The 57,671-nt window shown below is 63.2% G+C and carries 44 protein-coding genes and 1 tRNA gene (2 of these 45 cut by a window edge); 32 read left to right on the top strand and 13 right to left on the bottom strand.

The genetic code is table 11. The features are described from left to right. On the top strand, positions 1–871 hold the 3' portion of the coding sequence (locus tag AC0J5Z_RS17080) for a DUF5719 family protein (RefSeq protein WP_475034541.1). Its footprint begins 857 nt before the window's first position; 871 of the gene's 1,728 nt are visible here — the last part of the coding sequence; its start codon lies off the left edge, out of view; its stop codon occupies positions 869–871. Between the two features lie 50 nt (positions 872–921). On the opposite strand, the gene AC0J5Z_RS17075 is transcribed toward AC0J5Z_RS17080, so the two are convergent. Further along, entirely contained in the window at positions 922–1,440 is a 519-nt protein-coding gene (locus AC0J5Z_RS17075) for a metallopeptidase family protein (protein ID WP_475034537.1), read from the bottom strand. A gap of 120 nt (positions 1,441–1,560) precedes the next feature. On the opposite strand from AC0J5Z_RS17075, the gene AC0J5Z_RS17070 reads away from it, so the two are divergent. The 5 genes from AC0J5Z_RS17070 (at position 1,561) to AC0J5Z_RS17050 (ending at position 6,204) form a co-directional block, all read left to right on the top strand. Then, positions 1,561–1,959, top strand: a complete 399-nt coding sequence (locus AC0J5Z_RS17070; RefSeq protein WP_475034533.1) for a DUF3499 domain-containing protein — start codon at positions 1,561–1,563, stop codon at positions 1,957–1,959. 142 nt (positions 1,960–2,101) lie between these two features. Continuing rightward, on the top strand, positions 2,102–2,320 hold the full coding sequence (locus AC0J5Z_RS17065) for a Trm112 family protein (RefSeq protein WP_475034530.1): 219 nt from the start codon (positions 2,102–2,104) through the stop codon (positions 2,318–2,320). A gap of 45 nt (positions 2,321–2,365) precedes the next feature. Continuing rightward, on the top strand, positions 2,366–3,844 hold the full coding sequence (gene ahcY / locus AC0J5Z_RS17060) for an adenosylhomocysteinase (protein ID WP_475034528.1): 1,479 nt from the start codon (positions 2,366–2,368) through the stop codon (positions 3,842–3,844). A 127-nt stretch (positions 3,845–3,971) separates the two neighbouring features. After that, positions 3,972–5,192, top strand: a complete 1,221-nt coding sequence (locus tag AC0J5Z_RS17055; RefSeq protein ID WP_475034525.1) for a L,D-transpeptidase — start codon at positions 3,972–3,974, stop codon at positions 5,190–5,192. 187 nt (positions 5,193–5,379) lie between these two features. Then, positions 5,380–6,204 carry a pentapeptide repeat-containing protein gene (locus tag AC0J5Z_RS17050; RefSeq protein WP_475034520.1) on the top strand — a complete coding sequence of 275 codons (825 nt, stop codon included), beginning with the start codon at positions 5,380–5,382 and terminating at the stop codon, positions 6,202–6,204. A 110-nt stretch (positions 6,205–6,314) separates the two neighbouring features. On the opposite strand, the gene AC0J5Z_RS17045 is transcribed toward AC0J5Z_RS17050, so the two are convergent. Then, positions 6,315–7,118: an RDD family protein gene (locus tag AC0J5Z_RS17045; RefSeq protein ID WP_475034517.1), complete on the bottom strand. Its 804-nt coding sequence runs from the start codon at positions 7,116–7,118 to the stop codon at positions 6,315–6,317. 106 nt (positions 7,119–7,224) lie between these two features. Here AC0J5Z_RS17045 and AC0J5Z_RS17040 point away from each other — a divergent pair, with 106 nt between their 5' ends. Both AC0J5Z_RS17040 and AC0J5Z_RS17035 read left to right on the top strand, forming a co-directional pair. Further along, positions 7,225–8,220 (top strand): stage II sporulation protein M, encoded by a 996-nt coding sequence (locus AC0J5Z_RS17040; RefSeq protein WP_475034513.1) that lies wholly within the window; start codon positions 7,225–7,227, stop codon positions 8,218–8,220. A 139-nt stretch (positions 8,221–8,359) separates the two neighbouring features. Continuing rightward, a complete protein-coding gene (locus tag AC0J5Z_RS17035; protein ID WP_475034509.1) occupies positions 8,360–9,535 on the top strand; it encodes a TIGR01906 family membrane protein in 1,176 nt (391 codons plus the stop codon). A gap of 54 nt (positions 9,536–9,589) precedes the next feature. On the opposite strand, the gene AC0J5Z_RS17030 is transcribed toward AC0J5Z_RS17035, so the two are convergent. Further along, entirely contained in the window at positions 9,590–11,422 is a 1,833-nt protein-coding gene (locus AC0J5Z_RS17030) for an AMP-dependent synthetase/ligase (RefSeq protein ID WP_475034506.1), read from the bottom strand. Positions 11,423–11,435: 13 nt separating this feature from the next. Further along, a complete protein-coding gene (locus tag AC0J5Z_RS17025; protein ID WP_475034504.1) occupies positions 11,436–13,253 on the bottom strand; it encodes a dolichyl-phosphate-mannose--protein mannosyltransferase in 1,818 nt (605 codons plus the stop codon). Between the two features lie 133 nt (positions 13,254–13,386). Between AC0J5Z_RS17025 and rsmI the strand changes: the two genes are divergently transcribed. Both rsmI and AC0J5Z_RS17015 read left to right on the top strand, forming a co-directional pair. After that, entirely contained in the window at positions 13,387–14,262 is an 876-nt protein-coding gene (rsmI, locus tag AC0J5Z_RS17020; protein WP_475039758.1) for a 16S rRNA (cytidine(1402)-2'-O)-methyltransferase, read from the top strand. A 160-nt stretch (positions 14,263–14,422) separates the two neighbouring features. Then, a complete protein-coding gene (locus AC0J5Z_RS17015) occupies positions 14,423–15,904 on the top strand; it encodes an NAD-dependent succinate-semialdehyde dehydrogenase (protein WP_142939845.1) in 1,482 nt (493 codons plus the stop codon). Positions 15,905–16,017: 113 nt separating this feature from the next. On the opposite strand, the gene AC0J5Z_RS17010 is transcribed toward AC0J5Z_RS17015, so the two are convergent. From AC0J5Z_RS17010 to AC0J5Z_RS17000, 3 genes are read right to left on the bottom strand one after another with little or no spacing between them, the layout of a single operon-like run. After that, the gene (locus tag AC0J5Z_RS17010) at positions 16,018–18,513 is read right to left on the bottom strand and encodes a transglutaminase TgpA family protein (protein ID WP_475034502.1); all 2,496 of its coding nucleotides are present in this window, start codon (positions 18,511–18,513) and stop codon (positions 16,018–16,020) included. Further along, entirely contained in the window at positions 18,510–19,958 is a 1,449-nt protein-coding gene (locus AC0J5Z_RS17005) for a DUF58 domain-containing protein (protein WP_475034499.1), read from the bottom strand. The genes AC0J5Z_RS17010 and AC0J5Z_RS17005 overlap by 4 nt, the downstream gene beginning before the upstream one ends. A 13-nt stretch (positions 19,959–19,971) precedes the next feature. After that, positions 19,972–21,060 carry an AAA family ATPase gene (locus AC0J5Z_RS17000; RefSeq protein ID WP_475039755.1) on the bottom strand — a complete coding sequence of 363 codons (1,089 nt, stop codon included), beginning with the start codon at positions 21,058–21,060 and terminating at the stop codon, positions 19,972–19,974. A 197-nt stretch (positions 21,061–21,257) separates the two neighbouring features. Here AC0J5Z_RS17000 and AC0J5Z_RS16995 point away from each other — a divergent pair, with 197 nt between their 5' ends. From AC0J5Z_RS16995 to AC0J5Z_RS16975, 5 genes are all read left to right on the top strand, one after another. Further along, a complete protein-coding gene (locus AC0J5Z_RS16995; RefSeq protein WP_475034496.1) occupies positions 21,258–22,154 on the top strand; it encodes a TatD family hydrolase in 897 nt (298 codons plus the stop codon). Positions 22,155–22,445: 291 nt separating this feature from the next. Then, positions 22,446–23,612 (top strand): transglycosylase family protein, encoded by a 1,167-nt coding sequence (locus AC0J5Z_RS16990; RefSeq protein ID WP_475034493.1) that lies wholly within the window; start codon positions 22,446–22,448, stop codon positions 23,610–23,612. Positions 23,613–23,638: 26 nt separating this feature from the next. Beyond that, entirely contained in the window at positions 23,639–24,520 is an 882-nt protein-coding gene (gene rsmA / locus AC0J5Z_RS16985; RefSeq protein ID WP_475034490.1) for a 16S rRNA (adenine(1518)-N(6)/adenine(1519)-N(6))-dimethyltransferase RsmA, read from the top strand. Continuing rightward, a complete protein-coding gene (locus AC0J5Z_RS16980) occupies positions 24,517–25,509 on the top strand; it encodes a 4-(cytidine 5'-diphospho)-2-C-methyl-D-erythritol kinase (RefSeq protein ID WP_475034486.1) in 993 nt (330 codons plus the stop codon). The genes rsmA and AC0J5Z_RS16980 overlap by 4 nt, the downstream gene beginning before the upstream one ends. A gap of 35 nt (positions 25,510–25,544) precedes the next feature. Next, entirely contained in the window at positions 25,545–27,377 is a 1,833-nt protein-coding gene (locus AC0J5Z_RS16975; protein ID WP_475034484.1) for an ABC-F family ATP-binding cassette domain-containing protein, read from the top strand. Between the two features lie 106 nt (positions 27,378–27,483). On the opposite strand, the gene AC0J5Z_RS16970 is transcribed toward AC0J5Z_RS16975, so the two are convergent. Together AC0J5Z_RS16970 and AC0J5Z_RS16965 are read right to left on the bottom strand one after the other, a co-directional pair. Then, positions 27,484–27,900, bottom strand: coding sequence for a VOC family protein (locus tag AC0J5Z_RS16970; protein WP_475034482.1), 417 nt, complete (start codon positions 27,898–27,900; stop codon positions 27,484–27,486). Positions 27,901–27,980: 80 nt separating this feature from the next. Then, positions 27,981–28,580 carry a TetR/AcrR family transcriptional regulator gene (locus AC0J5Z_RS16965; protein ID WP_475039752.1) on the bottom strand — a complete coding sequence of 200 codons (600 nt, stop codon included), beginning with the start codon at positions 28,578–28,580 and terminating at the stop codon, positions 27,981–27,983. Positions 28,581–28,867: 287 nt separating this feature from the next. Between AC0J5Z_RS16965 and AC0J5Z_RS16960 the strand changes: the two genes are divergently transcribed. The 10 genes from AC0J5Z_RS16960 to sufU all read left to right on the top strand — a co-directional run bounded on the left by AC0J5Z_RS16960 (position 28,868) and on the right by sufU (position 43,648). Then, positions 28,868–28,939, top strand: a tRNA-Gln gene (locus tag AC0J5Z_RS16960). 124 nt (positions 28,940–29,063) lie between these two features. Next, positions 29,064–30,563, top strand: coding sequence for a bifunctional UDP-N-acetylglucosamine diphosphorylase/glucosamine-1-phosphate N-acetyltransferase GlmU (gene glmU / locus AC0J5Z_RS16955; RefSeq protein WP_475034480.1), 1,500 nt, complete (start codon positions 29,064–29,066; stop codon positions 30,561–30,563). After that, positions 30,560–31,540 (top strand): ribose-phosphate diphosphokinase, encoded by a 981-nt coding sequence (locus tag AC0J5Z_RS16950; protein WP_475034478.1) that lies wholly within the window; start codon positions 30,560–30,562, stop codon positions 31,538–31,540. Before glmU ends, AC0J5Z_RS16950 begins: the two co-directional genes overlap by 4 nt. Positions 31,541–31,858: 318 nt before the next feature. Further along, the gene (locus tag AC0J5Z_RS16945) at positions 31,859–32,434 is read left to right on the top strand and encodes a 50S ribosomal protein L25/general stress protein Ctc (protein ID WP_475034476.1); all 576 of its coding nucleotides are present in this window, start codon (positions 31,859–31,861) and stop codon (positions 32,432–32,434) included. A 134-nt stretch (positions 32,435–32,568) separates the two neighbouring features. After that, positions 32,569–33,153 carry an aminoacyl-tRNA hydrolase gene (gene pth, locus AC0J5Z_RS16940; RefSeq protein WP_475034473.1) on the top strand — a complete coding sequence of 195 codons (585 nt, stop codon included), beginning with the start codon at positions 32,569–32,571 and terminating at the stop codon, positions 33,151–33,153. A gap of 141 nt (positions 33,154–33,294) precedes the next feature. Beyond that, on the top strand, positions 33,295–36,027 hold the full coding sequence (locus AC0J5Z_RS16935; protein WP_475034471.1) for a helix-turn-helix transcriptional regulator: 2,733 nt from the start codon (positions 33,295–33,297) through the stop codon (positions 36,025–36,027). Positions 36,028–36,068: 41 nt separating this feature from the next. Next, positions 36,069–38,729, top strand: a complete 2,661-nt coding sequence (locus AC0J5Z_RS16930; protein WP_475034469.1) for an AAA family ATPase — start codon at positions 36,069–36,071, stop codon at positions 38,727–38,729. Positions 38,730–39,198: 469 nt separating this feature from the next. Continuing rightward, positions 39,199–41,721, top strand: a complete 2,523-nt coding sequence (locus AC0J5Z_RS16925) for an ATP-binding protein (RefSeq protein ID WP_475034467.1) — start codon at positions 39,199–39,201, stop codon at positions 41,719–41,721. Positions 41,722–41,800: 79 nt separating this feature from the next. Next, entirely contained in the window at positions 41,801–43,126 is a 1,326-nt protein-coding gene (locus tag AC0J5Z_RS16920) for a cysteine desulfurase (RefSeq protein ID WP_475034465.1), read from the top strand. 69 nt (positions 43,127–43,195) lie between these two features. After that, positions 43,196–43,648 (top strand): Fe-S cluster assembly sulfur transfer protein SufU, encoded by a 453-nt coding sequence (gene sufU / locus AC0J5Z_RS16915; protein ID WP_475034463.1) that lies wholly within the window; start codon positions 43,196–43,198, stop codon positions 43,646–43,648. Between the two features lie 21 nt (positions 43,649–43,669). On the opposite strand, the gene nhaA is transcribed toward sufU, so the two are convergent. The 4 genes from nhaA to AC0J5Z_RS16895 form a co-directional block, all read right to left on the bottom strand. Beyond that, positions 43,670–44,998, bottom strand: coding sequence for a Na+/H+ antiporter NhaA (nhaA, locus tag AC0J5Z_RS16910; RefSeq protein WP_475034461.1), 1,329 nt, complete (start codon positions 44,996–44,998; stop codon positions 43,670–43,672). Between the two features lie 150 nt (positions 44,999–45,148). Next, positions 45,149–45,370, bottom strand: a complete 222-nt coding sequence (locus AC0J5Z_RS16905; protein WP_475034459.1) for an SCO4848 family membrane protein — start codon at positions 45,368–45,370, stop codon at positions 45,149–45,151. Position 45,371: 1 nt separating this feature from the next. Further along, positions 45,372–45,869: a DUF2505 domain-containing protein gene (locus tag AC0J5Z_RS16900; protein ID WP_475034457.1), complete on the bottom strand. Its 498-nt coding sequence runs from the start codon at positions 45,867–45,869 to the stop codon at positions 45,372–45,374. Positions 45,870–45,917: 48 nt separating this feature from the next. Next, the gene (locus tag AC0J5Z_RS16895; protein ID WP_475034455.1) at positions 45,918–47,510 is read right to left on the bottom strand and encodes an SDR family oxidoreductase; all 1,593 of its coding nucleotides are present in this window, start codon (positions 47,508–47,510) and stop codon (positions 45,918–45,920) included. Positions 47,511–47,551: 41 nt separating this feature from the next. On the opposite strand from AC0J5Z_RS16895, the gene mfd reads away from it, so the two are divergent. The 7 genes from mfd to AC0J5Z_RS16860 all read left to right on the top strand — a co-directional run. Continuing rightward, positions 47,552–51,184 (top strand): transcription-repair coupling factor, encoded by a 3,633-nt coding sequence (mfd, locus tag AC0J5Z_RS16890; protein WP_475034453.1) that lies wholly within the window; start codon positions 47,552–47,554, stop codon positions 51,182–51,184. 4 nt (positions 51,185–51,188) lie between these two features. After that, positions 51,189–51,998, top strand: a complete 810-nt coding sequence (locus AC0J5Z_RS16885) for a metal-dependent hydrolase (protein WP_475034450.1) — start codon at positions 51,189–51,191, stop codon at positions 51,996–51,998. 228 nt (positions 51,999–52,226) lie between these two features. Continuing rightward, on the top strand, positions 52,227–53,024 hold the full coding sequence (locus AC0J5Z_RS16880; protein WP_475034447.1) for a glycosyltransferase: 798 nt from the start codon (positions 52,227–52,229) through the stop codon (positions 53,022–53,024). Next, positions 53,024–54,460 carry a glycosyltransferase family 4 protein gene (locus AC0J5Z_RS16875; RefSeq protein WP_475034445.1) on the top strand — a complete coding sequence of 479 codons (1,437 nt, stop codon included), beginning with the start codon at positions 53,024–53,026 and terminating at the stop codon, positions 54,458–54,460. Before AC0J5Z_RS16880 ends, AC0J5Z_RS16875 begins: the two co-directional genes overlap by 1 nt. Before the next feature lie 173 nt (positions 54,461–54,633). Further along, entirely contained in the window at positions 54,634–56,148 is a 1,515-nt protein-coding gene (locus tag AC0J5Z_RS16870; protein WP_475034443.1) for an ArnT family glycosyltransferase, read from the top strand. 41 nt (positions 56,149–56,189) lie between these two features. Continuing rightward, complete coding sequence (locus AC0J5Z_RS16865; RefSeq protein ID WP_475034441.1) at positions 56,190–57,290, top strand: glycosyltransferase family 4 protein; 1,101 nt, start codon at positions 56,190–56,192, stop codon at positions 57,288–57,290. Positions 57,291–57,302: 12 nt separating this feature from the next. After that, positions 57,303–57,671 carry the beginning of a PIG-L deacetylase family protein gene (locus AC0J5Z_RS16860; RefSeq protein ID WP_475034439.1) on the top strand. It continues 426 nt past the right edge of the window, so the window shows 369 of its 795 coding nt (coding positions 1–369); the start codon lies at positions 57,303–57,305; its stop codon lies off the right edge, out of view.

Below are 57,671 nucleotides of genomic sequence, written 5' to 3'. Positions count from 1 at the left end.
TCCCGGAGCCACCCGCTCGGTGAACCTGGCTGGACTCGCGCCGGGTGAATCCCAACTTGCCGTGCACGTGCGCAGCACGGGCGGCCCTGTTGCATCCACCATCCAGCAGAGTGTGTTGCGCGGACTTGCTCCCGGTGGTGTTGAGTACCTCTCGCCGGGTGCGGGGCCGTCCAACCTACAGGTGATGTCCGGCGTAGAGATACAGGACCCGGCTGGCGTCAAGGCGCTGGCAGCCAAATCGGGTTTCGCAGACGCCGTACCGGCCCTCCAGATCGCAGTGCCGGGATCCACCGACGCCGTCGTGCAAGTGAGCCTCTATGGTGCCAACGGTGAACGCAAAATTCCCAATGGGGGAGTGGTGACGGTCAAAGGCGGGACAGTGGCCACCCTCAACCTTGATGGTGTTCCTGCCGGCAGTTATACGGTCAGGGCAAGCTCGGATGTCTCGTTCCTGGCATCAGTGAGGATCACCCGCGGGGCCAAAGCCGAGGAGGCAACCGACTTTGCTTGGTCGCCGTCGTCGGCCCGTCTCGGCAGCCAGCACTTGGTGGCCGTTCCCCGCGACGGCCAGCGGTTCTTGAGTTTCGGTGTTCCCGAGGGCCGTGGCACTGTTAGCTACGCTCCCGTGACCGCTGACGGAAAAGTCGGCAAGGCCGTTGACGTGGACATGTCCGGCGGCACCACCTCGTTGATAGAGCTCCCTGCCAAGTCAGGCGACGCACTGGTAGCTGGTTACGTGGTTTCCGCCTCCGGCGACCCTGTCTACGGTGCGCTTGTCCTTGGAAAGCCCGGACGGACGGACGTTTCCGTCGTGGCTATCCAGGACGCGGCAGCGGGACTTGAGAAGGTCCCGGTCTCGGTGGGCTACTAGCCGCGCCTTGACCGCTTTAGCCGCCTGCCGTCGTCCTTAGTGATGCCAAGTTATTGGTATCGACGCCGGTAGACCGGGTCAAGCGTCTCGGGTGGCACGCCAAGCATCTCGGCGGTGTACTCCACTACGACGTCGTGGACGAGGTCCTGCAGTTCCTCGCGAGTGGATGCGCCCTGCTCAACCACTCGGCGGTAAACCGTAATCATGGGTGCCTCGCCGCGACCACCGGGCGTGTAGGAGCCCATGGGGGCAGTGTTCCCTGTGGCGACAAGCTGCTCAAGGTTGGGGGGAATTTCATCGACCGCAAAGAGGACGCCGTCGAGCTGTTTGCCCCACATATCCTGAAGCCGCTCCGCGGAGTCCAGCACCATGTCGTCGAAACGCTCTGAGCGCGTGCGGAAGCCGGGAAGATTGGGAAGCATCAGCTCTCCGCGCAGTCCCCGTCCGTGCCGGTTGCGCCGGCGTCGCCGGAAACCCCGCATTTCCGAACCGGCGTGTTCCTCGGCCTGACCGCCATCGGCGTCAGTCCACCGGATATTGAACCCGGGAACATGTGGCTGTGACTGCATATATCGACTTTAGTCCCGAGGAACCGCCAGCGCGACATCAAGGCCCGCACCGCGCCGCATCGGTTGATACTCCGTAGAGTTCGTGGGGCACAGACCACCAATGCGCGATGTGCGTGCGGAATGGCGCTAATCTGGGATGTTGTGGGTGCCATTCGTCAGTGTTCCAGATCAGCCTGCCGCCAGTCCGCGGTGGCCACTTTGACGTACGTGTACGCTGAGTCGACCGCCGTCCTCGGTCCTCTGGCCACGTACGCAGAACCGCATGCGTACGATCTTTGCTCGCAGCACGCAGAGTCCCTTACAGTTCCGCGTGGCTGGGAAGTCCTGCGCTTGGCTATGCCCACAACGCCGCAGGAGCCCGGCCCGGATGATCTTTTGGCACTAGCCAACGCGGTCCGGGAGGCTGCTTCGGCCACCACCGAAACTGCAGCCCGGCACAGCCACCCGCAAATGGAGCCGCCCGCCGGCGCCGAAGGCACCCGCCGAGGGCACTTGCGCATCCTCCGTGAACCGTCTTAGCCGCCCGCTTTAGCGGCGAGGCCGCGCTCCAGGACGCAATTCGTCGTCGGGATCAAAACAGGATCTCCCTGCGCGGTAGTCTGGAATCTGCAGATATATCCGCCAGCGGCGCCATGCCGGCGCCACCCAGGGAGCATCATTCATGCCAAAGGTCAGTCCTGAACTGTTGTCCATCCTGCGCTGCCCCGTGACGGGTTCACCGCTGGTCCAAGAGGGCGATGAGTTGGTTTCCACCGATGCCGCTGCGGACGGCGAAAAGCTCCGCTACTCCATTGAGGACGGCATCCCGCTCCTCCTGCCTCCGGAACTGCTGGCCGCGGCCAACGCGGCAACCTCAAGCCAGCATGATTCCAAGGCCTGACGCGCTTTCTTTCATCAAATCCGCACGGTACCCCTAAGGACTTCCATGACTTTTGACTTCAAAGTGGCTGATATCACTCTTGCGGAGGCCGGCCGCCACCAGATCCGCCTCGCTGAGCACGAAATGCCGGGCCTCATGTCGCTCCGGGCGGAGTTCGGCGCCTCGCAGCCCCTCAAGGGTGCACGTATTGCCGGGTCCCTGCACATGACGGTCCAAACCGCAGTGCTCATCGAAACCCTCACTGCCTTGGGCGCGGAAGTTCGCTGGGCGTCCTGCAATATTTTCTCCACCCAGGATGAAGCCGCTGCCGCCGTCGTCGTCGGCAAGGGCACTCCGGAAAACCCGCAGGGTGTTCCGGTTTTCGCCTGGAAGGGCGAAACCCTTGATGAGTACTGGTGGACTGCGGAGCAGATCCTCACCTGGCCTGGTGCTGACACCAATCCGGAGTTGGGTCCCAACATGATTCTCGACGACGGCGGCGACGCCACGCTGCTGCTGCACAAGGGCGTCGAATTCGAAGCCGCAGGCGCCGTACCAACCGCCACTGAGGATGATCCCGAGGAGTACGTCCTCATCCTGGACCTCCTGCGCGGGACTCTTGCCGCCGATCCGCAGAAGTGGACCCGCTTGGCCGCCCGCATCGAAGGCGTCACCGAGGAAACCACCACTGGGGTGCACCGCCTCTACCAGCTCGCCGAGCAGGGCAAGCTGCTGTTCCCGGCCATCAATGTCAACGACTCCGTCACCAAGAGCAAGTTCGATAACAAGTACGGCATCCGCCACTCCTTGCCGGACGGCATCAACAGGGCCACGGATGTCCTGATGGGTGGCAAGGTGGCGGTTGTGTGCGGCTATGGCGACGTCGGCAAGGGCGCCGCTGAAGCGCTGCGTGGCCAGGGCTCCCGGGTCATCGTCACTGAAATTGATCCCATCTGTGCTCTGCAGGCCGCTATGGACGGCTACCAGGTTGCCAGGCTGGAGACGGTGCTCGCCCAGGGTGACATCTTCATCACCACCACAGGCAACAAGGACGTCATCATGGCCGAGCACATGCTCGGCATGAAGAACAAGGCGATTGTTGGCAACATCGGCCATTTCGACAACGAGATCGACATCGCCGGGCTTGCCAGGATTCCGGGCGTCAAGAAGGTTGAGATCAAGCCGCAGGTCCACGAGTGGGTCTTCGAAGCCGGGACGGATTCCGAACGGTCCATCATTGTGCTGTCCGAAGGCAGGCTGCTCAACCTGGGCAACGCCACGGGCCACCCGTCGTTCGTGATGAGCAACTCGTTCGCCAACCAGACCATTGCGCAGATCGAGCTCTGGACCAAGAAAGACCAGCCCGCCGGTGAGCGCGAGTACCGGAACCAGGTTTACGTCCTTCCCAAGATCCTTGACGAGAAGGTTGCGCGCCTCCACTTGGATGCTTTGGGCGTGGAGCTGACGGAGCTGAGCAAAGACCAGGCGGACTATCTGGACCTGGATGTTGCGGGTCCCTACAAGCCTGAGCACTACCGCTACTAGCCTGCACAGTCCGCCCCTGCGGTACCCAAATCGATGGCGAAAGGCCGGACACGCAACCAGCGTGGCCGGCCTTTCCGGTAGAATTGGGTGTTCGGTAATGCTTGCGGGGGACAGGATGACGGGAACCATGACGGAAGTCGCCAAACGTAAAAAGGGCAAGATCCTTGCCATCATTGGAGTCTGCGCAGCTATTGTCGTGGGTGGAATTGGCGTGGTCACGGTGCCGGGCCTACTGGCAGGTTCTACGCAGGATGGGGCCGTCGCGCCGTCGCCGACTCCCACTGTGGAAGCCAAACCCGTGGAGCTGGGCATTACCCCGCTGGATGGCGCTGTTGAGTGGAACCCTGTTGTGGGTCCCCAGATCAAAGCAGTCAACGGGAAGCTGAAGGACGTCGTTCTGGCGCCGGTGGGCGGTGGGGCGCCTGTGCAAGGCAAGACCAGCCCTGACGGCAGCACCTGGACCACTCTGGAAGTCCTGAAGTTCAAAACCCAATACAGCTACTCCTTCACCGTTGTGGATACGGCGGGGAAAGAAACTAAGAAGTCCCAAACCTTCACCACGGTTTCCGCCGCCTACGAGGCTGATGCTTCCATCTACCCCCGCCACGGCACCACGGCCGGCTCCGGTCAGCCCATTGAAATCAACTTCAGTGAGCCCGTTGTAGACAAGGCGGCAATGGAGAAGCGGGTGGCCATCACCGTTTCCTCCGGCCAGCCTGTTGCCTGGCACTGGTATTCCGATAAGAAGGTCAGGATCCGACCGGAGGCTTTCTGGGCGTCCGGCACCACCGTCACCGTGGATATGAAGCTTTTGGGCGTGGATTTCGGGAACAACATGATCGGCAACGCTGACGTGGTCTCAACGTTCACCACCGGCCCGCAGCGTGTGGCCGTGGTTGACGACAAAACCAAGACCATGAACGTTTACTCCGACGGCCAGTTGGTTCACACTGCTCCTGTGTCCTTGGGCGGGGAAGACTGGCTTTCGCCCACCGGGTACGCGGTGATCATGGAGCAGGAACGCCACTCGAACTTCAACGCAGGGACCATCGGCCTGAAGCCCGGCGACAAAGGCTACTACCCGCCCCTCGTCGTGGAATATGCCAACAGGCTCACGTGGTCCGGCGTATACGTACACCAGGCCCTCGAAGCCGCATGGAGCTCCATTGGGGTGGCTAACGTCTCGCACGGCTGTGTGGGCCTCTTACCGGCGGATGCTGAGTGGTTCTTCAACAACATGAAGACCGGTGACGTTGTCCAGATCCTGAACACCGGCGCACCGGCAGTGGAACCACTGGAGGGCTTCGGCGACTGGAACATTCCGTGGGCGAGCTACGCCCAGCGGTAGTCCTGCTGTTAAGATCGTTGCAGTGATTATTTCCTGCGCGCTTTGACCCATTTCTCCAGCGCTGACTTCTCGTCGGCCCTGCTCTTTGTGCTGCCCTCCAAGGTGATTCCGGGTGTCCCTCACGGGAACCCGACAACGGGTTCCCCGGCTTCTTCCACCGGACCCCTTCCCATCACTTGGAGCACGCATGACCATTTCACCTACGCTCAGCCCCGACTGCGGCAATTGCTTTGCCCTTTGCTGCACCGCGCTCGGATTCGCCCGATCGGCTGACTTCGCCATCGACAAACCTGCCGCTTCGCCGTGCCCGAACATGGCGGACGACTTTTCCTGCACCATCCACCAACGCTTACGGCCTAGAGGCTTCCGCGGTTGCACGGTATTTGATTGTTTCGGCGCCGGCCAATTGGTGTCCCAACGCACCTTCTCCGGTACTAGTTGGACGCAGGACCCTTCGTCCAGGTCCGCGATGTTCGCCGTGTTCAAAGTAGTCAGGCAACTCCATGAGATGCTCTGGTACCTGGCCGAGGCCCGGCAACGGACTTTCGATCCTGAGCTCGCATCCGCAGCGGACCACCTTTCAGAGCGAATAGCAGCCGCCGCACAAGGCGATGCGTCCACGGTCCTGGCCACCGACGTCGAAAGCCTGCATGGAGAAGTCCGCACGCTCCTGATCGAGGTCAGTGAAGAACAGCGTGCCTCCTACGGCGCCGAGGACAAGCCAACGCTCGACGGCGGCCTGCAACCAGGGGCGGACCTGATAGGGGTCAACCTTGCGAACCGGCGCCTCTGCGGATCAGACCTCCGCGGCGCCTACCTGATCGGAACCGACCTAAAGAAGTCCGACCTCACAGCCGTGGACCTCCTGGGAGCAGATCTTCGCGGAGCACAACTCCACGGAGCCGACCTCTCCAGCGCGCTCTACCTGACCCAACCCCAAATCAACGCGGCCGACGGCGACCCCCAGACCCTCCTACCCCCACGACTCACAAGACCGGCTCACTGGTGGTAGCCCAGATCTGACGAAGACGGTCGGTCGGCGTCCGGCAGCCTGCGTCTAAGCGAGGTACGAGCGAGCAGGCAGAGGACGGCGGCCGTCCGGCGTCAGCCGGTAGCGGGGCACTAACCGTTAGTGAACGGCAGCTTCCTGAGTCGTTCCCCTACGATCGCATTCCGCTGCTCCGCTTGCCGCAGTCGAGTGAGTTCGCGGTTGCGCCGCTCCCCGAGGACTGCGCCTATGTAGTCTTCGGGGATGGTGCCGGCCGGCGGGGGTGGGGCGACGTACCTTGCGAGTTCTGATGCGAGGGAGGCCGCCATGTTGACGCGCGAGGCCGGTGCCATGAGGTAGGCCTGCTGCACGAAGGTTCCAGCGCGGCGAGCGGTGGAATCCGGTACCCTGCCGATATCTGCCATGGCGACCCATGCTTGCAGGTGGTGCGGTGCTACGGGCATGATCCGGGGCGTTGAAGGTACGCGCTGCCGGAGCGAGTAGGTGCCGGCAACGATGTCGCCGAGGCGCTTGGACTTGTCGTTGAACAGTGCCACGCCGATTGCGAGGCCTCCGAAGGTCATGTAAATCTCCAGGAATCCGAGGAGCCCGCGGATGAGGGCGTGCCGGAAACGGATGGAGCCGCCGTCGTCGCGCACTATGCGTAGTCCTGTTGCGAGCTTTCCCAAGGACCGCCCGCGTGTCAGGGTCTCCACGGTGACGGGGACGATGACCACTGAGAAGACGACGCTGCTGAGGACCAAGGCCTGAATGGCGGCGTCGTCGAGATCCCGGGAGGCCGCCGTTATCAGGATGATCAGGAGTATCGCGAGGATGACTTGGGAGATGACGTCCAGAATGAGCCCCAGCGCACGCGCGGCGAAGGATGCCGGGCGAAGCTCGAGGACCACTGCCTCGCCTGTGATGATTGAACTCATGCCCGCCCCCATATTTGGCCAACGCAGCGGGAGCCCTGCGTGCCCGCACCAACGAGTCTAGCCGCGGGGCCGACGCCATGGTGGATACAGGCGTTAGGGTGGTGGCGTGGACATCGATGCCTTCTCGGCCGTACATGGGGACAAATGGTCGCGGCTTCACTTCCTGGCGCATAAGCGCAGGCTTACGGGTGCCGAAGCGGACGAACTTCTGCGCTTGTACCAAACGGTGTCCGGACACCTGTCCCTGATCCGTTCTGTGGCACCGGAGACGGGATTGTCGGCATCCTTGTCTGCGGCGTTGGCCCAGGCACGGACGAGGTTCACGGGGGCCCGCTCGAATTTCATGGAGGACCTCGCACGGTTTTTCGTCATTTCCCTCCCTGCGGCGTTCTACCGGATCCGGTGGTTGACCATGTGGTGCGGGCTTGCCTTTGTCCTGGTGGCGGGTGCCTATGCCCTGTGGATCGGCACCTCACCGGAGGCGCTGAGGGCCGTGGCGTCCAGCGATGCCAAGGTGCAGCAGTATGTGGAGGAAGACTTCATCGACTACTACTCCGAGAATCCTGCGGCCTCGTTCGCCGGCGCAGTGTGGACGAACAACGCCTGGATCTCCGCCCAGGCTGTGGCCTTTGGCATTACCGGATTCTGGGTGCCCTTCATCTTGTTCATGAACGCGCAGGGGCTGGGAATCGCGGCGGGACTCTTCCTGGCAACAGGAAAGATGGACATTTTCTTCAGTTACATCCTTCCGCATGGCTTCATGGAACTCACTGCCGTGTTTATTGCCTGCGCGGCGGGGCTCAAGATTTTTTGGGCCATGGTGCGGCCGGGCCCGAGGACCAGGCTGCAGGCTGTGGCTGATGAAGGCCGTTCGCTGATCACGATTGCCCTGGGGTTGGTGCTTGTCCTGCTTATTTCGGGCATTGTTGAAGGCTTTGTGACACCGAGCCCGCTGCCCGTTTGGGCCAAGATCACCATCGGTGCGCTGGTTTTGGCCGGCTACTGGGTCTACACCTTGGTGCTCGGTGGCAAGGCAGTCCGGGCAGGCGTCACAGGAGATATGGACGCCAACGACGCCGGTTATCGCAGCATCGCTGCATAGACCTTACAGTTGCGTTTCAATCTGGTCGCAGCCGGGGTGGCACCGCGTGTCTCTGTAAGGGCGGACGGTAGGCTCGAATGCAGACAAGAGAGCCGGCAGCAAGCAATCGCCGGTGGATGCCTACGGAAGTGAACCCGCTGTGAGCGACAAGAGCCCAAAACCACAAGAACCGGACACTGACGTCCATGAGGACCCCAATGAACCGGCCTTCGACTGGATGAAGCCGAAAACGTCCAGTGGTGCTTCTGTGGCTACTCCTGCAGCCAACGCCGAAGCCACGCCGTCGGCCGCAAAGCCGCCGGTCACTCCGAGCACCGCGACGCCAGCCAACGGCCAGCCCGAGAGCCGCGCGGACCGGAAAGCTGCTGAGGCAGCCGATACAGGGACTGAAACCCCGTTGTTCGCCGACACACTCGCCGGTGCTTCCACCGCCCAGCAGCCTTCGCACTACTCGGAACCTTTGCCGACGTCGGCTCTTCAGATTCGTCCGCCGGACGATGAAGTGGCGCGACGAAACGCAGAACGCGAGCAGGCAGCAAAGGTGAAGCCGATCGGCCCGCGGATTTTCCAAGTGCTGTTGGCCGTCTTCTACCCCGTCATCTTTCTGGTGCTCGCCGTCCGGGCAGTCACCAGTCCGTTGTTCCTCTGGGTGGAGTACAACCGCCCGGGTTTCCCCGGGGACGGGTACGGTTTCAGCACTGATGACCGCATGACATACGGCTCGTACGCTGTGGATTACCTCAGTAACTGGGCTGGCCCGCGCTACTTGGGCGGCCTGGTCAACCAGGACGGAGAGAGACTCTTCACCGACAGCGAGGTCTCGCATATGGCCGACGTGAAGCTGGTCATTCTGTCCTCCTTTGGTGCAGGGCTGTTGCTCATTATCCTCAGCGTCATCGCCATCCTGTATCTGCGTAAGCGGAGCACTGGCGGGATCCGCCGAGGTCTCTTCGCCGGTTCTGTCGTCACGCTGGTCATCATCATTGGTCTCGCCGTTTTGGCCACCCTGAGCTGGCAACAGTTCTTCACTGAGTTCCACCGCATCTTCTTCGCCAATGGAACGTGGACATTCGCGCTGGAAGACACCCTTATCCGGCTCTTCCCGGGGCAGTTCTGGATCGACGCGGGCATCGTCATCGGGGCCTTGGTGCTGCTCGCAGCGACGGTGACGTTCATCCTCACGTGGCCTACCAAGCGACGTCGTGGACTTGCGACGTCACAGGCGGACGAGGACCGCGAGGAATCTGACGAGACACCTCCTACGGCTGACGATGTCGAAAGCCTTCGCAAGGAACCGACAGGTGTAACGCGCTAGCAGGTACGTCACGACCTGGGCTGGACCTGCGGTGGCCCAGCCCAGGTGGAGGACTTACTTCTGGTAAATCTTTTCCACAGCCGCTGAAAAGTCGCTGAGCACCGTGGCCCGCTTGAGCTTGAGCGACGGCGTCAGGTGTCCGGACTCGACGCTGAGCTCCGCTGTGATGAACGCGAACTTCTTAATCGACTCGGCAGCTGAAACGAGATTGTTGGCCTGGTCCACTGCCGACTGAACGGCCGCCATCACGCGGTGGTCCGCAGCGGCCTCGTCGGGGGACATGGCACCGATCTTGTTCTCGGCGCACCAGTCCTCGAGCCCTTCGGGGTCCAAGCCCACCAGTGCCGCGACGAACGGCCGGCCATCGCCCACAACCACTGCCTGACCCACCAAGGGGTGTTCGCGGAGCTTCTCCTCCAAGGGTGCCGGTGCCACGTTCTTTCCAGCGGCCGTAACCAGGAGGTCCTTCTTTCGGCCGGTGATGGTCAGGAAGCCGTCGGCGTCGAGCTCGCCGAGATCGCCCGTCCGGAAGAAGCCGTCAACAAAGGCGGCCTGGTTGGCCTCTTCATCGGCGTGGTAGCCCTTGAAGACACCGATGCCCTTGACCAGCACCTCGCCGTCATGCGCCACCCTGATGGTGGTTCCGGGAAGGGGAATCCCTACGGTACCGATGCGGGACATGCTGGGTGTGTTGACGGTGCAGGGCGCCGTGGTCTCCGTCAGGCCATAGCCCTCAAGAACGGGTACGCCCGCGCCGTGGAAGAAGTGGTTGTCCCGGAGGCTGAGGGGACTGGCGCCGGAAACGGTGTAACCCACATCGCCGCCGAAGATCTCCCGCACCCTGGGATAGAGGAGCTTATTGAACGTGGAGTGCTTCAGGCCCAGAAGCCAACCCGGACCCGGCCCCTCGCCGCGGGCGGCGAGGTCCACCGCCGTCGAATATTCCACCGCGGTGGCCGAAGCTGCCGAGAAGAGAGCGGACTTGCCGCTCATGGCCGCTTTGTGGCTGGCGCCGGCGTAGACCTTCTCGAAAATGCGGGGCACAGCGAGCAGGAAGGTGGGCTTGAAGGATCCAAGGTCCGCCATGAGTCCGCTGGCGCCGGCACTGTGTCCCAGTGTGATGCCGGCTGTGAGGCAAACAACCTGGACTGCCCTGGCGAGGACGTGCGCCAGGGGCAGGAACATCAGCGTCCGTGCGCCTTGCTGCATGAGCAGCTCGGGGAGGAACGGGATGACGTTTCGCGCCACGAGGACAAAGTTGCCATGGGTGATTTCGCAGCCCTTGGGCTTGCCTGTGGTTCCGGAGGTATAAACGATGGAGGCGACGCTGGCCAGGTTCGCGGCGCTGCGCTGGCGCTCCAGTTCGGCGTCGCTGATGCCGATCCCGACGGCGGACACGCTGGTCAGGTTGGGCGCGTCGCCGTCGTGCTCCATCCGGATGATGGTCACGGGATCCTCGCCCAGGGCCGGGGATTGTTCCACCAGGGCATGCACGAGGCTGGCTTTCGCGGTGTCCTCCACAAAGATGCGCCGGGCTCCGGAATCGGCGAGGATCCATTCGATCTGGCTTGCCGACGACGTCTCATAGATGGGTACGGTGACGCCGCCCGACATCCAAATGGCGAAATCCACCAGCGTCCATTCAAAGCTTGAGCGGGAAAGCACAGCCACGGGATCGCCAGGGTTGAGCCCACCTGCGATCAGCCCCTTCGCCAGGGCAGTGACGTCGGCAAGGAACCTGGCCGCAGAGACGTTCAGCCAACCGTTCGCCGTCTTGTGCGCGTACAGGTTTCCGAACGGATCCTTGTGGCAGCGTTCCAAGAGGAGGTCCGTCACGTTGGTGTTCGGGTCCGCCTCGACCAGAAGCTCCGTGCTTGCTTCCCTCACTGCTTGCCTCCTCCTAGATCCACGATGGCATCCACATTCTCATCCGCCACTCCTGGTAGGTGATGACTTCCGCCGTGAGCACAGGATAGAAGAATGCTGTTGCCAGTACTGCCAACACCAGGACGAGAACCACGATGTAGAGCCCGGATCGTCGCCGCCAGGCGGGGTCGCTGCTGCGTCCCAATACCAACCCCAACACATACGTCAGGCCCAGGACCAGGAACGGTTCGAAGGACACAGCATAGAAGATGAACATGGTGCGTTCCGGGTACATGAACCACGGAAGATAGCCGGCGGCCACTCCGGCAAGGATGGCACCAGCACGCCAGTCGCGGCGGCCGGCCCACCAGAAGAGCAGGATGACCAAGGCGATGGTTCCACCCCACCACACCACCGGATTCCCGACCGGCAGGATGGCCGAGGAACACGTTTCAACAACACAGCCAGGGGTGCCCTGTTTGGGGGACTGGTAGAAGAACGAGGTGGGACGGCCCATGATGAGCCACGTCCACGGGCTCGACTCATAAGGATGGTCGGAGCTGAGGCCTTGATGGAATTTGTAGGCTTCAAGATGGTAATGCGCCAGGGACCGTACGGAGTTGGGCAACCAATCCCAGCCCGGAGCCGGGTTGGTGGCAGCCCATTGGCGGTAGTAGGCGTCCTTCGAGAGAAACCAGCCCGTCCAGGTGGCCACGTAGGTGACGGCGGCAATCGGAATGATGGTCACGAAGGCGGGCAGGCCGTCCTTGATGATGCCGGCGCTGAACCAGCTCCGTATGCCTGCGATTCGCCGGGCGTTCAGGTCCCACAGCACGGTCATCAGCCCGAAGGCGGCCACGAAGAACAGCGCTGACCATTTGGTACCCACCGCCAGGCCGAGGCAGAGGGCCGCAACCAACCGCCACCACCGCATGCCGAGCCAAGGGCCTGCAACCAGTTGGGTGGGTGTGGGCCGGCCTCCCGGCGAAGCAGCCGCTTGCGCGGCGAGCCGGGAAGCCAGACGACGGCGGCCGTCGTCGCGGTCCATCAACAAGGCGCCGAAAGCCGCCAGGATCCAGAGGGCCAGGAAGACGTCAAGCAGCGAAGTACGGGAGAGCGCAAGATGGTGGCCGTCAATGGCCAGCAGGAGTCCGGCAACGGCGCCGAGGGTGTGTGAGCGGAACAGCTTCAGGGCGATGAGGGAAACGAGGAAGACCGTCAGCGTGCCCGCCAATGCCGCGCTGAAGCGCCAGCCGAAGGGGTTATCGCCGCCGAAGAGCCACATCCCGAAGGCAATCATCCACTTGCCGACCGGTGGGTGGACCACATACTCCGGAGTGCTGAGGAGGATGTCAGGGTTCCCGGCATTGAAGGAATCGTTGGCGTTGGCCGGCCAACTGCGTTCGTAGCCGCTCACCACATAGGAGTAAGCATCCTTGACGTAATATGTTTCGTCGAAAACCAGGCTGTGCGGGGCGTCAAGGCGGAAGAATCGGAGAATGCCGCCCAGGATTGCCGTGATGGTGGGGATCAGCCAGAACCACAGACGCAAGGAGGCCGGGTAGTCGCGCCAGCTTTGGACTCCGCCGATCAGACGTTCCTTCAATGCGCGGGCTGTGTAGGCCTCGGACGGCCGGGCGATCCAACGGTGCCCTTCCAACCCGCGGCCGGGCACAGGCCCTCCGGTGCTGTCATTCAAGGGCGCCGTCCAACGGCGCTGTGACTCGCCTGCGGGTTTCGGTGTATCCGGCTGCCCGCTGCTTCCCTCCGCAGTTGTGTCTCCGGGTTCCGGGGTCGCCGGGGACGCCACCGGGGATCCGGAAGCGGTAGCAGGAACGGGCGACTGGTTCACCCGCCCATGCTACCTTTCCATCCTTGCTGTATCCCTGAACCCCGCGGCTGCATCCTTGAACCCCGCGCGGCATTAGGCTTGGCAGGTGGACGAACAACGCAGCACCCCGGACGAGACGCCTATCAACGACGACCTGGATGAGTCAGCTTCGGCTGCCGGTTCCAGCGCAACTCCCGGCGTTGGCAGGATTGTGCTTGCCGCAACACCCATCGGCAACGTGGGCGACGCTTCCGCGCGATTGGTTGAACTCCTTGCCACCTCGGACATCGTGGCCGCAGAGGACACCCGGCGTTTGCACCGGCTGGTAACGGCGCTGGGCGTCGAGGTCACCGGACGCGTCATCAGCTACCACGAGCACAATGAAGTAGCCAAGACCGGTGAGCTACTGGACCACGTGCGCGCCGGTAAGAGCATCCTGATGGTCAGCGACGCCGGAATGCCGGCAGTTTCGGACCCCGGATTCCGTCTGGTGGAGGGAGCCGTTGCTGCCGGACTGACAGTCACGGCCGTTCCGGGCCCCTCCGCGGTGCTGACGGCGCTGGCGCTGTCCGGCTTGCCCACCGACCGCTTCTGCTTTGAAGGCTTCCTGCCGCGGAAGTCGGGGGATCGGAACTCACGTCTCGCCGACCTCGCCGACGAACGCCGCACCATGGTCTTCTTCGAGGCGCCGCACCGGCTTGAGGTCATGTTGCGTGCACTGCATGAGCGCTTCGGGGCGGATCGTCGAGTCGCTGTGTGTCGTGAGCTGACCAAGACTTATGAAGAAGTCATCCGTGGCACGCTGCGTGAACTGCTGGAGTGGGCGGAGAACAACGAGGTCCGCGGCGAAATCGCAGTGGTGGTGGGCGGTGCACCCGAGCAGGAACCCGGCAAGCCTGAGGACCACGTTGCTGCGGTGAACGAACTCATTTCCCAGGGCATCCGCTTGAAGGAGGCTGTTGCTGCAGTGGCCGACGATGCCCGCGTCAGCAAGCGGGAGCTCTATTCGGCGGTTCTCGCAGCGCGCTGACACACGCTGTGCAGCTGCACAAATTGGCGAGCACGTGGCAGTGCGTGAAGGCGTAGACACTGCTTCTCGCGGGGAAGTACCGTGGCAGTAATTCAAGCCACTTCCGGCAACGAACCCCAGTGGTGCAATTCTCCAATGCACCCAAGACGAAGGAGTCGCCATGACTGTCACGGTTGAACGCGAAAGCGAACTGCTGGCTTCCGTTCCTACCGGCCTGCTGATCAACGGTCAGTGGCGCCCGGCCGGATCCGGAAAGACCTTTGATGTTGAGGACCCCGCCACGGGCAAAGTCCTGCTCAGCATCTCGGACGCCGGTGCTGAAGACGGCGCTGCTGCACTCGATGCCGCTGCTGCAGCCCAAGCCGATTGGGCCCGCACAGCCCCGCGCGAACGCGGTGAAATCCTGCGCCGTGCTTTCGAGCTGGTCACCGAGCGTGCCGAAGACTTCGCACTGCTGATGACCCTCGAGATGGGCAAGCCCTTGGCCGAAGCCCGCGGTGAAGTGACCTACGGTGCCGAGTTCCTGCGCTGGTTCTCCGAGGAAGCCGTCCGCGTATCGGGCCGTTACTCTGCAGCCCCGGATGGCAAGAACCGCCTCCTGGTGCAGAAGAAGCCGGTGGGTCCCTGCCTGCTGATCACCCCGTGGAACTTCCCGCTGGCCATGGCCACCCGCAAGGTAGCCCCCGCGGTCGCGGCTGGTTGCACCATGGTGCTCAAGCCCGCAAACCTGACCCCGCTGACCAGCCTGCTCTTCGCGCAGGTCATGCAGGAAGCCGGCCTGCCCGCCGGTGTCCTCAACGTCATCCAGACCTCCACCGCGGGCGCCGTCACGGGCCCGCTGATCAAGGATGACCGTCTCCGCAAGATCTCCTTCACCGGCTCCACCCCGGTGGGCCAGGCCCTGATCCGTGAAGCCGCGGACAAGGTCCTGCGCACCTCCATGGAACTGGGCGGCAACGCCCCGTTCGTGGTCTTCGAGGACGCCGACCTGGACAAGGCCGTTGAAGGCGCCATCGCCGCCAAGATGCGCAACATGGGCGAGGCCTGCACCGCAGCGAACCGCTTCATTGTGCACGAGTCCATCGCCGATTCCTTCGCGGAGAAGTTCGCCGCCAAGATCGGTGCGCTGACCACCGCCCGCGGCACTGAACCCGAGTCCAAGGTGGGCCCCCTGATCGACGGCAAGGCCCGCGATGGCGTGCACGCCCTCGTCTCCGAAGCCGTAGCAGGAGGTGCCACTGCCGTCACCGGTGGTGCCGCCGTCGACGGCCCCGGTTACTTCTACCAGCCGACCGTACTGAAGAACGTTGCAGCTGACGCCCGCATCCTGCAGGAAGAAATCTTCGGACCGGTCGCGCCGATCATTACCTTCTCCACCGAAGACGACGCCGTTCGCCTGGCCAACAACACCGAATACGGCCTGGTTGCCTACGTCTTCACCAAGGACCTCAACCGGGGCTTGCGCATCAGCGAACGCATCGAGACCGGCATGCTCGGCCTCAACGCAGGAGTCATCTCCAACGCTGCTGCCCCGTTCGGTGGCGTCAAGCAGTCCGGCCTGGGCCGCGAAGGCGGTTCCGAAGGCATCGAAGAGTACCTGTACACCCAGTACGTAGGTATCGCGGACCCTTACGCCGACTAGGCCGCACAGGATCCGGTCCACCGCTCTCGCAACAAGAACGGTCGACACACGCAGGGGCCCGGCCCCGGAACCACGAGTTCCGGCGTCGGGCCCCTTGCTGTCTGTACCTGCACCTAGCGACGCTGGGGGAGCAGGCCCCTGAGCCTGTGCCACCACCGGCCAACCGCCCGGCCCATGGCTTTGCCGAGCCTTCCAACAGCCCGGAACGGCGCGCCGAGCGCATGGACCCAGCGCTGCATCATCGACGGCGGCAGCCAGTCAGCGCGGAAGCGCACCAACCAGCGGGCATTGTTTCGCAACGCCTCACGTACGACGGCGATGCGGCCCGCCGCTGCCGGTGCCGGGGCCGCTGTGCGACCGTAGCGCTGCCGCTCGAAGTCCGAGGTGAGGCTAGCGACTGCTGCGTGTGCAGCGTCGTCGAGTCCACCGGTGCCACCAAGCGCGGTGCTGGAGCGCAGCCGGGCGGAAAAATGCCTCGGCGTCTCACTGGGCGTTGACGGCACGCCGTAGTCGGTAGCGAGGTCCTGCAACTCCGCCCATGCCAGTTCAGGGGCAGGATCCTTGAACCCGGCGATGCCGGTTTCATCCGGAGGTTTTTGGTTCAGCCGGCGTCGCCGGAGGACTGTCCTGCTCAGCCTCGGCGACCACAGGAATCCGGCGAGCAGCAACACCCCGGCCGCGGCGGCGCCGATCGCTGGGAGCGGGTTCGTGGTGGCCGAACCTCCAACAGGAGTCTCCGCCCCGGGGATCGGGAGGGGCGCAGCTGCCGGCGGGGCTGGGGTGGTGAGGACCTCTTTCTCATCGGCGTTGGTGCTGAGATTTCCCGGAACCGAGGATTCCGTGGCGTACTCGGGAACGACGCCCCGCGACGGCGTGGGCTCGAAGGGGACCCATCCGAGGCCCTCAAAGTACAGTTCAGGCCATGCATGAGCATCGCGGGCGTCAACCTCGTACTCGGGGAAGGAACCCTGACCGACCAATGCCACCGACTCGCCCGTGAGGCGCCCTGGCGCATAGCCAACGGCGATCCGGCTCGGGATGCCTTCAGCCCGCGCCATGACAGCCATCGCCGAGGAGAAATGAACACAGTAACCGCTCTTCACTGCGAGGAAATCAGCCAGGACCGAGAGGCCGTTCCCGTCGTAGCCGTTCTGCACGGGAGCTTGCAGGGAGTAAGTGAACTCGCCGGAACGCAGGTACTTCTGGAGAGCCAGCGCCTTGGCGTAGTTGCTGCCCGCAGAGGCAGTGACGGTATCGGCAGTTTGCCGCACGATGTCTGGAAGGTTGCCTGGAATCCTCAGGAAGTCCTCTGCAATACCCCGCGGGAGGGCAGTGGCTTGGGACAGGGACTGCGCTGTGATTTGGGGGGCTTCGGAGAAAACGACGTAACGTTGCGCGCGCGTGGTCGTCTCCGTGCTCATGATGCTCAAAGTGGCTGGGTCCCATGTCCAGCGTCCGTTGAGGCCGTTCACGGAGGCCGGAGCAAACGGGGCGGGGAGGTAGGGGCTGGTAAACAGGCCCGCGTTGACCGATGTCACCGCGTTGACCACCTCGCCCTGGACGGCATATCCCGTCTCGATCCTGTCCGCACCTATGCGGCGCTCGGCGGCGCGATCGTCCGGTGCCCAGGTTTCGCCGTCGAAGTGGTCAATGGTGACCGACCTCAAATACAGGGGAGCGCTGGCGCTGGTGGCGTACGTGATGCGACCCGAACCGGTAGGACTCCGGAGGCTGTTGCCCAGGGTGATCATGGGATTGAGTCCGTTGGATGTGCCCCACGGGCTTAACCGTGAGCCCTGCGGAAAGGTGCCGGTCTCGAAGCCTGGAATCACCAAGGTGACGGTCATGGTTAATGCCAGCGCCAAGCCTCCAGTAACCACCGAGCGCTTGAACTGGCCGGCGCCGCGCCCCGAACCGGACTGGAGCCTGGCATCAGGGGCGAACCAGTGGCTGCACCCGAGAATGAGCAGGTAGCCCACTGCCGCGCCGATGAATCCGGCTGCTCCCACGCTCTGGGGCTTGATGGTGGCCGGGACCACCATGACCGCCAGGAGACCAATACCGCTGGCCGCAGGCATTGACAGTGGAACGGCCAGCGCGTCGATCAATATGACCAGGAGGCCCAGGCAGGCGCACATGACGAAGACGATCCCGGCGTTGGGTGCCACAGGCGCGCTTTCGGACACCACCGTCTCGGCGGCCCGTTTTATGTGGCGTCCGACGGCGGTGAAGGTTCCGGTGGTGGGGATGAACCCCGCCAGGCTTTCCTGGCGGCAGAAGATGAAGCTGAGCACACCAGCGAGTGATGCAAAGGAGCCCAAAGTGGCAATCAGCGGCTGGGCGCGGAGTGCCCGGAGGACGGCAAGCGTTAACGCAACCACGACCACCGTGGTGATCAGGGGCATGAACCAGGCCCAGCCCCTGAGGACACCGTTCAGGGACAGCGCAGCGCCAAGGACGGCCACCACCACTGACCCTGCCATGGCCCACGGATACGGGCCGGCTCCCGGGATCTGCGCCCCGGAGGGCTTACCCGCTGCGGGCGTGCCGGCCGCGCCACCCGGTTGGGCCGGCGCGCTGGGCGAGCCACGGTGGGATGTAGCGGTCATCGGGGCACCGCCGCTCCACGCCGGACATCCATGGCTGCGTCGGCGGCCGCTACGATGCCGCCCTCATCGAACGCTGACCAGGCAGCCGTCAACTGGGTCTTTGAGGTGACTGCGGCTGCTCTCCAACCTGCGAGACGCAAGACCTCCAGTACTTCCTCGTTGTTCCGTGAGGCATCGGTCATCACCAAAGCGAAGGCGTTGGCGCCATACCCGGCCGCTGGAGCTAATGTCCTTGCCTCGGCAAGCGTCAGGTTTCCCACCAAGGCAAGCAAGGGACCGCGCAAACGATGCGCTGAGAGTTTGTCCATCAGCCGGTCATTAAAAGGCGAATCAACATTTTCCGCGCCGGCCAATCCAGGGGAGCCCTCTTTGTGTTCGGCGCCGTGCTCTGTCCGATGGTGCTCCACCCTGGCGTGCCTGGGGCCGCTCAGCTCCACGGCTGCCAGGCCCTCGGCGATGGCCTGAAGGCCGCCCACGCCGGCAAACTCCTCCGCGTCCGGGTCCGGCGCCGACCTCGAACGGTGGAACGCCGGGCTGCCGAATGAGTCAAGGAGCCGCAACGAATAATTTCGTTCCGCCAAGTGAGCGGTCATGGACATCGCTGCCGTGACCATCCACTCAAAGTTGGTACTGGTGACCAGATCCGAATCTTCGTCGTGGCTCCCGAAGACAGAACCGGTGCCGGAGGCGAAGGCGGTGAATCTCTGGTCAAGGATGAGGGTCGCCTCCGGTGTGGTCACCGACTCCTCCTGTCGCACCATGAGCTGGCCATGGCGGGCAGTCGCTGCCCAGTGAACGCGGCGCATGGGATCACCATGCCTGTACTCACGGGTCATGATGTCATCGTCGCTCGGGTTGGCCCGGATGCGGGTCGCCGTCACGCCGTCGTTGCCGCGCGCACCGGCGAGGCCCGTTACGGGAAGTTCGACGGCGGCAGGCGTCACGGTGAGGACGTCGCCGTCGTCAATTGAATGCCGCCGCAGCGATAAACCGAAGGGGTCACTGAACTCTGCGGTGACCGGACCAATGCGGAACTGTCCCCGCTTGCCAGAGCGCAGGTGATATTCGTAGCGGCTGGTGCCACCGGAGGCTGAACGGGCCGGGAAACGGAAAGCCGGGGGTTCCCCGAAGCGGGGAGGCAATTGCTCCTCCATGATGACGTGCCCCGTGGAATGCGACGATCGCGCAACGGCAAGGCGAACGGTGGTGGTGCTGGAGGTCTCCACCGTGGACGGATTGAACTCCCGGTAAACCTGGAACTTGGGTTTGAGCACCCGGACGCCGGCGAGCGCGACCAACGGCAGGAGGAACAACAGAACGGCCAAAGTCAGGAGATCGCGTCTGCCCATGACGTAAGCACACCCCAGCGCGACTGCGCCGGCTGCTAAGAGCCCCCAGCCGCGGTTGGTGAATAAGTGCTTGGGAAGCCGATCCATGAACGCCATTCCGGCATGCCTCCTAAACGCTGTGCCTGTCCCTGCGCCACGCACCCGGCGGTTCCTGGGTAACGGGCAGGGAAGCGAAAATGCCCCGGAGAATGGTCTGCGGCGTATCTCCCGAACTTGCAGCCTTGCGGTCCAGGATGATGCGGTGGGCGAGCACCGACTCGGCTACGTCCACCACGTCATCCGGGAGGACAAAATCGCGGCCATCCAAGGCTGCCGTGGCCTTGGCCGCACGCAGCAGCTGCAGCAGGGACCGCGGGCTGGCGCCGAGACGGAGCCGGGCACTGTCGCGGGTCGCCCGTCCGATGGCCACGGTGTATTCCTTGATGGCCGTGGAGACGTACACATGCTGGACGGTGGCGATCATGGCAGCCACATCGGCGGCAGTCACCACTGGAGTTACCTTGGTCAAGGGCGAGGATGCCTGATGTGTCTCCAGCATCTCGATCTCGGCATCCTTGTCCGGGTAGCCCATGGAGATCCTGGCCATGAAACGGTCGCGTTGTGCTTCGGGTAGCGGGTAGGTGCCTTCCATTTCGATGGGATTCTGTGTAGCCACCACCATGAAGGGCAATCCCAGCTGGTATGAGTGTCCGTCCACAGTCACCTGGTGCTCCTCCATGCATTCGAGGAGCGCGGACTGGGTTTTGGCCGAAGCGCGGTTGATTTCGTCGCCAATCACGATGTTCGCGAACACGGCGCCGGGGCGGAACTCGAACTGCCGCGACGACTGGTTGTAGATGGACACCCCAGTGACATCAGATGGCAGCAGGTCCGGGGTGAACTGGATACGAGAGACTGTGCAGTCCACGGTCCGTGCCAGCGTCTTTGCCAGCAGGGTCTTCCCAACACCCGGGACGTCCTCCAGCAGCAGGTGGCCTTGGGCGAGGAGGACCGTGAGGGCGAGCTTTGCGGCATCGGCTTTTCCATCAATGACCTTGTTGATGGAGCCCAGGATGCGCTCGCTCGCTTCGTGGAACCGTTCCGCGTCCATAAGCTGCGGCCTATGCCCGTTGAGCCCCGCACCGTCCCGGGGCAGAGCTGCGTAAGCCTCGCCCTGAACAGGGGATGGTTCAACGGTGACTTGTCGCTTGGACTCCATGGATTGCCCTTCAGCCGTGGCCTCGGCAGCAGCTGTCTTCAATGAGCGCTGCTGGTGTTGGCCGCTTGTCCGTTCCAGACTACCCAGACATTGGCCTGCGCTAACATAGTGCTCCGGAATTTATGTGCCACATGGAATTTACCGTGCGCTGCTCCTCTGTTGCGCAAGGAGGACCGCGGTCCGAATAAGGTGGGAGCATGTGCAATTCCCTCGCCCCTGCTCCTTACAGGGCGCCATCCGACGCAGAAGAAGAAAAAGATTCGCGCCGGGAGTACCCGCCAGCGCCAGAGCCCCTCCCCGTGCCGGTCATGGACAACCACACCCACCTGGACTTCAGGCACGGTTTGATCGAAGTCTCGGTCCGCGACGCGATGGACTCGGCCGGGGCCGTTGGTGTGCAGGGAGCCGTGCAGGTGGGCTGCGACCTTGAATCATCGCGCTTCACAGTGCAGGCGGTGGAAGCGGATTCCCGGCTGCTCGGAGCCGTTGCAATTCACCCCAACAATGCCCCTGTGTATGCGGGCCGCGGTGAGCTGGAAACTGCGCTCGCCGAGATCGAAGAATTGGCCGCCCACCCTCGCATCCGCGCGATCGGCGAGACGGGCTTGGACTTTTTCCGGACCCACGGCGAAGGGCTGGCACACCAGCGCTACTCCTTCCGGCGCCACATCGACATCGCCAAGCGGCTCGGGCTGACACTGCAGATCCACGACCGTGATGCCCATGACGACGTGGTGCAAGTGCTGCGCGAGGAAGGCGCCCCGGAACGCGTGGTGTTTCATTGTTTTTCCGGAGATGAGGAACTCGCCCGGATCTGTAACGAGAACGGCTGGTACATGTCGTTCGCCGGCACCATGACGTTCAAGAACGCCGGGAACCTCCGCGCAGCCCTGGCTATCGCGGAACCAGCCAGGATCTTGGTGGAAACCGATTCGCCGTTCCTCACGCCGCATCCCCACCGCGGGCGGCCGAATGCGAGCTACATGGTTCCATACACAGTCCGATCCATGGCGGACGTGACAGGAGATGACTTGGCCGAACTTTGTTCGCGGTTGGCCGAAAACACCCTGAATGCCTACGGTTCATGGGCCTAAGCCGCCTTTTTTGACAATGAAGCGGGCCCCGGGCCTGGATACCCGGTATGCACGATTCTTGGTTCGTTTATAACGGATCGGTTACTGTGTTAAACAAGTAGCCGGGGTCGGGGAAGGCCTTCGGACAACTGCTCCGGTTGATTCCGGGGCAATCAGTTGAATGTTTTTTGGCGGCGCAGATGCCGGCAGCAAGAGTGGGACCAGGCTTTTTGCCTGGCCCTCCGTTTTTGCGGTCGGCATTATTTTTGCGCTTTTCCCCGTGCCCGGATGGTCTGAGAGTAATGGGCGATCGTGATCAAGTTCTTCACAACGGATGGCAAGTTCAGCTTCCTCAAAGTAGGTACGCAGTTGCTGGTAGTTGCAGCGCTGGTGGTTGGTGTCGTGGCCTTTGTTGGCAACAACAAGACCGTCACCCTCAACGTGGACGGCAAAGTGAGCTCCATTCAGACCTTTGGCGGCACTGTTGACCAAGTGGTCCAAGCAGCCAAGGTCGAGTTGAAGGACGCAGACCGCGTTTCGCCGGCTCTTGACGCGCGGGTCGAAAACGGATCCGTAGTGAACGTCAACCTGGCCAAGGCCGTGTCCATTGAACTGGACGGCGCCCGGAAGACCGTGAACACCACCGCCCCGGACGTGGCAGGCCTGGTGAGCGAACTCGGTGTAGCAAGCTCCTCCGAGATCTCCCAGCCCAAAGAAGCGTCCTTGGAAGTCACCGGCTCCTTCGTTTCCATCTCCACGCCCAAGACCATCAGCGTCGTAGCTGACGGCAAGGACACCAGCACCACCACGACGGCGGCCGACGTCGCCACCGTGCTCAAGGACACTGGAATCACCTTGGGCGCCAACGACCGCACCTCCCAGCCTGGCAATGCGCCCATCGTCCAGGACATGGTGATCAAGGTCTCCCGCGTGGACACCAGCAAGACCGCCGAAGCCACCGAAGAAGTTCCCTTCGAAAGCGTGAAGACTGATAGTGCCGCACTCTTCAAGGGTGAAGAGGAAGTGACCCAGGAAGGCGTGGCAGGATCCCTGGTCAAGACGTTCAAGCTGGTACTCGTGGACGGCCGCGAAGCGTCCCGCACCTTGGTCTCCAGCAACGTTGCCACCAAGCCCGTGACCGAAAAGATCAGCGTCGGCACCAAGGCCCGGCCCGTCCCGACTCCCAAGGCAGCAGCCGCAACAGGCGCAGCCCCAGCAGCCAGCGGCCCGACCGGTGCTCCCAACGAAGCCATGTGGGACAGGATTGCCCAGTGCGAATCGGGTGGAAACTGGTCAATCAACACCGGTAACGGCTACTACGGCGGCCTGCAGTTCTCCAGCCCCACCTGGCTTGCCAACGGTGGTGGAGCCTACGCTCCCAACGCAAGCCTTGCCACCAAAGCACAGCAGATCGACATCGCCAACCGTCTCTACGCTAAGAACGGCCTCAGCGACTGGGGCTGCGCTCACGCGGCCTGACCCCGCACAGGCGATACGATACCTAGGTGACTGAACCGAATTCCGAACCCGCCGCCGTCGCGCCTTTGATGGGCGCCACAGATATCCGACGGCTCGCCGAGGAAATCGGTGTACGCCCCACGAAAACGTTGGGGCAGAACTTTGTGATCGACGGCAACACCATCCGCAGGATTGTGGCCGCCGCCAATATAGACGCCGGTGAAACCGTGCTGGAGGTAGGCCCCGGGCTTGGCTCCCTGACGCTCGGTTTGCTGGACGCGGCCAAGGCTGTTGTTGCCGTCGAAATCGACCCCGTGTTGGCAGAAAAGCTGCCGGAGACTGTGCGCGCCTGGCGCCCCGGGGCGGAAGACAACTTCCACCTGGTGCTGTCCGACGCCATGAAGGTCACCGAGCTGCCGGTGCCCCCCACGGCGCTGGTGGCCAACCTGCCCTACAACGTGGCTGTTCCCGTGGTGCTTCACCTGCTGCAGCACTTTCCCAGCCTCCAGCATGGCTTGGTCATGGTGCAGGATGAGGTTGCGGACCGCCTTGCCGCGACACCTGGTTCCAAGATCTACGGCGTGCCGTCGGTCAAGGCGGCCTGGTACGGGCGCATGCGCAAGGCCGGCGTCATTGGCATGAACGTGTTCTGGCCCGCGCCGAAGATCCATTCGGGCCTGGTTGCCTTCACCCGGCATGACCCGCCGGAAACGCATGCCACGCGTGAACAGGTATTCGCCGTCATTGATGCTGCCTTCGCGCAGCGGCGGAAAACGCTGCGTGCGGCACTCGCCGGTTGGGCCGGGAGCGCCTCCGAAGCGGAACGGTGCTTGGTGGCCGCCGGAGTTGACCCCACGGCGCGCGGCGAGGTCCTGGACATCCATGCCTACGTCAAGATTGCCGAAGCCCGCCACCCCGTGGACGCATGAACCCGGGCACCCGCAAACCAAGCAGCCTCCCGTTTGTGGGGGATCGCTTCCATGCCCGCACGGTTCGCGTCAAAGCCCCAGGCAAGGTCAACGTCTCCCTGAGCGTGGGCCCTTTGCGGCCCGACGGGTACCACTCGGTGGCCAGCGTGTACCTCGCCGTTTCCCTGTACGAGGAAGTGGCGGCCACCAGTACAGAGGCTGAAGGAATCACTGTCAGCATCAGCCCGGACAGCACACTGGACCTGGACGGCGTGGACGTCCCGCTGGATGAGCGCAACCTTGCCTACAAGGCGGCAGCCATCATGGCCGAAATGTCCGAGAAGCCAACCGGCGTCCACTTGGAAATCACCAAACGAGTGCCGGTTGCAGGTGGCATGGGTGGTGGTTCGGCAGATGCAGCAGCCACCCTTCTGGCGTGCGACGCCCTGTGGAACAGCGGCCTTTCACGCGAGGAACTGGCGCACCTGGCAGCCGAGTTGGGCGCAGACGTGCCGTTCTCGCTCCTGGGCGGCACCGCCGTCGGGCTTGGCGTGGGAGACAAACTCTCTCCAGCACTGGCCAAGGCGCAAATGGATTGGGTGCTGGTTTTTGCCGATTACGGGCTGTCCACCCCTGACGTGTTCCGAACCCTTGACGGGCTTCGGGACTCGGAAGGCGTCGAGATTCCCGAGCCCGTCGACGTGGACCCCACCATCCTCCAAGCCCTGCGGAACGGTGACCCCGAGACCCTCAGCCGCGTGCTGATCAACGACCTCCAGCGGGCCTCCATTACACTCGCGCCCCAACTTCGCGACACCATCGGTCTGGGTGAAGCGCGCGGTGCCCTTGCCGGCATGGTGTCCGGCTCGGGGCCCACCATCGCCCTGCTTGCCAGGGATTCCGTCTCAGCTACGGTCCTTGCAGAAGAGCTGGGCCACCGGGGACACAATGCCCTGGCCGTTCACGGTCCCGTGCCCGGCGCCCGGATCATCTCCGATACCCTCCTGTAGTACCCCCGCATTCCAGCAGTAGAAAGTAGTACCCATTGGCCCACCTGCTTGGCGGCGAAAACCTCACAGTTTCGTTCGCGACCCGCACTGTCCTCGACGGCGTCACCCTCGGCTTGGAGGATGGCGACCGCATCGGCATGGTGGGGCGCAACGGCGACGGTAAGTCGACTCTTATGCGCCTGCTTGCGTTGCGCTCCACGCCCGACTCGGGTCGCGTTACCAAACGCGGGGACGTCAACGTCGGCTACCTGGATCAAGGCGACGTGCTCGACGGCGACCTCACAGTCGGCGCTGCGATCGTCGGGGACCGCGCGGACCATGAATGGGCGGCTAACGCCAAGATCCGCGAAGTCATGGGCGGACTGGTGGGGGATGTCGACTGGCACGCCAACGTCCATGCGCTGTCCGGTGGCCAGAAGCGCCGTGTTGCGCTGGCCAAGCTCCTCATCGAAGACCACGACGTCATCATGCTGGACGAACCTACCAACCACCTCGACGTCGAAGGTGTCGCTTGGCTGGCCCGACACCTCAAGACACGCTGGCGCGCCAACCAGGGCGCCTTCCTGGTGGTCACTCACGACCGTTGGTTCCTCGACGAAGTCTGCAACTACACCTGGGAAGTCCACGACGCCATGGTGGACATGTTCGACGGCGGATACGCAGCCTACGTTTTGGCGCGCGCCGAGCGCGACCGCATGGCCGCCGTCGTCGAAGGTAAACGCCAGCAGCTCGTCAAAAAGGAACTGGCGTGGCTTCGGCGGGGTGCACCTGCCCGAACCGCGAAGCCCAAGTTCCGCATCGAAGCTGCCAACGACCTCATCGCCGACGTACCCGATCCCCGCGACTCCGTGGCCCTCAGCAAAATGGCGACCGCACGCTTGGGCAAGGACGTGCTGGACCTTGAGAATGTGACCCTTGACTTCCTCGACGGCGAGGACGGACAGAAGCTCTTCGACAACATCACCCTCCGGCTTGCGCCGGGCGAAAGACTTGGCCTGGTGGGCGTCAACGGGGCAGGCAAGTCCACACTCCTGAGGCTGTTGAACGGTGAAATCCAGCCGAGCTCCGGCAAGGTCAAGCGTGGCAAGACCGTGGTCACCGCCGTGCTGACCCAGGACGTCAAAGAGCTCGATGAAGTCTCGGACCTGCGCGTCATTGAGGTCATCGAACGCGAAAAGCGGTCCTTCAGCGTGGGCGGCAAAGAATTTACCGCCGGACAGCTCGTGGAACAGCTCGGGTTCACCAAGGAAAAGCAGTGGACACCCGTCAGCGATCTTTCCGGTGGCGAACGTCGTCGACTCCAGCTCCTGCGCCTGCTGGTAGGGGAGCCTAACGTCCTTATGCTCGACGAACCCACCAACGACCTCGACACCGACACCCTTGCCGCCGTCGAAGACGTCCTGGACGGCTGGCCCGGGACGCTCGTAGTGGTCAGCCACGACCGGTACCTCCTGGAACGCGTCACTGACAACCAGATGGCTTTGCTCGGAGACGGCAAACTACGTGGCCTGCCCGGTGGTGTGGACCAATACCTCGAACTGCGTGAAGCTGCGCTGGCCTCGGGCGCTGTGGGTGGCGGCTCGGGTGCGCCGACTTCTGCCAGCGGGTCTTCCTCGTCCGCTGCTGTTCCTTCCGGTGCCAGCGAAGCCGAGAAACGCGAAGCCCGCAAAGACCTCAACAGGATCGACCGCCAGCTCGGCAAGATCTCGCAGCAGGAGGAAAAGCTCCACACGCAGATGGCCGCAAAGTCCGAGTCCGCAGATTTCGACGCCCTGGGTGAGCTCAATGCCAAACTGCAGGAGTTGCTCGAGGAGAAAGAGGGCCTGGAGCTGGAATGGCTGGAGGCCGCCGAAATCCTCGGCGAGTAGGGGTGCTGTGGCCTGTCAGTGCCGTCTCGCCGACCCTCTCTCTCACTTCCCTCGGGTTTGGGGTGGATCCTCTCTCACTTCCCTCGGGTTTGGGGTGGATCCTCTCTCACTTCCCGTCGGTTGACGACGTCGGCTCGTAGCCTATGAGCCAGCGCAGTCCGTGGCGATCGACAACTTGGCCATCTGATGCACCCCACGGCTTCGGCTCCAGCGGGTCCAGAATTCGGCCGCCGACGGCGAGCATGTCGAACCACTGGTGGAGAACTGCCGGTTCAGCTGCTCCCAGCAACGAGAGCATGGCGCCTTCGATCTTGACGGATTCCTCGCCGGCCGCTGCGTCAGAGCCACTTAGGGAGACGACTCCGCTGAGGACTCCATGGGCGATCGCGTCCAGTGGCCCGTCCGTTCGCCCAAAGTCCTGGTACGTATGCAGGGAAAGTTCGCCTCCGAAGACTTCGGCGTAAAAGCCAAAGGCGACTCGTGCTGTCCCGGGAAAACTGATGTAGAGCTGGGGCGCCGTCATGAGCAAAGCTTACAAAAGTACCGGAAGGGTGTGGGATGTGAGAGAAGGTTTGGTTCAAGCGCGTGGGATGTGAGAGAAGGTTAGGACTCGGAGCGCAAGCCGGGTTCTTTTTGCAGCCCGGTCAGCCCGTTCCAGGCCAGGTTCACCAAGTGAGCGGCAACAGCCCGTTTGTCGGGAGTACGGCTGTCGAGCCACCACTGGCCTGTCATAGCTACCATTCCCACGAGCATCTGCGCGTACATGGCTCCGTCTGCCGCGCTGAATCCGCGGCGCGCGAATTCGTCCGAGAGCAAGTGTTCCACCCGGGCCGTTACGTGGGAGAGCAGCGTGGAGAATGCACCCTCGGGCTGTGAGGGCGGGGCGTCACGCATGAGGATCCGGAAGCCATCGGTGCGGTCTTCGATGTAGCCAAGCAGTGCCAGCGCAGCGCGTTCAACCAGCACACGGGGTTTGGCTTCGGTGCTGAGGGCCTCGGTGATGGAGTCCAGAAGGATCCGGAATTCGGTCTCCACAACCTGACGGTACAGACCCTCCTTGGAGCCGAAGTGTTCGTAGATTACGGGCTTGGAAACTCCGGCAGAGGCGGCGATTTCCTCGATGGTGGTGCCATCCAGTCCACGGGCAGCGAAGAGGGCACGTCCAATGCCGATGAGTTGTGATTTGCGCTGCTGTCCGGTCATCCGTATGCGCACTGCCGGCCCGTTGGTGACGTGCTCTGCGGGCTCGGAGGCGGCCCCAGATCGGGGGAGTTCAGTGCGGTTGCTCACGTGACCATCATGCCCTAGATGGCCTCAGGAACGGGTGTGGAGCGGGTCCCCCACGGGCGGAATGGTGAAACGCGGAGGGGGCACGGGGTGGTCAAGTCGCGAAGCACGCATTGGTCATGGCAAACTAGATTCTTGTGTGTGCATCCCGGTGATCCGGGAAACCTTCCGGGCCGCATGGTCCGGGGATGAAACATGCACGGTCCGCTCTGGTGTAATGGCAGCACCCCGGCCTTTGGAGCCGTGGAGTATAGGTTCGAATCCTATGGGCGGAACGGTCGGAAAACGCGCTCCTTCTCTGTACCTGTAGCGGCTCTCACGGTGCCTGGGTCCATTGTTGGGATGGCAGCATTCCGAAGCCGGGTTACCCGGGACATACCGAGCAAGGAGAGCCAGTACGTGAGCCCCGAAACCATCGGTCCCGCAGCGGTGATCGTTTTGGCCGCAGGTGCCGGAACGCGCATGAAGTCGCGGACTCCCAAGATCCTCCACGAAATCGGCGGCCGATCCATGGTGGGTCACGCGCTCCTCGCCGCCCGTGCCATCAATCCGTTGAAGCTGGCTTTGGTTGTCCGCCACGAGCGTGACCGCGTAGCCGAGCACGTCGCAGGGCTGGACCCGGAAGCCCTCATTGTTGATCAGGACGACGTTCCCGGCACTGGACGTGCGGTTGAAGTGGCGCTCAACGCGCTGGACGCGGACGCCGAACTTTCCGGCACCGTAGTGGTCACCTACGGCGATGTCCCGCTGCTGACCGGTCAACTGCTCGGCGAACTTGTGGCAACGCACGAGGCTGAGGGCAACGCCGTCACGGTCCTCACTGCAGTGTTGGACGACGCCACGGGTTACGGCCGGATCCTGCGTGCAGAGGACGGTACCGTCACAGGTATTCGCGAGCACAAGGATGCCAGCGAAACCGAGCGCACCATCCGCGAGGTCAACTCTGGTATCTACGCTTTCGACGCCGCGGTTTTGCGCAGTGCGCTGGCGAAGGTCACCACCGACAACGCCCAGGGCGAGATGTACCTGACCGATGTCCTCGGGTTGGCGCGAGACGCAGGGGGCCGTGTGGCCGCCGTCGTGACGGAAGACCGCTGGCAGGTTGAGGGCGCCAACGACCGCATTCAGTTGTCCGCGCTGGGTGCCGAGCACAACCGCCGCATCATCGAGTCCTGGATGCGTGCAGGCGTGACAGTGGTGGATCCGTCCACCACGTGGATTGATTCGACTGTCTCCCTTGACGAAGACGTCCGTTTGCTGCCCAATACCCAACTGCACGGTGCCACCACCGTGGCGCGGGACGCCGTCGTTGGTCCTGACACCACCTTGACCGACGTCCATGTTGGCGAGGGCGCAAAGGTGATCCGTACGCACGGTTCCGGCGCCACGATCGGTGCCAAGGCGAGCGTTGGACCGTTCACGTACCTTCGCCCGGGCACGGTCCTGGGCGAGACCGGCAAGATCGGCGCGTTCTACGAAACCAAGAACGTGACAATCGGCCGTGGCTCCAAGCTGTCCCACCTGGGCTACGCCGGTGATGCTGAGATCGGCGAAGACACCAACATCGGTTGCGGCAACATCACCGCCAACTACGACGGCGAGAAGAAGCACCGCACGGTGATCGGCTCAGGCGTCCGCACGGGTTCCAACACGGTCTTCGTGGCTCCTGTGACGGTTGGCGACGGCGCATACAGCGGCGCCGGGGCCGTCATCCGTAAGGATGTTCCCGCCGGTGCCCTCGCCCTCAGCATGGCTGCACAGCGGAACGCCGAAGGCTGGGTAGCAGCCAACCGGCCGGGCACCGCCTCCGCGAAGCTTGCCGAGGCCGCGCAGGAACTGGCGTCAGCATCTACATCTTCACAATCCCCGGCAACCATAGAAGAAGGCAAACAGGCATGAGCGAAATTACCGCACGCGGCGAGAAGAAATTGATTCTCGCCGCCGGAAGGGCGCATCCGGAGCTGGCGCAGGAAATCGCGAAGGAGCTGGAGACTGAGCTCCTGCCCATCGATGCCTACGACTTCGCAAACGGGGAAATCTACGTCCGTTCGGCCGAGAGCGTGCGAGGCACCGATGCCTTCGTCATCCAGGCCCACCCGGCTCCGTTGAACAACTGGCTCATGGAGCAGTTGATCATGATTGATTCCCTCAAGCGCGCCTCGGCCAAGAGGATCACGGTTGTTTCCCCGTTCTACCCGTACTCCCGCCAGGACAAGAAGGGCCGCGGCCGCGAGCCCATCTCGGCCCGCCTGGTTGCCGACCTTTACAAGACCGCGGGCGCGGACCGCATCATGTCCGTTGACCTGCACACCTCGCAGATCCAGGGCTTCTTCGACGGCCCGGTTGACCACCTGATGGCTATCCCGTTGCTGGCCGACTACATCCGCACCAAGGTTGAGGCCGACAACATCACGGTTGTTTCGCCTGACACGGGTCGTGTCCGCGTTGCCGAGCAGTGGGCTGAGCGCCTGGGCGGTGCCCCGCTCGCGTTCGTTCACAAGAGCCGGGACCTCACCGTCCCCAACCAGGCCGTCTCCAAGACCGTTGTTGGCCAGGTTGAAGGCCGCACCTGCGTCCTCATCGACGACATGATCGACACTGGTGGAACCATCTCAGGTGCCGTCCAGGTCCTGAAGAACGCCGGTGCCAAGGACGTCATCATAGCCTGCACGCACGCGGTCTTCTCCGATCCCGCCGCGCAGCGTCTGGCTGATTCCGGTGCCCGCGAAGTTGTGGTCACCAATACGCTCCCCATCCCGGCCGAGAAGCGCTTCCCGTCGCTGACGGTGCTGTCGATCGCACCTTTGATCGCGCGCGCCATCCGTGAAGTGTTCGACGACGGTTCGGTCACCAGCCTGTTCGACGGCAAAGCGTAACGCCGGACTGCTGAAATTGAGCGGGCCATCCGCCGCCTTCGGGCGTGCGGGTGGCCCGTTTTCATTGCCGTTTTCAGAAAGGGCACGAACCGCTGCTAGACTCTTGGGGATACCTTGGCGAGGGAGAGCACATCCGGTCCGCATTTGTGGACCAGGGTTGCGGGTCTCCGTTATCGACTGGGTCTGCATCTCCTTCAACACAGGCGGAACGGCTGCTCGGCGGCCGATCCCAGCCGGGCGTAGAAGGTCTCCAGACCTCCGCCCTTGCTGATAGACCAGCCTGGACTTCCCGGGTGCCACAGTAATCAAGGAGTACACATGTCTGAGCAGAAGCTCACCGCAGAACTGCGCACCGAATTCGGCAAGGGTTTCGCCCGCCGTGCACGCATGGCCGGCCAGATCCCGGCTGTCATCTACGGCCACGGCGCAGAGCCCATCCACATCAACCTGCCGGGCCGCGCCACCACGCTGGCAGTGCGCGTTTCCAACGCCCTGCTTGCAATCGACGTCGACGGCGAGCAGCACCTGACGCTCGTCAAGGACATCCAGCGTGATCCCGTAAAGCAGATCATCGAGCACGTTGACCTCCAGACCGTGAAGGCCGGCGAGAAGGTTACCGTCGACATCGCCATCCACGTTTCCGGTGAAGTTGCTCCGGGTGCTGTCGCCAGCCTCGAAGCCACCACGGTTTCCCTCGAAGCTGAGGCAACCCACGTTCCCACCGCCGTCGAGGTCAACATCGATGGCCTCAAGGCCGGCGAGAGCATCCACGCTTCCGACCTCGTCCTGCCGAAGGGTTCCATCCTGCTCACCGAAGGCGACACCCTGGTGGTCCGCATCGCTGAAGCCGCTGGCGCTGAAGAAGAAGAGACCACGGAAGCTGCCGCCGAGTAGTCTTCAGACTGCTTGAGGCTTCTGCCTTTGAGTGGCCGGGCACCCCTGGGGTCCCGGCCACTCGTTTTTGCTTTGCCCCGGGGAATGTCCATGATCGCGCCGTTCCCGGCCCACAAGTTTCCTAGGATGAGACCATGACTGACACCTGGCTGATTGTCGGCCTCGGCAACCCTGGCAGTGAGTACAGCAACAACCGGCACAATGTTGGCCAGATGGTGCTGGATGAACTGGCTTCCCGCATGGGTGGGAAGTTCAAGGTCCACAAGGCGCGGGCCCAGGTGGTGGAGGGTCGGCTGGGCATCGGGGGTCCCCGCGTGGTGCTTGCCAAGCCCATGACGTACATGAACGTCTCCGGGGGACCAGTGGCAGGCCTGTGCAACTTCTTCGACATAGCGCCCGACCACGTCATAGCAGTGCACGATGAGATCGACATCCCTTTTAACACAGTCAAGCTAAAACTAGGCGGCGGTGAGGGCGGGCATAACGGCCTGCGGGACATCTCAAAAGCACTTGCCACCAAGGATTACCTGCGTGTCCGCGTGGGGGTGGGCCGGCCGCCAGGACGGATGGAGACGGCCGACTATGTCCTCCGGGATTTCGCCACGGCGGAGAAGAAGGACTTGCCGTTCCTCCTGGACGAGGCTGCTGACGCCGTGGAGCTGCTCATGGGCCAGGGCCTGCTCGCCGCGCAACAGAAACACCATCCTGCCAAAGCTTGAGCAGATCTTGAGGAAAGCCTGATCAAAGCCTGACGGTCTCGAGGAGGCCAAGGCCTACAAACTGTGGGCGGCCGACGGTAGTGTGCATGGTACGCAGGTAAGCGGTGGGGGACTGTCGCGGATGTGTAGCTAAGGATGCGGATGTCGGCGGAGTTGCTAAACAGGAGCGGGGGAGGCGCAGCGAGGGCTGCGGCTCCTGATCTTGTGGGCGGCCCAACAGACCGTCAAACATGGTCATTGTTGGCCCGGAGCCACGATCTGTCCAAAGCGGGCAAACACCTCGAATCGCCTGGTTCCTACGGAGTGGTCCTCACCGGCGAACGGGGAATCGGCAAGTCGGGCCTCGCAAGGGCAGTGGTGTCGTCACTCGGCCCCAAAGTCCACAGCCTCCAACTGCGCAACACCGTAGCCAGCGGCCAAACCCCCTACGGATGCCTTGGTTTCCTGCTGGCCCGGTTGCCGTCCGGGGCCGTGGGTTCGCCCACCGGTATCCTGCACGCGGTCACCAATCTGATCAGGTCAGAAGCCGCGGGCCGGGACACCGTTTTCATCGTGGACAACGCCGGCGGCATGGATCCCATGAGCGCAGGTGTGCTGCTGAACCTTATGGCTACCGGCACCGCAAAGGTCATCGCCACCGTCCAACGAGCCAGCGACCTCCCTGTTGATTTCCACCGGCTGGTCCTTGAAGGAGCGCTGGGCGAGGTGCATCTCAACACGCTCAGCGAGGAACAGACCAAGCAAGTCCTCGGCTCGGTCCTGGGCCACTATGTGTCTTCAACGCTGGTGGGTTCACTGCACTCCGCCGTGGGTGGCAACCCCATGCTCCTGCATGCGCTTCTGGAGGAGCAACGGCATACGGGCAACCTGGTCCTCAATGACTCCGTCTGGACGCTCCGTGACCGGATCAAATTGGAGGGCGCCACGGTGGTGGAGGATTTTGTCCGTTCCAGACTGGCGCGCGAACCGCAAGCCAGCAGGACCGTCGTCGAAATCCTGGCCTGTGCGCAGCGCGCAACACTGTTGGATCTGGCAGCTATCTTCGGCACCGAAGTCCTGGTGGAGATGGAAGAGTCGGCGCTGCTTACTGTAGAGAAGTGCGGTGACCACTGGGTCTCGCTCAGGGACCCGTACGTGGGAGAGGTAGTCCGCGGCTGGTTGAGCACCCGCCGGATGCGTGAACTGCGGTTGATGCTCCACGGTCCGAAAGAGCCTGAACTGCAGGCCCTGACGCCGCAAGACCTCCTGAGCTACGCGGCGTGGTTACATTCCTGCGAGGACGAGCCCACGCTGTCGCCGGCACATGCGCTCGCGGCAGGGCGGGCGGCCTTGGATGACTACGACCCCAACTTCGCAATTCAGTGCACACTGTCACTGGACCCGAAAGACAGCGAGTGGGTGCCCGGGCAGCGTCTGAAAGCTGCGGCTTACCTCATGCTGGACCTGCCGTTGCACGCGGCCCAGGCGTTGGATGAGGTGTCCGACTCCCACATCGCCGCGTTGGAGCCACTGGAGTTCGCTGAAGTCACCGCTGCAAAGTGCCAGGCAATGACGTGGATTGATGGCAGGTCAGGCATGGTGCCGGGAGTGATCGACGCCGGCTTGGAGGCCCTCGAAGCCATGGCCGGGAATTATCCGGAGCAGACCATGGCCAAGGCGCGCAACAGGCTCCAGCTTTGCAGTTACGAATACAAGACCTACATGGGCGAGTACGCCGCCATGATTGACGCCTTGGAAGATGAACAAGCCAAGGATCCGACGGCGGACCGCGAACACTGGCTCAAGTCCTCCTTTTACCTGATCGAGGCCCGCTGCATGCTGGGCAGGGAGCTGGAGGCACAGCAACTCGCGCGCACCGTTTCACGGCACTTGGGGGACGCGGACCGCCCTGCTCAGCTGGAGGAGTCCTTCGCCAGGCATGCCTTCCTGGTCCTCCTGTTATCCGGGCAATGGCGGAAGTGCATCGAACTCATGCGCCGCACGCCCTCCGGCTCGTCACGCCTTCAATACCGGGGTGCGCTCACCGAACTGGGCGTTGGGCTTGCGTTCGCCTATGCAGGCAAGCCCGCCAGCGCAATCGAACCCCTGCGTTCGGCTGTTGCCCAACTGGAGCTCAGGCCGAGCATGAATATGAACAAGGTCGCCTACGCAGCCACTGCCTTTGCCTACGCCCAACTGGGCAATTCCGTGGAGGCCGGCCGATATTTGGACCTCTATAGAACGTGCAGGGGAGTGGGGACGTACTTCTCCGAATCCGTTGCTGAGTTCTGTGCGGAGATGGCCGGCCGGTGGATGGGTGACCCTGATGTGAAGCAGCGGCTGCTGGCCCGGGTACGCAACGACATCGACCAGCAGCGCTTCACCACGGCCGGCATCTACCTTTTCGGCGCCACCGTAGAAGGCACAGACGAGGAATACCGGCTGCTGGAAGACATTGCCGGTCGCAGGCAGGGCCCTTTGGCGAAGATCTCCGGCGACCTCGCGCGTGGAGCCCTGGCCAAGAGCTCCCGGTCACTGTTGGCGGCCGCCGATGCCGCCGCTTCTTTGGACCTGTTGGTGGTTGAGGCCAGATGCGTGGCCATGGCCCTTGACTACGCCAGGGACGCCGGCGAAACAACAGCAGCCCGAACGGCACAGTTGAGGCTTGAACGGCTGGAACATTCGGTACCTGCGTTACCGATCCAGCCACGCAGCGACGCGCCGGTACTGACCGATCGGGAACGCCAGATTGCTAAACTCGCGGGGAAGGGTGTCAGCAACCGTGAAATCGCGATGGATATTGGGGTGTCTGTGCGAACTGTGGAAGGTCATCTGTACCAAGTGTTCACCAAGCTCGGCGTATCGTCTCGGGGCGAGCTCAATGGGCTGCTATGAGGCAGAACGCGCAACTTCCGTAGACATGGCCTGGGTTGCCCATGCAGGCTGAGCACCTTGTAGGCCGTGACGCCGAACTGGAAGTGGCCACGGAGATTCTGCGGCAGGAAGGCGCCGGGGCGGTGCTTCTGGTTGCGGATCCGGGCATCGGCAAGACCGCCTTTGCGGCTGAAATCGCAGCCCGCCTGGCCGGGGAAATGGTGGTGATGCGGGTTCATGGGAGTCCCGCTTTGTCCGCCGTACCCTATGGAGTCCTGGCCCCATATCTGCTGGATCTTCCCGTGGAGCAAGCAACATCGCCGGTGGCGATCCTCCGCGAGTTCTGGTCCCAGTTCGAGAAACGGCGTGGTGGCGAAGGCGCACGCTTGCTGCTGATTGTGGACGACGCCCATGACCTCGATGAAGGCAGCACACAGATTCTGGCCGAGTTGGTCACCGCCGGGTGGGCGCGGCTCGTAGCAACCAGCAGGCCCAGGCCCGGCCTGCCCGCCGCTTTGCTTCAGCTCTGGTACGACGGATTGGCAGAGCGGCTGGAGCTCCACCCGCTCGATAAGGAAACTGTCACGGAGCTAGCTGAAAAGACCCTCGGGGGAACGGTCATGTCCAGTGCAGCCGAGGTCCTGCACTCGGTGTCCGAAGGCAACCCACTGCTGCTTCACTGCCTCCTTGAAGATGCAAGAACTGAGGGAAACCTTGTCCGCAGGAACGGAGTCTGGCTCTTGACCCGCGCACTCTCCGGCAGCGGGGAAAGCCTGGCCGAGGTAGTCAGGAACAGGGTTCTCCGGACCAGCGAAGCCGAACGGGAGGCGATGTTCGTCATTGCCCTCTCCGAGCCCGTCCCTGCCGCCGTGCTGGACACGCAGGTGGGCAGGGACACCGTCCGGGCGTTGATGGACAGTCGGCTTGTGCTGTCTGCCAACGGACCCGGCGGGCCCCTCAAAATGTGGCACCCCATGTACGGTGAGGCGCTCCGCCAGATCGTTTCGCCTGCCCGCAGCCTTCAGATCCGCCAGCGCATGGTGCAGCACTTGCCTGCGGAGCAGCCCACGGCGGAGGGACTTCTCCGGATGGTGAGCTGGGCACTGGACTGTGGTTCCGACGTCGACGATGAACGGCTGCTGGAAGCAGCATTCCTTGCCGCAAAACTGCTCCAGAACCCCTTGGCGAAGGCGGCGGCGGGCAAAGTGCGCTCCGACGCGCTGCGACCGCGCGCACGCGCCGTGATGGCCATGATCAACTACAACGACGGCGACTACCGCAGTGCCGTGCGGTTGTTGGAGGAAAATTTCGGGTTCCTGGACGCTGATCCGTCGGGACCAGTCGGCGCGGGGCTGCTGTGGGCCGCCGCGCGGGCCGCCGCGGGGGACCCGTCAGTGGACATTGTGGCCGATGCGCGGGCTGCTGCCAAAGCACTGACTGGTGAGCGGGAGGCATCGGACCTTGTGGTCCAGCGAGTCGAAAGGCACGTCCGGGCGCTGGAGTTGGCAACGCTCGCCCATGACGGCCACTACGACGAACTCCGCGAGGGCCTGGACTCGTTTGGGGAAGCGCTCGGAACGGATGGGCCCGGTTTTGCCATGAACCGGATCTTCCTGCTTGCGATGCAGTGTGAGCTCCTGACGGTGGAGGGCAAAGCCGTGGAGGCGTTGGAAGCTGGTCGCGAAGCATTGCTGCTGCTGGAAGAGGCCAATAATAACCTCCTGTACTTCGGCGACTTTGTTCTGCTGCGTTACACCCTGGCCGCCCTGGAATCCGGGGACTGGGGAGCGGCTGGGACTGCCCTTGACCGTTACGCGGCCGGTTCGGCCATGGGGCTCATCTATTTCGGTGGAGACATTGAGGTGCTCAGGGGTATGTCACTGCTGAGGCAGGGCCGCCTTGAGCAGGCCACGGAGCTGCTGACGCCCGCCGTCGAAGCGCTACGGGTCAAAGACCCGCTGCAGTTGCGTAGCCTCGGCAACGCGCTGGCGTTTTACGCCGCAGCCAAGTCCGGCAACGCACCGCTCGCCCAGCGTCTGGAAAGCGGGCAGGGCGCTGCTGCGGCCGGTGGTGCCTACGTGGAGGCCCTCGCAGAGCTGTTCAGGCTTGCAGGCGGGGAGTTTGTCACCAAGGCCACAGGGCTGCAGAAACTGCGCAACCTCCCGGAATCCGGACACGTGCACCGGTGGCCAGGCATTTTGCTGCAGAACCTGGTCCTCAGGGCCGAGCTCGGGGACGTGCAGGCCATGGCGTCAATCCAGGAAACGACGTCGTCGATGGCCGGAGGCTGGGCAGCCGGCTGGCATTCGTTGGCGGTGGCACAGTTGGGCGGCGAGGGCCAAGGGTTCGTGAATGCGGGCAATCTCCTGGCCGCATCCGGAATGCCCGGACCGGCTGCGGTGGCCTTCGACAAAGCGGCAATGACTTTCGACGCCGAAGGCAAGCGCCAGGAGGCGCGGCAAGCTGCGGTACTGCGCGATGTCAGCGAAGCCAGCCTGGGTGACGCCCTGGTTCATGACCCGCACACCGAGACGGACCGGTCAGTACCGCTGACCCGACGCGAGCAGGACATCGTGGCATTGGCCGTTTCGGGACTGACGGACCGACAGATTGCCGAGAAGCTCATGGTGTCGGTCCGGACCGTGGAAGGTCACTTGTACCGGAGCTACGCCAAACTGGGCATCCGCCGGCGTGAAGACCTGGGCGCAGCCGTCCGTCACTGACACACGCTCGTGAGTACCTGCATGGAAGCCTCTTGGAGCACCTGTCCCCGCAGCCCCCGCGGAATTTGCCCAATCAATGGAGTAACACGGTAATCCGTGTCGAAACCAAGTAGTGCCCCTTCCCGGGACTGAGTACAACAGGGTACCGGAGCATCAAAAGCCGCCCGGTTTTCGAGTACCAACTACTGATGTACGGCATGTTGCGCACCGGCAATATTGATCTTGGAAGAACGGTTCAGCCCCAAGCATCACCGGGATTCCGAAAGTCGCATCACCCGCATCGGAGGTCTCTTGAGCCGATGCTCCGGCCGCCGAAAGGTGGTCCGGCCCTGTACGAAGCCGGCGGCGACAGAGTCTTCTGAGACCGAGACTCTCCCCCCAGCCGCCGCCGGCTTCTAGGCCAGGAACCCCGCGAATCGCGGAACCCAAACCCCTCCCGCATCATGGGACTGCTGCTATTGGAGTGTGCATGTTGCCGGATCCCTGGCTGGACGAAGACACCGTCACAGCAGGGCTGAGGCCATCGACATTCCCCAACAGGACGCAGCTGCTCGAACTCATCCTCTCCGCCATTCCATCGGCTTCCACCAGCGGCATCGTGGTTGTGGGGGACCGGGGATCCGGAAAGAGCCACCTTCTGCTCTCCGTCAAAGCGGGTCTCCCCAAGACCGTGGAGGTCCGCACCTTCACTGGAAAGCCGGAACTGAAAGCCCTCCATTTTGGGGCATTGGGAGCCGTTTCGGGAACTGAGCCGGACGAGGCCGTAGCGCCGGGCCTCCACGTTCTCCGGGCCCTCACAAGCGCTCTGGGGCCAGCGGACTACTTGTACGCGCCACCACTTGAACGACGCCGGAACAAGCGGCATGCTCAACCGGCACGGCCGCAGCTGGTCCTGTTGGTGGACGACATCCACTACGTCGATCCAGCCTCACTGGCAGTCCTTCTGCAACTCATACCCGGCTTTGGTGCAACGCTGGTGGCTACGGCGGAGAGCCGCCACCCTCTCCCGCAGGACCTATACCAGCTTTGGGAGGACGGTTTCCTGGAGCAGTACCTCCTGCCGCCGTTTACCTTCAGCGAGGCACATGCGCTGTGCGAGTCCGTCCTGGGCGGGAAGGTCCAGCGACGGGCAAGCAGCCTCCTCGCTGCCATGAGTGGCTTCAATGTGGGGTTGCTTTGCCTCGCGGTCAACGACGCCCGCAGCGCCGGTTTCCTGGTGCAGGTGGACGGCTTCTGGACCATCGATATCCGGGCACGCTGTGACTGGCCCGGCGTGGTTGGGCACGTCCTGGCGGAGAACGTTTCGCGCCCGCCGGAAGAGCGCCAGGCATTGGAACTCATCGCGCTCGCAGAGCCAGTGGCCCTTCACGTGGTGGAGCGCCACTTTGGCCAGAAGGCCCTGGAGCATCTCCTCGCGAACCACGACATCAGGCTGCTTGCCGGCCGGTCCGCACTGGTCCGTACGAGTTCTTGGCTGCGCGGGGAAGGAACCCGCCTGTCGGTGCCGCGGTCCCGGAGCGTGGCCCTCCGACTTGGCGTGGAGGAACCGCGACTGACTACGGAGACCGCGCCCACCATGCTGCGTTGGATGACATGGACGCTCGATTGCGGCCTGACGCTCTCCGACGAGCTCCTCTTGGCCGCCGCTCCGGCCGCTGACAGGCCGTTCACGGCCGAACTTGCCCGGCGGGCCGCCTCAGCAGTGACGGGGCCGGGACACGCGGACGAGGCCAGACTGCTCAGGGCACGGGCGCTGATCGCCGAAGGTCAACTCCAGGAAGCAGCTCCGGAACTTCGGAAATTGGCAGCCGCGGGCGGGCCCCTTGGTGTGAAGGTCGACGCCGCACACCGACTCATGGCCCTCGGACTGTTGGGTGCCGCGCCTTTTGAAACGGAGCCTGCCGAGCTGGATCCCGCTGGGTCGGATCCTGCTGGGTCGGCGCCCGCTGGGTCGGCGCCCGCTGGGTCGGCGCCCGTCGGCCAGGGCTCCGGGGAACCGACGGATTCCGCTGCATTGATTACCTGGAATGTGCGGGAAGCCGAGCGCCTGCTGCTCTCCGGGGAGGCGCCGGGAGCTTTGCAGAGATCGTCGGCGGCGATGGCAGCCATCGGGGCTGACCCGGCGTTGGAGATGTTCTTGCCCGGGGCACTGCTGCGACATGCGGTGAGCCTGCGCTACAACCTCGCGTGGGGGCTGGTGGACCCGCTGCTGGACAGTCGTGCCGACTACGCCATGCCCAGGCACCTTTCGGCCTGCTTGGACGTCGCCCGCGGCTACGTCCAGCTCAGCCAAGGACTCCCGCGCGCAGCCCGCACCACCCTGGAACCCGTCCTCGCTGAACTGCACGACGCCGGCCTACCACCGGTACTCGCACTGGCTGCGGCCCTGCTGGCCTACTCCGAGGCGTCGTGCGGGAACGCCCGGCAAGCCATGGTGATGGTCCGGCAAAGCCTAGCCGCCCAGGAAGCCGCTCGGAACCCTGCAAGACGGGATCCAGCCTGCTTCTTGCCGCAGCTCAGTGCAATGTATGTCGCGGCGGCGCAGGACCAGGCCTCCGGCACGTCACGTCATCTGATGGCACTGGCAGAACAGGTCCATGCTCAGGGCAGCATCACGCTGGAGGCAGAGGCGTTATCACTCATGACGCTTAACTCGCGCAGTGCCGCCGTCGACGATCTTGTGATCCAGCGCCGCCTGGGCGCGTTGGCTGCCACTGTTCACGGCCCTGGCGGGGCAGCGCTGGGGACGTTCGCAGCGGCCTTGGTGGAGAACGACCCCAAGACATTGGAGTCGGCAGGGCGGAGCCTGTCCGCAGACCGGCAGTTCGCCCATGCCGCTCTATGCTATTCGCGGGCGGCCAGCGGTTATGAAGCCAGGACACGTGCTGCTGCGAGCCGCCGTGCTTCGGTGCTCGTCGAGCGGCTGCGCAACGCCTTCGACAGCGGGATCGTTCCACCGCTCGGTTGGGTGCCGGGGAGGGCGGGCGGCTGACGTGCTGTACGGCACACCGCCGGGTAGGGGCCACCGTGGGACAATAAGGAGTCCCTGAAGGATTTCCAAGGAGCGCCCCTTGACTGCTGTATCAACTCCCGCCTCACTGCAGCGGTCCATGCACGCCATGGACAACGCGGAGGTGTTGCGGATCCGGAATGATTTCCCGGTGCTGAACCAGCTGGTCAACGGCAGACCCTTGATCTACCTCGATTCCGGCGCTACGTCGCAAAACCCACTCAGCGTCATCGAAGCGGAGCAGGAATACTACGAGCAACGCAACGCCGCCGTTCACCGTGGCGCCCACCACCTTGCGGTGGAAGCGACTGAAGTATTCGAGGACGCGCGCCAGACCGTGGCGGACTTTGTGGGCGCCCGGTACGAGGAAACCGTCTGGACCTCCAATGCCACGGAGGGCCTCAACCTCATCAGCTACGCGCTGTCCAACGCCGCCCTGTGGGCGGCACAAGGCCGTGGTGGTTCCGCGCTGAAGGACCTCGCGATTGGTCCGGGCGACGAGATCGTGGTCACCGAAATGGAACACCACGCCAACCTCATCCCTTGGCAGGAACTGGCCTTCCGAACGGGCGCCACGCTCAAGTACATCCCCGTTACGGACGACGGGACCCTACGACTCGACGCCGCCGCGGAAATCGTGGGGGAGCGGACAAAACTCCTCGCCTTCAGCCACGCCTCGAACGTCCTGGGCACCATTAACCCTGTAGCGGAGCTTGTAGCCATTGCCCGCCGTGTGGGCGCATTGGTGGTCCTGGATGCTTGCCAGTCCGTTCCGCACATGGCTGTTAACGTCAAGGAATTGGACGTCGACTTCGCCGTGTTCTCGGGGCACAAAATGCTGGCGCCCACCGGAGTTGGCGTGCTGTACGGGAAACAGGAGCTCCTGGATGTCCTGCCGCCGTTCCTGACGGGCGGGTCCATGATCACCACGGTCACTATGGAACGGGCCGAGTACCTGCCGGCACCTCAGCGGTTCGAGGCCGGAACCCAGCGCATCTCCCAAGCCGTGGCGCTCGCAACCGCCGTGAACTACCTCACCGAGACAGGCATCGACCGCATCCATGCGTGGGAGGCAACGCTGGGTCAACGCCTTGTAAAGGGGCTTGAAAGCATCGATGGCATCCGCGTGGTCGGCCCGGCATCCGGCGCCGAACGGATCGGGCTGGCTGCGTTTGACGTCGCAGGTGTCCACGCCCACGACGTCGGACAGTTCCTTGATGACCGCGGCATCGCCGTTCGCGTCGGCCACCACTGCGCCCAGCCACTGCACCGCCGCCTGGGACTCACGGCAACCACCCGCGCGAGCACCTACCTTTACAACACCACGGATGACGTCGACGCTTTCCTCGACGCTGTTTCGGGTGTCCGGGCTTATTTCCAGGCCTGACACGCGGCACAGGCTTTTGGCCGCACAGCCGTCAACCAACGATTTTCCGCAGAATAGGCAATAAGCATCATGAGTCTTGACCAGCTGTACCAGCAGATCATCCTGGACCACTCCAAGCAGCGGCACGGTAGCGGCCTGGGGGAAACGGATGCCCCGGCCGGTACGTCCACCGGACAGTCGCACCAGCTGAATCCGGTGTGTGGGGACGAAGTGACGCTGCGACTGGCCGTTTCCGATGGAACAGTGCAACAGATCAGCTGGGATGGCGCCGGCTGTTCCATCTCCATGGCCTCAGCCTCGGTGCTCAGCGAACTGGGTGAGGGCATGTCAGTGGAAGAACTCCACTCCATCATCGATAACTTCCGCGAGGTTCTCCGTTCGCGCGGAAAGGTGCAGGCAGACCCCGAGATTTTGGGCGATGCCGCCGCCTTCGAAGGAGTAGCCCGCTACGCCGCCCGCGTGAAATGCGCCATGATCTCCTGGGTTGCTGCCGAGGACGCGCTCAACCAGGCCACAGCCTAGCCGCCAGGGAGCACCTCCGCGTCAGGCGCGGGCAAAGACGTCAGGGACGCCGTCGCCGTCGTCGTCCCGTTCTTCATCTGCCTGCACCTGGCGGTAGCGCCGGTTACGGGCCCGAAGCACGACGGCGGCCAGCAGCGCCGAGATCAAGGAGCCGGCCAGGATGGCCACCTTGGCGTGGTCGTTATGGGCGGAGCCGGCGCCGAAGCTCAACTCGCCGATCAGCAATGAAACAGTGAAGCCGATGCCGGCCAGCAGTGCCAGCCCGAAGAGGTCGATCCAAGCGATGCTGGAATCCAGGCTTGCTCGGGTGGTTTTGGTGACCAGGAACGTGGTGCCGAAGACACCCACGGCCTTGCCCACCACCAACGCCGCCACAATGCCCACGGCCACCGGATCCCTGAGGGCGGCTCCCATGCCGTCCAACCCGCCCAAGGCCACGCCGGCCGAGAAGAACGCGAAGACAGGTACTGCAAAGCCTGCCGAGAACGGGCGAAGTTTATGCTCGAGGTGTTCGGCCAGGCCCTCGGTTGGTTCTCCCCTTTTCCCGCTGGCCAGGACGGGAACGGCGAAGCCCAACAGCACTCCAGCCACGGTGGCGTGGATGCCGGAGGCATGGACAAAGCCCCAAGTGGCCAGGGCGAGGGGCAAAAGGAGGTACCAGCTCCGGACCCGTTTTTGGACGAGGAACGTGAAGAGGGCGAGTGGAACCAAGGCAGCCAGAAGCATGAGGGGCTGCAGCCCACTGGAGTAGAAGAAGGCAATGATACCGATGGCGATGAGGTCGTCCACAACGGCGAGGGTCAGCAGGAACGTCCGGAGCGCCGCGGGCAGGTGCGTGTTGATGACGGCCAGCACTGCAAGGGCGAAGGCAATGTCAGTGGCTGTGGGGATGGCCCAGCCTTTGAGCGTTTCCCCGGCGGTTCCGAGGTTGAAGAGTACGTAGATCAGGGCCGGCACCACCACGCCACCGACGGCCGCGGCCACGGGGACAACTGCACGGGCAGGTTTGCGGAGTTCCCCTGCGACGAATTCACGCTTGAGTTCAAGCCCCGCGAGGAAGAAGAACACCGCCAGCAGGCCATCGGAGGCCCAATGGCCCAGGCTCAGTTCCAGATGCCAGGGCTCGTAGCCGATCTTGACGTCCCGGAGTGCGAAATAGCCCTCTGCTGCTGGGGAGTTCGCCCAAACGAGCGCGACGACGGTGGCCGCAAGGAGGAGGGCGCCGCCAACGGTCTCTGTACGGAGAATCGAGAGGATCCGGCGGTACTCGGGGTAACTGGAGCGCGAGAAGACTCTGCTCGATTCGCCGGGCTGGGAAGAGTTGTTCGGCAGGCGGGGACTGTCAGCCACGAAGGCTCCTTCAATAGTGTGCGGGCATAGATCATGACTCCGCCGACCAGACTTCCCGGCACACCAATAACCATCTTACCCAACTGAGTCGCAGCAGAGCGCGTTATCAGCTCTCATAACGCGCTCTGCTGCGACTCAGTTGGGTGAAACTTAGGCGACGAGGCCCGCAACTCCGATGACCGCCGTCGCTAGTCCGAGCACCATGGAGATGGTGACCAGCACGACGTGGACCGTAAGGAACTTAGTGGCTTTCCCGGCGGCGTCACGGGCGCGTGGATCCTTCATGACGCGCTTCAGGAACTGCGGCCACACAACCAAGGACCAGACACCGGCAACGATCAGGACAACCGCCAGGATTGCGGGGATCTCCACGCTAGTGGCTTTCGAGCCAGGCCTGCGCCTGCTGGGACTGGATGCCCAAGGCCTTGCCCACCATGGGCTCGGCAGCGTCGGCGATCTTGCCACCGAGGAAGGGAACCGAGGAGGTCACGTTGCCTTCGAGTTCGATCCGGGTGCTGCCGCCCTCGGCGACCAGACGCTGGACCGCGGTGACATCGAGCGGTGCGCCCGAAATCTTAAGGGCGATGGTGCTGGCCCGTGAACCGTCAGCTGCGGGGGCTTCCCACTTCTCCGTCTGGGTGACTTTCAGCGTTTCGCCAACGAACTTGCGGGCGATATCCGGCAGGCGCGTGGTGGGGAGCGTGCGGACCGTGGTGGTGGTGAAAGCGCCGGCGGTGTCGCCATCAACGGTAAACGATTCCAAGGAGCCGCCCACGTATTCGCTGGTGTGACGCAGGAAATCCTCGTCTACCAAGACGGCAGCTACGCGGTCAACGCTGTGGGGCAGGGTGGTGGATGCACTCAGGGCCATGGGTCCTCCGTGGATGGTTGTGGTGAAGGTTTTTTAGCTTCCAACATCCTACGGGGTCTCGGTGGACACGCCTGAACCGGCCTCCTGGAGGGTAGTGGCTGCGGTCGAAATGTTGCGGGCCATCGAGGGGAAGATGAACCCGTGGAAGGGATACACACCAAGCCAATACAGCCTTCCGGCCAGGCCGCGCGGGAAGAAGATGGCCCGTTGCTTATAGAGGCTGCCGTCACCGTCGGGCTCCACTGCAAACTCAAGCCAGGCGCCGCCGGGGGCCCGCATCTCGGCGCGCAAACGCAGCAGGTGTCCGCGGTCAATGGCCTCTACCCTCCACCAGTCCACTACCTCGCCGGTATTCAGTGTCCGGGGGTGTCGGCGCCCCCTTAGGAGGCCTGCACCACCCTGCAGCTTGTCCAGCCAGCCACGGATCCGCCAGGCCAAGGGGAGGGAGTACCAGCCGTTCTTGCCCCCGATGCCCTCAATGATGGTCCACACGTGCTCGGGCTTGGCCTCGCTGTGGAAGGTCCGCTCGTCGAGGAAGACTTTGTAGCCGGCCCAGTCGGGATCGCTCGGCAGCGGATCGGCGTCAATGCCGGCGTTCGCCCACGTCGTCTCAACCTGTCCGTTCCGTTCCTTGCCCAGCGCCAAGGCTACGGCGCGCCGGTAAGGGGTCAAGCCGCCGTCGGGCTGTGGAATGTAATTGTCGACGTCGTGCTCCCGCGACACCGCGTCGTGCTGCAGAGATTGCACCAAGGGGAGGGACATGGACAACGGAATGGGAGTCACCAAGGCAACCCACAAGCCCGCGAGTTTCGGTGCAGGGACGGGTAGCGCAATCACCAGCCGCCGGGGGAGTCCACGCTCCACGGCATACTCGTTCATCATGTCCTTGTACTTCAGGACATCCCTGGAGCCGAGGTCGAAGGAGCGGTTGAGCTTTTCCGGAAGAGCCGCGGCCGCCACGAGGTAATGCAGGACATCACGCACTGCAATGGCTTCAATCCGGTTATTAACCCAACTAGGCGCCGGCATAACCGGCAAAGTATCGGCAAGGTGCCGGATCATCTCGAATGACGCCGAGCCCGAACCAATCACCACGCCGGCTTGAAAGACGATGGAGTCAACCGCGGATTCCAGGAACACCCGGCCTACGGTCTCCCTGGACCGCATATGGATGGAAAGCTCTTCGTTCTCGGGGTGCAGGCCGCCAAGGTAGACGATCCTGTCCACGCCCGCTTCCGCAGCCGCATCTGCCACGAGCCGGGCCATCGATTCTTCCTTGGCTTCGAATCCGCTGCCCGAGGCCATCGAGTGAACCAGGTAATAGAGGACATCCACCCCGGTCAGTGCGGTCGCCAGGCTTTGGGCGTCGGACAGGCTGTCCTGGATGATCTCAACCTGATCGTGCCAGGGAACATCGGCAATCTTCTGTGGTGTGCGGACCAGGACCTTGACACTGTGCCCGGCTTCGAGGAGCCGGGGGACCAAGCGGCCGCCAATGTAACCGGTGGCGCCTGTGACCAGCACGGTCTTGGTGTCCTGCGGGGTATTGGAATGCGTCTCTTCGGAAGGCTGCAAGGGAACTCCTGGGCTGGGGTAGAGGTAGGCTGGAATGACCCGGCATTCTTTCGAATTTCCGGGCATTTGTGTTGCCTGCCCTTGGACCCACCCTAGGAGTTTCTGCCATGAGCCTCAACGGTCTGCGCCGCGCACTGGCGGAGGACAAGACTTTTGCGCGCGTTCGTACGGAGGCACAGAGGTCCTTCAGCGATCGGAACGCCGACTACCAAATCAGTGCGCCCACCGGCATGCGGGCCGTGTTGCTCGCCGAAATGGCCGACGCGCTGGCTGACGCTGGTGCCGATGGCGCGGGCGCACCAGTGGTCCTCGCCGTCACCGCAACCGGTCGCGAAGCCGAAGACCTTACCGCCGCCCTCGGCTCCTATCTCCCCGCAGACTCGGTGGCCACCTTCCCCAGTTGGGAGACCCTCCCGCACGAGCGGCTGTCGCCGCGCTCGGACACCGTGGGCCGCAGGCTTTCCGTCCTGCGCCGCCTGACGCACCCCGAAACCTCGACGGCGGCCCCGTTGCGTGTGGTGGTGGCCCCGGTTCGCGCCGTGGTCCAGCCGATTGTGGCCGGCCTGGGCGACCTGGTTCCCGTCACGCTGAAGGTGGGGCAGGAACGGTCCTTCACAGAGGTTGTCCGGGCCCTGTCCGACGCCGCGTATGCCCGCGTGGATATGGTGACGCACCGTGGCGAGTTCGCAGTCCGCGGGGGCATCCTTGACGTCTTCCCCCCCACCGAGGACCATCCCATCCGCGTGGAATTCTTCGGCGACGAAGTGGACCAGATGCGCTGGTTCGCCGTGGCCGACCAGCGCTCGCTGTCCGCACCCGGAATTCACCACCCCACAGAACTGCACGCCCCGCCGTGCCGGGAAATCCTCATCACGGCTTCCGTGATGTCCCGAGCAGCCAAGCTCAAGGCAGACATGCCGGCCGCGGCCGACATGCTCGAGAAGATCGCCGGGGGCATCGCTGTTGAAGGCATGGAATCACTGGCTCCGGTGCTGGTGGATGCCATGGTCCCGTTCGTGGACCAGCTCCCGGCCGGGTCGCTGTCCGTGGTCATCGAACCGGAGAAGGTACGCACCCGCGCGCACGACCTCGCGGCGACCAACGAGGAGTTCCTGGAAGCTGCCTGGTCAACGGCATCCGACGGCGGTGCGGCGCCCCTTGACCTGTCGTCGCAGGCGTCCACTGACTTGCATGCCGCCAGTTTCCGATCGCTCACCGACACCCGTTCGGCGGCCCTGGAACACGGCGTGTCCTGGTGGTCCATCACCTCGCTCGCTTCGGACGAGGACCTGGTCCTGGACATCGACGTACTTAACATGCGTGCCCGCGAACCTCGTGGCTACCAGGGTGACGTGGCCGAAATGCTGGAGTTCATCGGCTCCCGTGTCCGCGAGCAGTGGCGTGTAGTTGTGGTGACCGATGGTCCCGGGCCCGCCCAGCGGCTGGCCGAGCTGTTCCATGACGCGGAGATCCCTTGTTCCCGCGTGGAGTCCCTGGATAACGAACCCCAGCCGGGCATCATCGAGGTGACCACTGCCGCCGTCGGGCGTGGGTTTGTCCTGGACGGGCTCAAACTTGGCCTGTTGACGGAAGCCGACCTGCTGGGCCGAGCCACGGCGAGCTCCACCAAGGACATGCGTCGTATGCCCTCCAAGCGGCGGAACGCCGTGGACCCTTTGCAGCTGCATACCGGCGACTTCGTAGTGCACGAGCAGCACGGGATCGGCCGCTTCGTGGAGCTCATCCAGCGCAAGGTGGCCGGTACGTCGTCGTCCGATGCCGGGCTGCGTGAGTACCTGGTGCTGGAGTACGCGGCGTCCAAGCGCGGTGCGCCGGGAGACCGGCTCTTCGTACCAACCGACCAGCTGGACCAGGTAACCCGCTATGTGGGTGGAGACGCGCCGGCGCTGAGCAAGATGGGCGGCGCTGACTGGGCCAGCACAAAGTCCAAGGCACGCAAGGCCGTCAAGGAAATCGCCGGTGAGTTGATCCGGCTGTACTCCGCCCGGATGGCATCACGCGGCCACGCCTTCGCGCCTGACACCCCGTGGCAGCGTGAGCTGGAGGAAGCCTTCCCCTATGTGGAAACGCCGGACCAGCTGACCACCATCAACGAGGTCAAAGCGGACATGGAGCGGGAGATTCCCATGGACCGGCTGGTGTCCGGCGACGTGGGCTATGGCAAGACCGAAATCGCCGTTCGTGCAGCGTTCAAGGCGGTCCAGGACGGCAAGCAGGTGGCGGTCCTGGTACCCACAACCCTTCTTGCGCAGCAGCACTACGAAACGTTCACCGAGCGCTTCAGCGGCTTCCCCCTGCGCGTGAAGCCGCTTTCAAGGTTCCAGAGCGGCAAGGAAGCCAAGGAGACCGCTGAGGGCGTGAAGAGCGGCGCAGTGGATGTGGTGATCGGTACGCACCGGCTACTGTCCAAGGACTTCCAGTTCAAGGATCTGGGCCTCGTGATCGTTGACGAGGAGCAGCGCTTCGGAGTGGAACACAAGGAAGCGCTCAAGAAGATGCGCACCAACGTGGATGTGTTGGCCATGAGTGCAACGCCGATTCCGCGAACCCTGGAAATGTCGCTGACGGGCATCCGGGAAACGTCCACCTTGGCGACTCCGCCGGAGGAACGTCACCCCGTGCTGACCTACGTGGGCCCGTACACGAACAAGCAGACCTCGGCAGCGATCCGGCGTGAACTCATGCGCGAAGGTCAGGTGTTCTTCGTTCACAATCGCGTCTCGTCCATCGAACGCATTGCCGCACAGATCCGCGAGCTTGTCCCCGAGGCCAGGGTGGAGGTGGCACACGGGCAGATGTCCGAGAGCCGCCTTGAGAAGATCATCGTGGACTTCTGGGAAAAGCGCTTCGACGTGCTGGTCTGCACCACCATCATCGAGACCGGCCTGGACATTTCCAACGCCAACACGTTGATAGTTGACGGGGCCGACAAGTACGGGCTCTCCCAGCTCCACCAGCTCCGCGGCCGTGTTGGCCGCGGCCGGGAACGTGCTTACGCCTACTTCCTCTACCCCTCGGAGAAACCGCTTGGCGAGGTGGCACTGGAACGCCTCAAGGCCGTTGCAGCGCACAACGAGCTCGGCGCAGGCATGCAGCTGGCCATGAAGGACCTCGAAATACGAGGCGCCGGCAACTTGTTGGGCGGTGAGCAGTCCGGCCACATCCAAGGCGTGGGCTTCGACCTCTACATCCGTCTGGTGGGAGAGGCCGTAGCCGAATACCGCGGCGAGGCCGAGGAGAAGGCGGCCGAGATGAAGATTGAGCTGCCCGTCAACGCCCACCTGCCCCACGACTACGTGCCCGGCGAAAGGCTCCGCCTGGAGGCATACCGGAAACTGGCCTCCGCCATCACGTACGAGGCCATCGACGAAGTCCTGGCCGAACTCGTGGACCGCTACGGCGAGCCGCCGCTGCCTGCCCGGAACCTTATTGCCGTGGCCCGCTTCAGGGTGGGTGCGCGCGAAGCCGGCCTGTCCGACGTCGCACTCCAAGGCAACTTCATCCGCTTCTCGCCGGCGCAACTGCCCGAGTCCAAAACCATGCGCCTGAACCGCATGTACCCCGGTTCGCAGGTGAAACCTGCCCTTGACGCGGTGCTGATTCCCAAGCCCAAGACGGCCAGGATCGGCGGACGGGATCTTCAGGACGCCGAGATCCTTCAGTGGGCCAACAACGTTATTGAAGCGATTTTCGCTGAAGTACCTGTGAAGGCTGGCTAACCGAATGATGGGAGGACATCACGCCGCGTCGGGAGCCGCGGCGTGGATTGCTATTGCCTCGACCGGCCCGTACGCATTGGGTTGGTACCCGTTGGACTCCACCGGAATCCTGATCGGCTCCATGGCGACGGCGGGAACTGCCTTGGTGGTCGACTGGGACCACCGCCATAGCACCATCGCAAACTCGCTGCCGCCACTGTCCAACGTGATTGCTGTGGGGATTGAAAAGGCCAGCGGAGGGCACCGCCAAGGGACGCACTCGTTGTTGGGTGCCTCGGCGTTCGTAGTGCTTGCAGCCATGGCGGCCCAGTTCCAAGTGGTGACGCCGGTAGGCAAGCTCTCCATCGGAGCCGGGCTGTTGTGCATGTTCATGATCAACCTGGCGGCCAAGGCCTTGAACCTGTTTCCTAAGTCCGGCTGGATTACCAACTGGCTGTTCGCTGTGGTGATGGCCGGCCTGGTGACATGGTTTGCACCGGATCAATGGGGTTGGTTGCCGCTGTCCATGCTCACAGGGGTGGTGGTGCACATCGTGGGGGACATGATTACTGTCGGCGGAGTGCCGCTTTTATGGCCCATTGTCATCAAGCCACCGAAATTTCTGCGGAAATCCATGATCCGGGGAATTTGGCGGCCGAATGGCGCCTTCTCCATCCCGTTACTGGGGCGGGCTGGTTCGCGACGTGAATGGCTGGTCCTGATACCCGTTAGCGGCTACGCCATGGTGGGCATGGGCGCCGCTGCGTGGACACTGGCGCAACAGCATTGGCCCGGCGTTCTGGCGGCCCTGGGCGGAGTAGTGCAACTGCCTTAACCCGGACGGAGGATAGAACGCTCCGTGTATTAGGCGTCCTTTTCCTTGTCGTGGTGGCGGTAGCGACCTGCCGCAGCGAGTAGGACCCAAATCCAAAACTGCGTACTTGCCGGGTAAATTATCAGGCTGCACGCAGACTTTTCGAGTAGTGACTACTCGTGCCTCCACTAGGCGCCCCCGCATAGCTTGGAACTCAGAGTTATCTGATTAACAGTCAAGGGGTTCCCCATGGATCTGCTCCGCCCGAATGGTGCCGATACCCACAGTGGTTCGGACATGCGGCAGAGGCTGCATGCGGACCCGCTTCTCCGGACAATGGTTGACCTTGAGGTCATCATTCCGGCCTACAACGAGGCATTGAGAATTAGCGATACTCTCATGCAAACCGTGGACTTCCTTGAAAACCAAGCATGGTCTTCACGAATTGTTGTGGTTGATAACGGAAGCGTGGATGACACAGCCGCCGTCGTCCATAGGATGTCCCGAATAAAAGGAAGCCCCGTGCCTATTTCCGTGGTGGGCTGCGCCCGGAAGGGTAAGGGGGCAGCCGTCCGCCGAGGACTCTTGAGTGGCACATCCAGATTCACGGGCTTTTTCGATGCCGACCTCGCCACGCCCTTGGAGACGTTGACCACGGCAGTCACACATCTGGAACAAGGTGCCGCTGCAGTGATCGCATCGCGCCACGCGCCGGGCTCCACCTTTATCCGCCCCCAACGCCTGGGCCGTCGGGTGGGGGGAGCAGCCTTCCGCGCCTTGACCAAATCCAAGGTCAGGGGGATCTGCGACACGCAATGCGGCTTTAAATTCTTCGAACGCGATGCCGTAACCGAAGCCATGGTGCAATGCCGGACAACCGGATTCGCCTTCGATGTGGAACTCCTTCAGTGGCTTCAGCTTGAAGGCGCCACCATTATTGAGGTCCCGGTGGCATGGACGGACGGATTGGCTTCCACGTTCCGTCCCATGAAGGATGGCGTGGCGAGTTTTGCATCAGTACTTCATATCCAGAAAGCGATGCACTGATGGAATCCAACGCTACCAACCTGCCGGCCCAGCTGGCAGGGAAACGAGTCCTGGTCCTGAATTGGCGTGACATTAGCCATTCACAGGCCGGCGGAGCCGAGCAGTACATGCACGAAATTTCCCGCCGGTGGGTCCGGGGCGGGGTCGCAGTGACGTGGTTTACGGGTCGTGACGCGGGGCAAGCCATCGGAGACACCATCGACGGGATTCGGATAATACGTTCCGGCGGTCCCCTTTCCCTATATGGTCAGGCCGCCCTAAAACTCTTACGGTCCCGGGAGCGGTTTGACGCAGTGGTGGATTGCCAAAACGGCATTCCTTTCTTCTCGCCGTTGTTCCTTCCTCGCGACATTCCCATCGTCCAATTGGTCCATCATGTCCACCAGCAGCAATTCCGGACCAGGTTTTCGCCACCAATGGCAGCCTTTGGCCGGTTCCTGGAGAAGAATGGTGCCAAAGCAATCTACGGAAAGCGGGCCATCGTTGCGGTCTCGCCGTCCACGAGGCTGGAATTACGAAAGCTCGGCTTTCCCGGCCCCATCCATGTTGTTCCCAACGGCACCATAGATGTTCCGGAAGCCGTGGGACCCCGCGACCCCGAACCGACCCTGACAGTGGTGAGCCGCCTGGTGCCCCACAAAAGGCTTGATCTATTGCTCGGTCAGTTCGCGATAGCCGCCCGCAGTGTGCCAAGACTGCGGCTGGAAATTGTAGGCGACGGTCCGGAGAGGAGCAGGCTGGAGCAACTGGCCATGGATCTGGGTCTTGATGACGTTGTGACTTTCCATGGGTATCAACCCAATGCCGTCCGCGACAGCCTCTTGAACCGTGCATGGCTGACCGCCTCAACGTCCGCTTCCGAGGGCTGGGGCTGTTCCGTCATCGAGGCCGCTGCCTGGGGAGTGCCGTGCCTTGCGCTGAGAGTTCCGGGAATCAGGGATTCCGTAGTGGAGGATCGCACTGGCTGGCTTGCTGACACACCGAAACAGTTCGGGGTGGCCTTGGTGAAGGCTCTTAAGACTCTGGCCGACCAGGAGGTAGCGCGCGATATTGCTGCTGAATGCCAGAACTGGGCGCGTTGTTTCACTTGGGAGCGCAGCTCCATGCTGCTGGCCGGCGTTCTCCTCGAGGAGAACGCCTTTCGCCGCCAGCACCCAGGGTCTCCCTTCAGCGGGCCATCCGACATGTCCACATTGGTGCGCTTCCGGACCACTCAAGGGGCCGACATCCGGTCCATCCTGCGGCCAACAGATGAAATCGCTGAAAAGAGCGGGCTCACTTCAGTCCTTCTTAAGGGACGGGATGAGTTTGAGGCCTTCTCCGTCATGAAGAGCATTGGAATAAGAGGAGCCGAATTGCGCGCCGCCGGCCGCAGTACTTTGCTTGCCGGTCCGGGCAGCACCTTTACGCCCGTCGACACAGCCGATGGCGTGTAGCAGACGGAAAATCAGGGGGCGAAATGACTGACACTCTGCAGGATCCGCACGCAAAGACAACTGGTCATACACGGGTCGGGGGTGCGGGGAAGACACAAGGTGCACACGTTGCCTTGGGGCGCCGGTACAAATGGCCGCCTTCATCCCGGAGCCGATTCGCCACTCTGGCAGCGATGGTGCTTACCCATACGGCAACACTCTTCGCTGTAGTAGTTGCCGCTGCGTTTGCCGTACGGGCTTTCGGGCTGCAACGTGGATTTGAGCTATGGGTGGACGAGCTGCTTTATGCCCGGCTAGGGGAGTCGGTCAGTCTGGGACAGCTGCCGACCCTCCCGGACGGGCCGTTCTTCCTGCATCCTCCCGGCTTCTTCCTGCTGGAAGCAGGGGTCATCAAGATCTTCGGAGTTTCAGGCGACGTTGTTGATATTGTCCTGCAGCTGCGATGGCTGAACGCGGCCCTCGGCGCCCTCACTGTGGGTCTGGCATTCCTTCTTGTCAGAAGGTTGGGCGGCAAAGTGGCCGCTGTCCTGGTTGCCGTCGTGTTGTCCTTTGAGCCGTTCGTCTTGCGCAACAACAGCCATGTATTTCTGGAAACAGCTGCTATGACTGCCGTTGTGGCTGGCTTTTACGTTCTCGTGGGCACCCGTGAACCAACCGGCAAGCTGACTGCTTTTCTGCGGTTGCCGGTGGCAGGATTGCTGCTTGGAACCGCCGTACTGTGCAAGGACTTTTTCATCATCTGCACAGTGGCGCCGGTCGTGGTGGCCGTCATGTGGAGGAAGTCGCTACCCCCGCGGAAAGCCGCGGTAGTAATTCTGGCATCGGCGGTTCCCTACACCACGTACTTGGTTCTCACGGCTATGGCTGGGCGGCTTCCAAACTGGATCGAGGCGAAGGCGAATGGCCTCCTCCGCATGACCGGAATCGAAAAGAGCACGGGCTTCACGGCTGAGGGTTCTCCGAGCATCCTGGAGCGGTTGATTGAGCACAGCGGCCACTATGGCAGCAGTTACATCCTGCTGGCCCTTTGCCCCATCGCAGCCGGCATGCTGTGCTTCAGCCAGCGTGCAGATAGACGTCTGATAGGACTTTCAGGTTTGGCCTTGGGCATGGCCGGTGCCTACAGCGCTGCTTTCGGGACATTCGAAGAGCAGTACGGGTATGCCGTCATGGTCGCCAGCGCACTGTGCTCAGCCTTGGTGATAGTTGAAATCCGCGAGCGGTGGGCCAAAGGCCGTACTCTCCTGGTGGTGGTCAGTATCTGCTTTGTTGTTTTGACTGTTGCGCTTGGAACCAGGACTGCGATGACTGTGGACAACGGATTTGCGCAAGCACGGCAGTGGGTCAAGGCCAACCTGCCACAGGATGCCCGCATCAGCGTGACCAATGGAACCGGCGAAATCGCATTCGCCGGGGACCCCCGGTTTGGCGCATGGCCATCCGCGCCCCTGATGCGCGACGCCGGCGCCAATTACATCCTGACCCAGTCGCGGCCCACCAGCCAAGGATACGGCTATGCCAACCCAAATATGTTGGTGTGGCTGAGGCAAAACGCTATCGCGGTGTTTAGCGCCAGTGGGCCAACAAACGGCGAGACGACCATATGGTTTGTTACTCCGGCTGAATTGCGTGCCGCAGCCGCGATGGGTATAGGGGTGCCGTCCATGGATTACGAGACGGGGCGCTAGTACTTATGAGAATCCTGCATCTTGCCTTCGAAGATCCCCGCATGCCAGGAGCAGGCGGTGGGTCCGTCCGAACTCTGGAGATCAACCGACGGCTCGCCGCACAGGACTTCGTCATCACAGCACTGACTACGAGATACCCTGGCTGGCAGGAGCGGGTCCAGGAGGGCGTGCATTACGTGCCGATCGGCCTCGGGCAGGGCAAGAACCGGCTGACGAGGTTGCTTGGATACGTGGTGCGATTGCCTTTCGAGGTCCGCAAGCGTCGCACCACCGCGGACTTGGTGGTGGAGGATTTCTTTGCGCCTTTTTCCACCATTGCGGCGCCATTGTGGACCCGACGACCCACCATTGGGGTAGTCCAGTGGCTGCACGCCCGTGACAAGGCCCACCAGTACAAATTGCCGTTGCACCTGGTGGAACGGTTCGGTGTCAGGCGTCATCGGAGGGCGATTGCTGTTTCACAGGGCATCGCGGATCGCCTGACATCCCTGAATTCCGATCTCCGGGTGGACGTGATCGGGAACGGGGTTGATCCAGCGGCCTGGAACGTGAGTCCCACCATCGGAAAGAACATCCTGTGCATTGGCCGGTTGGAGTTCACCGGCAAGGGACTGGACCTGTTGCTCCAAGCATGGGCGCAGTGTTGCCGGCATATAGATGGGAAGCTGCTGATTGCCGGCACCGGCCCGGATGAAGCGAGGGTCCGCGCTGCGATCAGGGACGCCGGTCTTTCGGACAGTGCAGAGCTTGTGGGCTGGCTCTCCGGCGATGCGAAATTCAAGGCACTTGGTGATGCCAGACTGGTGGTGGTTCCTTCCCGGCAGGAGACTTTTGGTCTCGTGGCCATAGAGGCGCTGGCGACCGGTACGCCGGTAATTGCCTTTGACATCCCGTGCCTGCGCGAGATCGTTCCTCCCGGTGCCGGATGGTTGGTGGAGGCCTTCGACGTCGGCGCCCTCGCCAAGGAATTGAAAATCCGATACGCGCAGACAGGGCTTGAGGAGGCGGGAAAGCAGGGACGGGCCTTTGCCGCCAGATACAACTGGGGCCGCCTTGCCGACATGCAAGCGGGCTTCTACCGGAGTGCGGTGACCGAATTGGAGGCCGTCACTCCTGCCCTGCCACTCCGGACAAACGGCTAGGTGGGCTCTACCATGCCAATTCACTCCAGGGTCGAACAATCTTTGACGGGTGATGCGCCGTGGCTGTTCCTGTCACCGCACTTGGATGATGCTGTCCTATCCTGTGGGGCGCTCATGGAGGCGCAGGCACGTGGGCGCGAGATTGTGGTGGCCACGCTGTTCACGGAAGCTTCAGCAGGACCGCATACGCGCGCTGCCAAGTCCTTCATGAGCCAATGCGCCGTTTACGACGCCGGTCAGTTGTTCGAGGCCAGAAGAGCCGAGGACAAGGCGGTACTGGCGGACATGGGTATCCAGTCCATTCACGGTGGCGGAATAGACGCCTTGTTCCGAAGGCGTCGCACACCACGGCTGGGAAGCAGTTCGTGGGAGCGGTTGTTA

It is taken from the genome of Paenarthrobacter sp. TRD_SC_7 (genome assembly GCF_056156245.1).
This window is presented reverse-complemented; position numbering and strand designations above follow the sequence as displayed.

What these genes read in the sequence shown, in the direction of transcription:
- AC0J5Z_RS17075 (WP_475034537.1), bottom strand. Translation starts at nt 1,440, where the DNA reads ATGCAGTCACAGCCACATGTTCCCGGGTTCAATATCCGGTGGACTGAC.
- AC0J5Z_RS17070 (WP_475034533.1), top strand. Translation starts at nt 1,561, where the DNA reads ATGGCGCTAATCTGGGATGTTGTGGGTGCCATTCGTCAGTGTTCCAGA.
- AC0J5Z_RS17065 (WP_475034530.1), top strand. Translation starts at nt 2,102, where the DNA reads ATGCCAAAGGTCAGTCCTGAACTGTTGTCCATCCTGCGCTGCCCCGTG.
- ahcY (WP_475034528.1), top strand. Translation starts at nt 2,366, where the DNA reads ATGACTTTTGACTTCAAAGTGGCTGATATCACTCTTGCGGAGGCCGGC.
- AC0J5Z_RS17055 (WP_475034525.1), top strand. Translation starts at nt 3,972, where the DNA reads ATGACGGAAGTCGCCAAACGTAAAAAGGGCAAGATCCTTGCCATCATT.
- AC0J5Z_RS17050 (WP_475034520.1), top strand. Translation starts at nt 5,380, where the DNA reads ATGACCATTTCACCTACGCTCAGCCCCGACTGCGGCAATTGCTTTGCC.
- AC0J5Z_RS17045 (WP_475034517.1), bottom strand. Translation starts at nt 7,118, where the DNA reads ATGAGTTCAATCATCACAGGCGAGGCAGTGGTCCTCGAGCTTCGCCCG.
- AC0J5Z_RS17015 (WP_142939845.1), top strand. Translation starts at nt 14,423, where the DNA reads ATGACTGTCACGGTTGAACGCGAAAGCGAACTGCTGGCTTCCGTTCCT.
- AC0J5Z_RS17010 (WP_475034502.1), bottom strand. Translation starts at nt 18,513, where the DNA reads ATGACCGCTACATCCCACCGTGGCTCGCCCAGCGCGCCGGCCCAACCG.
- AC0J5Z_RS17005 (WP_475034499.1), bottom strand. Translation starts at nt 19,958, where the DNA reads ATGGCGTTCATGGATCGGCTTCCCAAGCACTTATTCACCAACCGCGGC.
- AC0J5Z_RS17000 (WP_475039755.1), bottom strand. Translation starts at nt 21,060, where the DNA reads ATGGAGTCCAAGCGACAAGTCACCGTTGAACCATCCCCTGTTCAGGGC.
- AC0J5Z_RS16995 (WP_475034496.1), top strand. Translation starts at nt 21,258, where the DNA reads ATGTGCAATTCCCTCGCCCCTGCTCCTTACAGGGCGCCATCCGACGCA.
- AC0J5Z_RS16980 (WP_475034486.1), top strand. Translation starts at nt 24,517, where the DNA reads ATGAACCCGGGCACCCGCAAACCAAGCAGCCTCCCGTTTGTGGGGGAT.
- AC0J5Z_RS16970 (WP_475034482.1), bottom strand. Translation starts at nt 27,900, where the DNA reads ATGACGGCGCCCCAGCTCTACATCAGTTTTCCCGGGACAGCACGAGTC.
- AC0J5Z_RS16965 (WP_475039752.1), bottom strand. Translation starts at nt 28,580, where the DNA reads ATGACCGGACAGCAGCGCAAATCACAACTCATCGGCATTGGACGTGCC.
- AC0J5Z_RS16950 (WP_475034478.1), top strand. Translation starts at nt 30,560, where the DNA reads ATGAGCGAAATTACCGCACGCGGCGAGAAGAAATTGATTCTCGCCGCC.
- AC0J5Z_RS16945 (WP_475034476.1), top strand. Translation starts at nt 31,859, where the DNA reads ATGTCTGAGCAGAAGCTCACCGCAGAACTGCGCACCGAATTCGGCAAG.
- pth (WP_475034473.1), top strand. Translation starts at nt 32,569, where the DNA reads ATGACTGACACCTGGCTGATTGTCGGCCTCGGCAACCCTGGCAGTGAG.
- AC0J5Z_RS16935 (WP_475034471.1), top strand. Translation starts at nt 33,295, where the DNA reads ATGTCGGCGGAGTTGCTAAACAGGAGCGGGGGAGGCGCAGCGAGGGCT.
- AC0J5Z_RS16930 (WP_475034469.1), top strand. Translation starts at nt 36,069, where the DNA reads ATGCAGGCTGAGCACCTTGTAGGCCGTGACGCCGAACTGGAAGTGGCC.
- AC0J5Z_RS16925 (WP_475034467.1), top strand. Translation starts at nt 39,199, where the DNA reads ATGTTGCCGGATCCCTGGCTGGACGAAGACACCGTCACAGCAGGGCTG.
- sufU (WP_475034463.1), top strand. Translation starts at nt 43,196, where the DNA reads ATGAGTCTTGACCAGCTGTACCAGCAGATCATCCTGGACCACTCCAAG.
- AC0J5Z_RS16900 (WP_475034457.1), bottom strand. Translation starts at nt 45,869, where the DNA reads ATGGCCCTGAGTGCATCCACCACCCTGCCCCACAGCGTTGACCGCGTA.
- AC0J5Z_RS16895 (WP_475034455.1), bottom strand. Translation starts at nt 47,510, where the DNA reads ATGCCCGGAAATTCGAAAGAATGCCGGGTCATTCCAGCCTACCTCTAC.
- mfd (WP_475034453.1), top strand. Translation starts at nt 47,552, where the DNA reads ATGAGCCTCAACGGTCTGCGCCGCGCACTGGCGGAGGACAAGACTTTT.
- AC0J5Z_RS16885 (WP_475034450.1), top strand. Translation starts at nt 51,189, where the DNA reads ATGATGGGAGGACATCACGCCGCGTCGGGAGCCGCGGCGTGGATTGCT.
- AC0J5Z_RS16880 (WP_475034447.1), top strand. Translation starts at nt 52,227, where the DNA reads ATGGATCTGCTCCGCCCGAATGGTGCCGATACCCACAGTGGTTCGGAC.
- AC0J5Z_RS16875 (WP_475034445.1), top strand. Translation starts at nt 53,024, where the DNA reads ATGGAATCCAACGCTACCAACCTGCCGGCCCAGCTGGCAGGGAAACGA.
- AC0J5Z_RS16870 (WP_475034443.1), top strand. Translation starts at nt 54,634, where the DNA reads ATGGTGCTTACCCATACGGCAACACTCTTCGCTGTAGTAGTTGCCGCT.
- AC0J5Z_RS16865 (WP_475034441.1), top strand. Translation starts at nt 56,190, where the DNA reads ATGCCAGGAGCAGGCGGTGGGTCCGTCCGAACTCTGGAGATCAACCGA.